Below are 56,894 nucleotides of genomic sequence, written 5' to 3'. Positions count from 1 at the left end.
TGGTAGGTTTTGCCGAAGGAGGACACGGCAATCGCCCGCTGGCGCAGTTCCGGATGCGCCAGTACGCTGGCGTGCCCGTCGGCGGCGAAACAAATGTGCTCGTACACTTCATCGCTCAGCACATAGATGTGGCGACTGGCGATGGCCTGCCAGAGCTGGCGGAAATCCTCCTGCTGCCAGACGGTGGCGGATGGATTGTGCGGCGTGTTGACGATCACCAGCCGGGTGCGATCGCTCAGCAAAGCGCCGAAAGCGGCCCAGTCGACGCGAAACGCCGGCGGCTGCAGGGCGATCCGCTTCAGTACGCCGCCGGCCAGTTGCACCGCCGGGACGTAACTGTCGTAGCTGGGATCGAAGCAGACAACTTCGTCGCCGGGCCGCACCAGCGCGCTGATGGCGGCGAACAACGCCTCGGTGGCGCCGGCGGTGACCGTGACCTCGCTATCGGCGTCCGGCTGCCAGCCATACAGCGTCGCGGTCTTTTCCGCAATCGCCTGGCGCAGCGGCGCTACGCCGGTCATCGGCGCGTACTGATTGGCGCCCTGACTGACGTGATAAGCCAGACGCTGTTTCAGGTAGTCCGGGCCGTCAAAATCCGGGAAGCCTTGCGACAGGTTGATCGCCCGATGCTGCTGCGCCAACGCGCTCATCTGGGTAAAAATGGTGGTGCCGAGGGAAGGGAGTTTACTGTCGGGGATCAGTGCGGCGCTCATGGCTGAAAAGGACTCCTGCAAGCCTGTATTGCTGCCACTATATACAGGATGCTAGTATTTGGCAATCAAGACGCTTGGACGTTTAAACGGCTAAATTCCATAATTCTCTAAGCCATAACCAAAAATGATAAGCAGACTAATTAATTGGTTTGACAATTGCATGACAGCTTCACCTGTACAGGATGATTTATGAGTGATACTTCACAACTGGCCGCGCTGGTGGCGGCCTGCCACTGGATCGGCGAGAAAGGCTGGTGTCCGGCGACGGGCGGCAACATGTCCGTTCGCCTTGATGAACGGCAGTGTCTGATTACCGAATCCGGCAAGGATAAAGGCAGCCTGCGCGAAGACGATTTTCTGCTGGTCGATATCGCCACTAATCATGTGCCGAGCGGCCGTACGCCATCGGCGGAGACCGGGCTGCATACGCTGCTCTATCGCTTATTTCCGGCAACAGGCGCGGTGTTGCATACCCATTCGGTCAACGCCACGGTATTGTCGCGGGTGGAAAAAAGCGACGCGCTGGTGCTGCAAGGGTATGAAATGCAGAAATCGCTGAGCGGTCAGCGTACCCATCTGGATCAGGTGGCGATCCCGATTTTCGACAACGAGCAGGATATTCCGGCGTTGGCGGAGCGGGTGGCGGCCCGTCATGAGGCGGCGCCGCTGCGCTACGGTTTTCTGGTGCGCGGGCACGGCCTTTATTGCTGGGGCAATGACGTTAAAGAGGCTCGTCGTCATCTGGAAGGGCTGGAATTCCTGTTCCAGTGCGAACTGCAACGACGTTTACTGGAGGCTAAATGATCAAAGCGATTGTCACCGATATTGAAGGCACCACCAGCGATATTCGCTTTGTCCACAACGTGCTGTTCCCGTACGCCCGTGCAAGGCTGGCCGATGCGGTGGCGCAGGCGGACCGTGACCCGGAGATTACGGGCGCGCTGACGGTGCTGCGTCAGGAGCTGGGGCAGCCGGACGCTTCGCCCGCGCAACTGCTGGCCGCACTCAACCAGTTTATGGATGAAGATCGTAAATCGCCGGCGCTGAAGTTGTTACAGGGCATCATCTGGCGCAGCGGCTACCGTAACGGCGATTTTCGCGGCCATGTTTATGACGACGTAGCGCCGCAACTGCGCGGCTGGCGCGAGCAGGGCATCGCGCTGTATGTCTACTCGTCCGGTTCGGTGGAAGCACAGCATCTGTTGTTTGGTCACAGCGACGCCGGCGATTTGCGGCCGCTGTTCAGCGACTATTTCGACACCCGCGTCGGCGCCAAGCGCGAGACGGCGTCGTACCAGAACATCGCTCGCGCTATCGGGTTGCCCGCCGGTGCGTTGCTGTTCCTGTCCGATATTCGTCAGGAACTGGACGCCGCCGAACAGGCGGGCTGGCATACCTGCCAGTTGATCCGTGACGACGCGGATACCGACAGCCGTCATCGTCAGGTAAACCGTTTTGATCAGATCGATCTGAATGCCTATCAGGCCAACTAACAGGAGAACCCGTCATGAGTGCTTTAACCATTTTCAGCGATACGGATGCCCGTGAGCCGGTCTGGCAAAGCCGCGATGCGGAGGCGATCAAACAGCAACTGAGCGCCATCAATGTGCGTTTTGAACGCTGGCAGGCGGATCGTGAACTGAGCGCCAGTCCCGCCGCCGAAGAGGTGCTGTCCGCCTATCAGCATGAGATTGACAAACTGGTGGCGGAAAAAGGTTACCAGAGCTGGGATGTAATCAGCATGCGTGCCGACAACCCGCAGAAAGCGGCGCTGCGCACCAAGTTTCTGTCGGAACACACCCACGGCGAAGATGAAGTGCGTTTCTTTGTCGAAGGCGCCGGGCTGTTTTGCCTGCACGTAGACGGCCGGATTTTCCAGATCCTGTGCGAAAAGAATGACCTGCTGTCGGTGCCCGCCGGTATTCCGCACTGGTTCGACATGGGATCCGAGCCGCATTTCACCGCCATTCGCCTGTTCGACAATCCGGATGGTTGGATTGCCCACTTCACCGGCGATGCCATCGCCGATGCCTATCCGAAACTGGCGTAACCCCGCATTAAGCCGTGTCTGCCTGTGCCAGACACGGCTTTTGGTTCCTATTCCTTTACTCTCATCCAGCCAGCGAGCGCTGAAAAACGCCGTTGCGTACGTGTTCCGGGGTGATCACGCCGCAATCCAGAACCCAGCCGCTGATAAGCGCTGCCGGCGTGACGTCGAACGCCGGGTTGTAAACCGGCGCGTTATGCGGCGCCCACTGACACTGACCAAAACTGCCGGACACGCCGGTGACTTCGCTGGCGACGCGCTGCTCGATCGGAATGGCATTGCCGTCCGGGCAGTGCGGATCATGGGTGGTATGCGGCGCGGCGACGTAAAACGGAATACCGTGGTAGTGCGCCAGCACCGCCAGGCTGTAAGTGCCGATCTTGTTGGCGACGTCGCCGTTGGCGGCGATGCGATCCGCACCGACCCAGATGGCGTCGACCCGGCCCTGCGCCATCAGCGAGGCGGCCATCGAGTCGCAGATCAGATGATACGGAATCCCCAGTTCGCCCAGCTCCCAGGCGGTCAGGCGGCCGCCCTGCAGCAGCGGACGGGTTTCATCCACCCAGACGTTTTCCACCTTGCCCTGCTGGTGAGCGCGCAGTATGACGCCAATCGCGGTGCCGACGCCCGCCGTCGCCAGCCCACCGGTGTTGCAGTGGGTCAACAGGCGACTACCCGGTTTCACCAGCGCGGCGCCGTTGTTGGCAATACGCTCGCACAGCGCTTTATCTTCCTCAATCAGCCGCAGCGCTTCCTGCGTCATGGCGCTGATGAAATCATCGGCGGCCAGCGCCTGCTTCATGCGATCCAGGTTGTTCATCAGGTTGACGGCGGTCGGGCGGGAAGCGCGCAACGTATCCAGCGCCTGCGCCAGCTGCGGCCGCGGCAGACCCTGCTCCGCCAGCAGCGCCAGCAGCAGGCTGGCTGACAGCCCGATCAGCGGCGCGCCGCGTACCCGCAGGGTGCGGATATGGTCGACCAACGCATCGGTATCCGGGCAAGGGCACCAGATTTTTTCCTGCGGCAACGCCTGTTGATCAAGGATCCAGAGCTGATTATCAACGACGTTGAGGCTGGTGGTGTTAACGGTCTGCATGGGTGGTTAAATCCGTGTTGCGTTATTGCATCAGGATTCTTATTCTGCCAATATGCGATACAGAAGTATAGACGTCCAAACGCTTTTATGTCTAAAAGTAGGGCGCGCATAACAGCAAACACAAACGCACATCAATGAGGTGGGTCATGTCGCTTTACCGTACTTTTAACGCGGACGATGCCGTGCAGTACGCCCGTCAGTATGGCGGGGTTACCGATCCGCAGTCGTTGGTTACCGCCGATGAAATCGGCGACGGTAACCTGAATCTGGTGTTCAAGATTCGTGATACGCAGGGCGTTAGCCGGGTGATCGTCAAGCAGGCGTTGCCGTATGTCCGGTGCGTCGGCGAATCCTGGCCGCTGACGCTGGATCGCGCCCGCATCGAAGCGGAAACGCTGCTGGCGCACGCGCAGTATTGCCCGCCGCACACGGTAACGGTGCTGCATCATGATCCGGAACTGGCGGTGATGGTGCAGGAAGATCTGTCTGACCATGAAATCTGGCGGCGTGAACTGGTGAAAGGGCGTGACTATCCGCAGGCGGCGGCGCAACTGGGGGAATACCTGGCGCAAGCGCTATTCCACCACACGGATTTCTACCAGTCGCCCCATGATAAGAAGGCGGCGGTGAGTCGTTTTACCAACCCGGAACTGTGCCAGATCACCGAAGATCTGTTTTTCACCGATCCCTACATCGATCATGAACGCAACCAGTTTGACCCGGCGCTACTGCCTGATGTGCTGGCGTTACGCGATGATCAGCCGCTGAAATGCGCCGTCGCCGCGCTCAAGCATGCCTTTCTGAGCAAAGCGGAAACGCTGCTGCACGGCGATATTCACAGCGGCTCGATTTTCGTGGCGGAAAACCGCCTGAAAGTGATCGACGCCGAGTTCGGTTTCTACGGCCCGATTGGGTTTGATATCGGTACGGCGCTGGGCAACCTGCTGCTGAACTACTGCGGGCTGCCGGGATTGCTGCCGCCGCGCGAGGCTAGCGCCGCACGCGAACGGCGTCTGGAGGATATCGTGACGCTGTGGCAGACCTTCGCCAGCCGTTTTGCGGCATTAGGCCGCGAGAAGAGCCGGGATCCGGCGCTGGCGGTGGAAGGCTACGTTGAGCGATTCCTGCAGCAGGTGTGGCAGGATACGGTGGGGTATTGCGGCACCGAACTGATTCGTCGCACCATCGGGCTGGCGCATGTCGCTGACCTCGATACCATTGCCGATGACGCCGCCCGTCAATCCTGCCAGCGTCATGCCATTCAGCTTGGCAAGACGCTGATTCTGGCCGCCGCGCACATCGACGGCCCGGAGGCTTTACTGGCACGAGTGCGTCAAAGCGGCGCCTGATTCGGATAGCGCATAGCAGAAAAATGGCGCCTCTGTGCAGACAGGAAAGGCGCCGTTATTGTTTCAGGCGGCCGTATCGGCAGGCAGTCGTCGCTCTGCCGCCGCCTTGTGCGCGCTCAGCGCGTCCGGTGCGAAGTCGTCAACGTTGATGGAACGCAGCCGACTGGCTTCCGCCTGCATCAATACGCTGGCTTCTTCCGGCGTAATCACCCCTTCCGCCAGCCCATGTTCCGCCAGTTTATCCAGTTGCATGAAAGGCAACGGGTAACCAGCCGACTGCGACAGCCGTTGATGGATCGGCTCGGCAGCCAGAATATCCTGCAACGATTGCTCCAACTGCGCGGCCGGGTGGTGAGCCCCTGCTTTCAGGTACAGACCGCGCCCCAGTCGGCTGCGGGTCGCCGACGGCGCCTGCAACAGCCGCGCCAGTTGATGGTCCAACTGGTCGGTGGGTGCCGGGCTGGTACGGCCCAGCGGGAAGATGACCGCCCGCAGCAGCCCGGCTACCAGCCGGTTGGGGAAATTACGCAGTAGCTCGGTCATCGCCTGTTCCGCCTGATGCAGACAATCCTGCACGCCCCAGTGCACCAGCGGCAGATCGGCCTGCTGACGGCCTTCCTCGTCGTAGCGTTTTAGCGTGGCGGACGCCAGATACAGTTGACTCAGTACGTCGCCCAGCCGGGCGGAAAGGCGCTCGCGGCGTTTCAGGCTGCCGCCCAGCACACTCATCGACACATCCGCCAGCAGCGCCAGATTGGCGCTCAGCCGGTTCAGACGCTGATAGTAACGGCGGGTGGCGTCGCTGACCGGCGCGCGGCTGGTGCGCCCGTTGGTCAAACCCAGCCACAGGCTGCGCATGATATTGCCGCCGATATGTCCCAGGTGGCCGAACAGCGCCCGGTCAAAGGCTTTCAGGTCGTTGTCCTGCGCCGCGCCCATCTCTTTCAGCACGTATGGATGGCAGCGGATGGCGCCTTGTCCGAAGATGATCATGCTGCGGGTCAGGATATTGGCGCCTTCGACGGTGATGGCGATCGGCGCGCCCTGATAGTGACGGGCGACAAAGTTGGACGGACCAAGGCAGATGCCTTTGCCGCCGGTGACGTCCATCGCGTCGATGATGCCGCGCTGACCTCGATGGGTGCAGTGATATTTGACGATGGCGGACAGCACCGACGGCCGTGCGCCTTGCATGATGCCGCTGGTGATAAGCGTAGCGGCGGCGTCCATCACGTAAGCGTTGCCGGCCATGCGGGCCAGCGGCTCTTCAATGCCTTCCATTTTGCCGATCGGCAGTTTGAACTGGCGGCGGATGCGGGCGTAAGCGCCGGTCGCCAGCGCCACGCTTTTCAGACCGCCGGTGGCGTTGGACGGCAAGGTGATACCGCGACCGACCGACAGACATTCCATCAGCATACGCCAGCCCTGGCCCGCCATCTGCGGCCCGCCGATGATGTAGTCCAGCGGAACAAAAATGTTTTCGCCCTGCGTCGGGCCGTTCTGGAACGGGATATTAATCGGAAAGTGACGGCGGCCGATTTTCACGCCTTCGGTACGGGTGGGGATCAGCGCGCAGGTGATGCCGATGTCGTCGCGGTCGCCCAGCAAATGGTCTGGGTCGTACAAACGGAACGCCAGACCCAACACGGTGGCGACGGGAGCCAGCGTAATGTAGCGTTTGTTCCAGGTTAGCCGCATCCCCAGCATCTGCTGGCCTTGCCACTGGCCGTAGCACACCACCCCCAAATCAGGGATGGCGCTGGCGTCGGACCCGGCTTCCGGGCTGGTCAACGCGAAACAGGGGATTTCGTCGCCGCGCGCCAGCCGCGGCAGGTAGTGATCCTTCTGTTCGTCGGTGCCGTAGTGCTGCAGCAGCTCTCCGGGGCCGAGCGAGTTGGGCACCCCGACGGTGATCGCCAGAATGCTGGATACCCCGGCCAGTTTTTGCAGCACCATCGCCTGGGCGTAAGCGGAAAACTCCAGTCCGCCGTACTCTTTTTTGATGATCAGCGCGAAGAAACGATGCTGTTTCAGGAACTCCCACAGCACCGGCGGCAGGTCGGCGCGTTCGTGGGTGATTTCAAAGTCATTCGCCAGACGGCAAGCTTCTTCCACCGGCCCGTCCAGAAACGCCTGTTCTTCCGGCGTCAACGCCGGGCGGGGATAGGCGTGCAGGGTATGCCAGTCGGGCGCGCCGCGAAACAGTTCGCCTTCCCACCAGGTGGTGCCGGCGTCAATGGCTTCTTTTTCCGTTTTGGACATGGGCGGCATCACGCGCCGGAACGCCGTCAGCGCCGGTGCGGAGAGAAACCGTTGCCGCAGCGGCGTCGCCAGCAGCGGCAAGAGCAACAAGCCCAGCGGAATCAGCAGCCAGGCCGACCACAGATTCAGCGCCGCCATAGCGACGACCCAAAGTACAATCAACGCACTGCTCAGCCACAGCGACAGCCGGTGGTAGAACAGGGCGCCGATAAGCATCAAAACGATCAGGACACTGACTGCAACCATGGTTTTATTCTCCAGTCCGTATAATCAGTTCACGCTTGGTGGTCTGACCTGTTGGTATAATGTGGTTTTAGTTCAGTGAAATGTTTTTATCAATTCTTTTACAACGCAATTACAACTTGACTCACAAAGTCACATCCGAACGACACCGCTGACGCGCGATGCCGCCGTTTGGCAATTGTCTGCTTCTCGTGGTTTGGGCGATCCGCTACACTGCACGGCAGCACAGGTTATGTCCCTTCATGCCGGGTATCGCCGGCGCAGCCTGACTACATTGCGCTGCCGCGGCTCGTGCATCATCAAGGGGCACAGCCTAAATATCATGATGTCATTGAATGAGAGGATTCCATGTACCAGGACTTAATCCGTAATGAGCTGAAAGAGGCGGCGTCCACGCTGAACACATTTTTAAGTGATGATGCCAATATTCAGGCGATTCAGGATGCGGCCGTTTTGCTGGCGGATGCCTTTAAGGCGGGTGGAAAGGTGATCTCCTGCGGCAACGGCGGCTCTCACTGTGATGCCATGCATTTCGCGGAAGAACTGACCGGCCGTTATCGCGAAAACCGCCCCGGTTATCCGGCTATCGCCATTTCCGACCCGAGCCACCTGTCCTGCGTCAGCAACGATTTCGGCTATGACTTCGTGTTCTCCCGCTATGTGGAATCGCTGGGGCGTGAAGGGGACGTACTGCTCGGCATCTCCACCTCCGGCAATTCCGGCAACATCATCAAAGCGATCAGCGCCGCACGCGCCAAGCGTATGAAAGTGATTACGCTGACCGGTAAAGACGGCGGCAAGATGGCGGGCACCGCGGATGTGGAAATTCGCGTGCCGCACTTTGGTTACGCCGACCGCATTCAGGAAGTGCACATCAAGGCGATCCATATTCTGATTCAATTGATTGAAAAGGAAATGGCCGGCAACTGATCGCCGGTCATCGCACACAGCAGCTACAAGGATCAGACGCCGTTAATTAAAGGAATCGGACATGTGTGAACTGCTTGGGATGAGCGCCAACGTCCCAACGGATATCTGTTTCAGTTTTACCGGCCTGATGCAGCGGGGCGGCCGTACCGGGCCGCACCGCGATGGTTGGGGAATTACCTTCTACGAAGGCAACGGCTGCCGTACCTTCAAAGACCCGCTGCCCAGCTTCAACTCGCCGATTGCCGAACTGGTGCAGAACTATCCCATCAAGTCCTGCGCGGTGGTGTCTCACATCCGCCAGGCTAACCGCGGCGCGGTGGCGCTGGAAAACACCCACCCGTTTACCCGCGAGCTATGGGGCCGAAACTGGACCTTTGCCCATAACGGCCAGCTCAAAGGGTATCGCCGTCTGAAAACCGGCCATTTTCGTCCGGTCGGAGAAACCGACAGCGAATACGCCTTTTGCTGGCTGCTGTATCAGCTGTCGCTGCGTTATCCACGCACGCCGTCCAACTGGCCGGCGGTATTCCGTTACATCGCCACGCTGGCGGATCAACTGCGTAAAAAAGGCGTGTTCAATATGCTGCTGTCGGATGGGCAGTTCGTGATGGGGTTCAGTTCGACCAAATTGCACTGGATCACCCGGCGGGCGCCGTTTGGCAAGGCGACCTTGCTGGATGATGATGTGGAAATCGACTTCCAGCAGCAGACCACACCCAACGATGTGGTCACGGTGCTGGCGACTCAGCCGTTGACCGGCAACGAAACCTGGCACCCGATTGCGCCAGGCGAGTTCGTGTTATTTTGTTTTGGCGAGCGTGTAATTTGACTCAGGCTGACCGACGGGCGCGGACTGGTTAACCACGTACTGCCCGTTGAGCACCGACACCGCCGGCGGCTGGTGGGTCCGGTTGAAGTAGGCGTAACCCGGCTGCAGCTGACTCCAGAATTTGTAGTAGCTGGAGCGGCTGTGGCGCTTCATGTTCTGCTCGTTCATGCGGAACGGGTAAATCGCCAGCTCCACTTTCTGCTGCCCGTTGCGCAGCGCTTTCTCCACGTAAGTGTAAATCTCTTCGATATATTTGTTGGTCATGGCATAGCAGCCGATAGACACGCACTCGCCGTGGATCATCAGGTAACGGCCGGAATAGCCGTGCGCGCGATCGTACTCGTTCGGGAAGCCGACGTTGATGGCGCGATAATAATGGCTGTCGGGTTTCAGTTGCTTCAGATCAACCTGATAAAACCCTTCCGGACTTTTAAAATCGCCCTCGGTCATTTTGGGGCCGAGGCCGCCGGAATATTTACAGATCGGGTAACTCTGCACCAGCTTGTACTCGTCGCCTGTTCTGGTGTAAAGCTCCAGTACCCGTTCTTCCTTGAAGATCTGAATATAAACCGGTGATCCTGCCACCTGCTGTTTCATTTCTGTCGTCGCCGGCGACACCTGATTGGCGTAACTGTTGCTGATGGCGACGGAAGGCAAAATAAACAACATCGCAAGCGAAAGCGCGACTTTGTGCATTGTTAATCCTGATTATTGGAGCTGTTATTTTATACCCGTCATACTTCAAGTTGCCGGTGCGTTGTCCAACACGCGAGCGTATTGTCCGGTAAATCGAATAATCTTGGGTATATCTGATACGGTGTGTGGCGGTGCCGCCCCGCATCTCTTATCTGTCAGGCTTTGTCCTGCCATTAGGCTATGCCCCATAGCGAGGGATAGCCTGATGTCAAGTCGCGCAACCACATTATCACCGTATCCGTTTTATTCAGGAAGGAAAAAAGAATAAAAAATCGGACTATTCCGGCCAATAGCGCCCGCCGCTCATCTGATGCAGTGGAACCTTTTAAGCGAAGGTGTTGCCTGTTGTAATATTGATCTGTATATTTATACAGTGATTTGGAGGGGCGATGCGCAAGATCATTCATGTCGATATGGATTGCTTTTACGCCGCGATAGAGATGCGGGATAATCCGCGCCTGCGTGATATTCCGCTGGCGATCGGCGGCAGCGCCGATCGGCGCGGCGTGATCTGCACCGCCAACTACCCGGCCCGCCGTTATGGCGTACGCAGCGCTATGGCGACCGCCACCGCGTTGCGGCTTTGCCCTCATCTGACGCTATTGCCCGGTCGAATGGAAGTTTACAAAGCCGCCTCCTACCAGATTCGGGAGATCTTTTCCCGTTACACCTCGCTGATTGAGCCGCTTTCGCTGGATGAAGCTTATCTCGATGTGACCGACAGCCTGCATTGCGGCGGTTCCGCCACCCTGATGGCGCAGGAAATCCGTCAGACGATTTCCGACGAACTGCACCTGACCGCTTCGGCCGGCGTCGCGCCAATCAAGTTTCTCGCCAAAGTCGCCTCCGAACAGAACAAACCCAACGGGCAGTATGTGATTTCACCGGCGCAAATGGAGGCATTCCTGCTGGCGCTGCCGCTGGAAAAAATCCCCGGCGTCGGCAAAGTGACCGCCAAACGGCTGGCGGAGTGCGGGCTGCTCACCTGCGCCGATGTTCGCCGCTATGCGCTGACCGAACTGCTGCGGGAATTCGGTAAATTCGGTCGGGTGCTGTGGGAACGCTGCCACGGTATTGACGAGCGTCAGGTGTCGCCGGATCGTCTGCGTAAGTCGGTCGGCGTTGAGAAAACGCTGGCGCAGGATATTCACGACTGGACCGCCTGCGAAGCGTTGATTGAGCGATTGTATGACGAGCTGGAACTACGCCTGCGGCGTGTTCGCCCGGACCTGCATATTGCCCGACAAGGGGTAAAGCTGAAATTCGACGATTTTCGCCAGACGACGCAGGAACATGTCTGGCCGGTGCTGAATAAACCGGATTTGCTAAGGCTGGCGCGGGAGAGTTGGGAACAGCGGCGTGAAGCGCGGGGCGTGCGGCTAGTGGGGTTGCATGTTTCGTTGATCGACCCGCAACTTGAACGGCAACTGGTATTCCAGTGGGATTGACGCCCTGCGGCGAGGGCATCGGTATTTGGCGGTGATGCCCGACGGATCGGGCATCACCGGCGCGGGTTACGCGCGTTCCGGAATGGCTTTCAGCAGTGCGGTCAGCAGTTTCCAGTACTGGCCGACGCTGGCGATGTGAACCTGTTCATCCGGCGAGTGCGGACCGGTGATGGTCGGCCCAATGGAAACCATATCCATGTCTGGATACGGTTTCTTGAACAGACCACACTCCAGCCCGGCGTGGATCACCATGATGTTAGGCGTTTTGTCGAACAGCTTCTGGTAGGTTTCACGCACCAGATGCATCACCGGCGACTGGGCATCCGGCTGCCAGCCGGGGTAACCGCCTTTGGCCTGGGTGTCGGCGCCCGCCAGTTGACCCAGTGAAGTGAGCACGCTCACTACGTAGTCTTTGCCGCTGTCGACCAGCGAACGAATCAGGCAGTGAATTTCCGCCTGCGTGTCGGTCATGCCGACCACGCCGACGTTCAGCGACGTTTCCACCACGCCTTTCACGTCGTCGCTCATGCGGATCACGCCGTTCGGCGTGCTGTTCAGCAGGGCGATGAAACGATCTCGGCTGGCGGTGGTCAGCGCTGCCGCCGTGCCGTCTGTGGCTTCCAGCAGCAGGGTGATGTTCTTTTCAACCGCCGCGAGTTCGTGCTTCAGCACGGCCAGGTAGGTTTGCGCCGCGGCTTTCAGCGCGTCCGCTTTGTCGGCTGATACCGCCAGAGTGACGGCGCCTTCGCGCGGAATGGCGTTGCGCAGCGTGCCGCCGTGCAGGTCGATGACCCGCAGGTCCAGTTCTGCGGCATGCTGGGCCAGAAAGCGCGCCAGCAGTTTGTTGACGTTGCCCAGCCCCAGGTGGATGTCGCAGCCGGAGTGGCCGCCTTTCAGCCCTTTGATGACCAGTCTCAGCGTCTGATAACCGGCCGGAACCGCTTCGCGTTGCAGCGGCAGACGGGTCAGGAAATCAATACCGCCGGCGCAACCCATGTAAATTTCGCCTTCCTCTTCGGAATCGGTATTGATCAGAATGTCGCCCCGCAGCCAGTTGGGTTGCAAGCCGAATGCGCCGTCCATGCCGGCTTCTTCCGTCATGGTCAGCAGCACTTCCAGCGGCCCGTGCTCCACGCTGTCGTCAGACAGCACTGCCAGCGCCGAGGCCATGCCGATGCCGTTGTCAGCGCCCAGCGTAGTGCCGCGGGCCTTGATCCATTCGCCATCGATGTAAGGTTGGATTGGGTCTGTGGTGAAGTCGTGTACTGTGTCGTTGTTTTTTTGCGGCACCATGTCCAGATGCGCCTGAATCACCACCGGTTTGCGGTTTTCCATGCCGGGCGTCGCCGGTTTGCGCAGCAGAATATTGCCCACCTGATCGCGCTCCGTATGAAGGCCTCGCTCCTGCGCCCAGGACAGAATGTAAGCGGCCAGCGCTTCTTCATGATAGGACGGGTGCGGAATAGAACAGATTTTGGCAAAAATGTCCCACAGCGGCTGTGGGGAGAGTTGAGACAAGGCTGACACTATTTAACCTCTCCAGTTAAGCATCCACGCGACGGATGGCGTGCGATGCCGAAAAACCGTTATTGATCGCCTGAAAACGCAGGCACGCTAAGACAGAATAACACTTTCCCACGATCGGGGAGAATGTCCGCGGCATAAGGATTATGAATAGTAAGAGAGGATAAACGATGAACGAACGTAAAGGATCAGGGAGAGGGAAGACGGGGAAGAGAACGCGCGCTCTTCCCATCATTCGGCCTTAATCGTAGTCGTTGCGACGGCGTGCGCTGGAGGGCTGCTCGTCCCGGCGAATCTCGACGGGGATCAGGGCGGGCTGGCGCCGCATTAACAGACGCAAGCTGATGCTCAGCTCAAAACAAAACAGTATCATCAACGCGAGGCCGGATACGGGGATGAACACGTCCAGTTGTGCAAGGAGGAAGCTGTCGAAAATAGTCATGAGTGTTCTCCTGGCTGTGGTTATTCAATCTGTTTTTAACGTATCGGCAACATCTAGTCTAATAACTTTTTTACATTATAGCGGCTTGATTGATTACGCAGCGTTACCATTTGATTAGCGTATGGCGCACATATTGTATAAATACTGGTTTTTGTCCGATCAGCTATCTATAATCTCGCGCAACCTTATTTTCCCCTTCCGACTCTGATTAAGCCGACTTCACCGTTGGCTGGGATATGTTTTATGAGTGAAAAGTACATCGTCACCTGGGATATGTTGCAAATCCACGCCCGTAAACTGGCTCAGCGTTTGCTGCCGGCCGAACAGTGGAAAGGCATTATTGCCGTGAGCCGTGGTGGTCTGGTGCCGGGGGCCCTGCTGGCCCGCGAGCTGGGTATCCGCAATGTGGATACCGTGTGCATCTCCAGCTACGATCATGACAACCAGCGCGAGCTGAAAGTGCTGAAACGGGCTGAAGGCGATGGCGAAGGCTACATCGTGATCGATGACCTGGTAGATACCGGCGGCACCGCCAAAGCTATCCGCGACATGTATCCGAAAGCTCACTTTATCACCATCTTCGCCAAACCGGCCGGCAAACCGCTGGTAGATGACTACGAAGTGGATATCCCGCAGGATACCTGGATTGAACAGCCGTGGGACATGGGCGTGGTGTTTGTACCGCCTCTGGCCGGCCGTTAATCCCGCCACATCGCTTTTTACGCGCCCGGTTATGCCGGGCGTGTTTGTTTCTGTGACCGGGATTGGCGCGCCGTATTTGTTTTTCACCGCTGCGGTTCGGTACACTTTTCCCTCATACCATTATCTTTCTTGTTTTGATTCGTCCACGGAGGCTGCTGTGATTAAGGCCAACCTGTCCGAAACGTTGTTTAAACCGTCGGTAAAACATCAGGAAACTTCTACGCTGATCCAACGTTCGCGCAATGCGGCCGGCGTGGCTGCCATGCAGTCGGCGCTGGAGGGGGAAAACACCCGCAACTGGTATCGGATGATCAACCGGTTGTTATGGATTTGGCGCGGCGTGCATCCGTGGGAGATTGAAGAAGTATTGGCGCGGATTGCCGCCAGCGAAGCGGAACGCAGCGACGATCAATTACTGGATACGGTCATTGGCTACCGGGGCGGCAACTGGATATACGAATGGGTATCGCAAGGCATGCGCTGGCAACAGCAGGCTGGGCAGTATCCGCAAGGCGAGCAGGCCGGGCAGTGCTGGCTGAACGCCGCTAACCTGTACAGTATCGCCGCCTATCCTCATCTCAAAGGCGACGAACTGGCGGAACAGGCTCAGGCACTGGCCAATCGCGCTTATGAAGAAGCCGCCAGTCACTTGTCTTACGAACTGAAAACCCTGACCCTGCCGGTGGAAGGCGGGGGACAGGTGACGGCGTTTCTGCATCTGCCGGCTCAGGGGCAGGCGCCGTTCCCGACCGTATTGATGTGCGGCAGTCTGGATACGCTGCAATGCGATTATCATCGCTTGTTTCAGGACTATCTGGCCCCGGCGGGGTTCGCGATGCTGACGGTGGATATGCCGTCGGTGGGATTGTCTTCGCGCTGGAAACTGGATCAGGATTCCAGCTTTCTGCATCAGCAGGTGCTGCGGGCTTTACCGGATGTGCCGTGGGTTGATCACACCCGCGTCGGCGCTTTCGGTTTCCGTTTCGGCGCCAATATCGCGGTGCGGCTGGCTTATCTGGAGGCAAACCGGTTGCGGGCGGTCGCCTGTCTGGGGCCGATCGTCCATCATCTGCTCTCGGACGCCCGGCGCCAGCAGCAGGTGCCGGACATGTTTATGGATGTGCTGGCGAGCCGCCTCGGCATGACCTATTCCTCGGACGCCGCGTTGCTGGTGGAAGTAGGGCGCTATTCCCTGAAAACACAGGGATTGCTGGGGCGACGTTGCCCGACGCCGATGTTCTCCGGCTACTGGAAAGACGACCTGATCAGCCCTAAAGAGGAGTCGATGCTGATCGTCAATTCGTCGCTGCAGGGTAAATTACTATCGCTGAATTTTTCGCCGGTGTACCAGACGTTTCATCTGGCGCTGCAACAGATGACAGACTGGTTACGTCGCCAGTTGCGGTAGCCTTTGCATCGTGTGAAAAAATTATGCCGTGGCGTCTGGTTCGCCGCCGCGGTGTCAGCTACTGTATGGCAACTTCGTTTCAACGGACGACCAGAACTGACATGGTAGGAAAAGCGACATTATTTGCCGTGATGGTACTGGCATCCATGCTGATTTGCCCCTCGTTAAGGGCGCAGGCGCCGCATGATGACCTGACGCAGGTTTCGGATGTCGATGTGCGCCGCACGGTATCCGGTATCATCAGTTATTCCCACTGGCCGCGTCTGAACGGGCTTCCCACGCTGTGCGTGTTCTCTTCCGCGCATTTTTTGTCGGGGTTGACCATGCCGGCGGAGGCACAGGAAAAGCGGCTCTTTAACACGGTGACCGTCAAAGACACTCAGGAGCTGTTTGCTTCCGATTGTGACGCGGTGTACTTCGGTGAAGAAACGGTCTCTGAGCAGGTGGATATCGCCAGTTACGCCGTCGGCCATCCGCTGATGACCATTGCCGAGCAGTCGCCCGACTGCCATGAAGGCAGCGCGTTCTGCCTGGTGTTCGCCGGGAAGAGCGTCGGGTTCTCCATCAACATGGAGGCGCTGTCCCGTACTGGGGTCAGGGTGAATCCGGACGTGTTAATGCTGGCCCGGGTCCGGAACTGAACCGATGGCGATACCTGTACCGCACGCTTATCGACAGAAAACCTTCAGGCAGGCGCTGACCCGCATCAATACGCTGGGGGTGGTGATCGCCATGGTGTTTTCATGGCTGTTGATTACCGTCGCCTCCATGTTCTGTTTCAAGCAATATGCTGAGAAAAACCTGCAACTGCTGGGTTATACCCTGAGTCGCAACGTCGAAGCGGCGGTGGTGTTTCGCGATGTGACGGCGGCAAACGAAACCTTGAGCAGTTTGGGGCGGCAGGGACAGTTCAGCAGCGCGCTGCTGACGGATGCCAAAGGCAAGCCGCTGGCGCAATGGAGCGCAGGAGAAGCAGCAACGCCGGATTGGCTCAGTCATCTGACGTCAAAGTGGTTGTTTCCCGGTAGCGTGATACAGCCCATCACCCACCGCGGCCAGCGGATCGGGTATCTGGAAATCAGCGGCGCGGACACGCCCGCCAGAAATTTCGTGTTCTTCTCGTTGGGTTCGCTGACCTTATGCATGTTGCTGGCGTCGCTGCTCGCCATCGTGATTTCCCGCCGCCTGCACCGCGGGTTGATCCTGTCGCTGCATCATATTGCCGAAGTGGTGCATGATATCCGCGAAAATCGCCATTTTTCCCGCCGGGTGCCGACGGTCAAACTCGCCGAGCTGGATGGTTTTGGGCGTGACCTCAACAGCTTGCTGGATGAAGTTGAATGCTGGCAGCGCCAGATGCAGCACGAGAACGATTCGCTGCTCAGACATTCACTGCACGACTCGCTGACCGGGCTGGCGAATCGCACCGCTTTTCTCAGCGCGCTTGCCGGCGTGCTGCAGGATCCGCAATACCAAACCAACACTGCGCTGCTGTTTATGGATGGCTACCGTTTCAAGAAAATCAATGACACTTACGGTCATGGCGCGGGCGATCAGGTGCTGCTGGCGGTAGCCAACCGGCTGACGCACTGCGCGTGCAACCAGGATTTACCGGCCAGGTTGGCGGGCGACGAGTTCGCGTTGATTCTGGTGGGAGTACACGACATGCAGGATGCGCAGCAACGGGTGGAGGCGATCCGGCAGGTCATGCTTGAGCCGGTTATTCTGCCGGATGGGCAGGAAGTCGTGATGTCGCTCAGCATCGGCGTGGCGCAGGCGTTGCCGTCGATGACGCCGGAAATGCTGATCGAACTGGCTGACAAGGCGATGTATCAGGATAAACAGCGTCAGCGTCGTCATGATTTTGAACGCGTTTTACGCTACTTTGATGAAGACGCGACGGTGAATCAGTAGTGTTGCTTATCAATATGATGCACATTGGTGTGACACGGCTCGCGCCCTGAAACGTCGGATGCGAAAAAACTTGAACCCATGTTGGAAGTCCGGCAGGGTTGACCCATCTTCGATCGCTGTGAATGCTTGGAAGTCTTCTGATTTAAGGAGGGTGTCATGGCAGTGAAAAGCAGGCTTATGAAGCGCTTTGCTTCGTTGGGGCCTTATTTGCGTGAAGGTCAGTGCGAAGAAAACCGTTTTTTCTTTGATTGCCTGGCGGTTTGTGTCAATGTAAAACCTGCGCCGGAAAAGCGAGAGTTTTGGGGCTGGTGGCTTAATCTGGAGTGGCAGGAGCAAACCCTGTTCTATGCCTACCGCATCGGTCTGTTTGACAAGGCTGGCAACTGGCGCGAAGAAAACATCAAAGATACTGAGGTACATGAGAAAGTGCTGGCTACCCGTGAAGATTTCCACACCCGCCTGCAGGCGCTGGTAGAACAACTCGACCCACCTTTTTCCCTCTCCGCACGACCGTGATGCTGTCCGGCATCGCGCCGGAGCCTAGGGTTTTCGCGTTGTGCCGGTTGGCATAGCGCGTCTCTCCTGTTACAACGTTTTTTTCATCCTTAATTATTTATTGTTCAACGCAACGGCAGAAAAATTATGAGTGGCAGCCAGACCTTGGTTGTAAAACTGGGCACCAGCGTGCTGACCGGCGGTTCGCGCCGTCTCAACCGTGCCCATATTGTCGAACTGGTGCGCCAGTGCGCCCAGCAGCATGCCGCAGGGCATCGCATCGTGATTGTGACTTCCGGGGCGATTGCCGCCGGCCGCGAGCATCTGGGGTACCCGGAACTGCCACCGACCATCGCCACCAAGCAGTTGCTGGCCGCCGTAGGGCAGAGCCGGTTGATTCAACTGTGGGAACAGCTGTTTTCCATCTACGGCATTCACGTCGGTCAGATGCTGCTGACCCGTGCCGATCTGGAAGATCGCGAACGCTTCCTCAACGCCCGCGATACCATGCGCGCCTTGCTCGACAACCATATCGTACCGGTTATTAACGAGAATGATGCGGTTGCCACCGCTGAAATCAAAGTCGGCGACAACGATAACCTGTCGGCGCTGGCCGCTATGCTGGCGGATGCCGACAAACTGCTGCTGCTGACCGATCAGGCCGGGTTGTTCACCGCCGACCCGCGTTCCAATCCCGATGCGGAGCTGATTCGTGAAGTGCAGGGCGTGACCGACGAACTGCGCCAGATTGCCGGCGGCAGCGTGTCCGGCCTCGGTACGGGCGGGATGTCCACCAAACTGCAGGCGGCGGATGTCGCCTGTCGTTCCGGCATCGATGTGATCATCGCCGCCGGCAACCGGGTCGGCGTGATTGCCGATGTGATTAACGATGTATCGGTCGGTACCCGTTTTCACGCGCTGGAAACCCCGCTGGAAAGCCGTAAACGCTGGATTTTTGGCGCGCCGCCCGCCGGTGAAATCACCGTTGACGACGGCGCGCTGTCCGCCATGCTGGAACGCGGCAGTTCGTTGCTGCCGAAAGGCATCCGCGACGTGGCGGGCAATTTCTCCCGCGGCGAGGTGATTCGCATCCGCAGCCTGAACGGGCGTGACCTGGCACATGCCGTCACCCGTTATAACAGCGACGCGCTGCGTATGATCGCCGGGCATCACTCTCAGCAGATTGCGGAGATTCTGGGTTACGAATACGGCCCGGTGGCCGTCCACCGCGACGACATGATCATTATTTAAGGAGCAGGCGATGCTTGAGCAAATGGGTAAAGCGGCCAAAAAAGCCTCTTATCAGCTGGCGGCGCTCAGCACCAGCCAGAAAAATCGGGCGCTGATGACGATAGCGGATCTGCTGGAAGCGCAGCATGACGTCATTCTGGCCGCTAACGAGCAGGATCTGGCGCAAGCCAGAGCAAACGGCATGAGCGAAGCGTTGCTGGACCGTCTGCAACTGACCCCGGCGCGCCTGAAGGCGATTGCCGATGATGTGCGTCAGGTTTGCCGTCTGAACGACCCGGTAGGCGAAATCATCGACGGTCGCATTCTGGATAACGGTTTAAAACTGGAACGACGCCGCGTGCCGCTGGGCGTGGTCGGCGTAATCTATGAAGCCCGTCCGAATGTCACGGTGGATGTCGCCAGCCTGTGCCTGAAAACCGGCAACGCGGTGATTCTGCGCGGCGGCAAAGAGACCTATCGCACCAACGCCGCCACGGTAAAAGTGATTCAGCAGGCGCTCACCGAATGCGGCTTACCCGCCGCCGCGATTCAGGCGATTGAAAGCCCGGATCGTGAGCTGGTCAACCAACTGCTGAAACTTGATCGCTACGTCGACATGCTGATCCCTCGCGGCGGCGCCGGCTTGCATAAGCTGTGCCGCGAGCAGTCCACCATTCCGGTGATCACCGGCGGCATTGGCGTGTGCCATATCTATGTCGACGAGTCGATGGAGTTCGAACCGGCGCTGAAGGTGATTGTTAACGCGAAAACCCAGCGTCCCAGCACCTGCAACACGGTGGAAACGCTGCTGGTGCACCAGGGCATTGCCGACGCTTTCCTGCCGGCGTTGAGCGAGCGGATGAAACAGGTGGGCGTCAGTTTGCATGCCTGCCCCGCATCGTTGCCGTTGCTGACTAGCGGCCCGGCGGACGTCACTGCGGTAGCAGCCGCGAATTATGACGACGAGTGGCTGTCGCTGGATCTGAACGTGAAACTGGTCGCAGACATTGACGACGCCATCGATCACATCCGTGAGCACGGCACCCAACACTCCGACGCTATCCTGACCCGTTCTCTGAGCCGTGCCGAACAGTTCGTGCGCGAGGTCGATTCCTCGGCGGTGTACGTCAACGCCACCACCCGTTTTACCGATGGCGGTCAGTTCGGGCTGGGCGCGGAAGTGGCGGTCAGCACCCAGAAACTGCACGCGCGTGGCCCGATGGGGTTGGAAGCGCTGACCACGTACAAATGGATCGGTTACGGCGACGATTTGGTTCGCGCTTGATCCACATCAAGGCCCGGCGGCCGTGTTTTCACACCTGTCGGGCCAGTCGTTTAGAAAATCGTCAGACGGTACCTTGAAGTCTTGACTTGCCAGAACGATTTTACTAGTTTGTCACCCCGTAGTTCATCGTCATGCGTTCGCAGGATGATTCCCTCGCCGATATAGCTCAGTTGGTAGAGCAGCGCATTCGTAATGCGAAGGTCGTAGGTTCGACTCCTATTATCGGCACCATTAAATCAATGAGTTACGAAATCCTCTTTCATAAAATCCTCCCGTTTTTCCTCTCGCGTACTTACTGGCGTACTTATTTAGCACGGTATAGCTCCTAACCATCATCCCCCATATGAAAGCATTAGCCTTTGACCGTTGGCTGAAATCCGGTTGTTGCATATAGTGGTGTAACGACATAAAAACCGGGCAACATAATGACAAAAACAGAAAAAATGCTGGCGTTGCGAAAGTGGTTCAACCCAGATAACTATGACGCCTTGCTGGATCTTACCGTGGAAGAACTACGTCAGGAGTTCAGGTACAGGCAGAACATGTTTTACTCTCTGGAAACGGCTATCGAGAGGCAACGTGAGACGATCAACAAGGAAGAGGAAGAATTGATTTTCTCTGGTCGTCCTGTCCTTACCGCTTCGCTAGGTGAAAATAAACCCTCTGTTGGCGAACATAACCTTGAAAGCGATCAACATGTCAGACTTTTCCCTGTCGGGTGGCTTTACCAGCTCAGGGATGTGATACGCAGAAGCAAAATCGTTCCTTTGGATGAGTTCGGGCGTCCTGAATCTGATTCATCCTACAACCGCTATCCGGCCTCGTGGTTCTGGGGAAAACTGCACGAATCACAGAAAGGACGAATGATATTGCATATCAACCTGCGGGGTTCAACGGATGATGAAATCCTTGAATCCATGCGTTACCTGTTACCAAAGTGGCGTAAAGCAACCGGGGTGAAGCTAATCGACGGAAAGCTGGCGCTTAATTTTGGTGAGGTGATGATTAAGAAGCTGGTGGATTTTCGCATAATCCCCTTACTTGATTTGCTGTACTGGTCGAGGCGTAACGAGATAAAATTGAGTGATGCCGAGCTATCGGCGCTCATATACCGGGTAGGGATCGATGCGGTTCGTGGTGACTCCCAGATCAAGGAAACGGATAAACCGATGGCCTTTAAAGCCAAAACATACCATTTTGATAATCAGTTTATGGCTTTTTTGTATAAAAACAGATACATGATGGATATGAAAGTATCCGCTATCGTGGATAAGCTCAATCAGGAACAGGAAGAAAGAGAAGAAAAGAGAAAGTCAAGGGATAAGGGATAAAAAATATTTCCTGGTAAAACTTGAAGGAGAGCGTTTCAGACGCCCTCCTTTTTTTTGGTCCATTTTTTAGCATGGCTATTCGCAATATCATTCTTCACATCAAAACAACAAAGGAGAAAAATATGAACCAAAAATATGAAAGTTTTATTCGCTTGTCAGAAGTAATAAAAAGAACAGGTATAAGCCGATCAAGCATTTATCGTCTGGTAAATAAAAATAAGTTTCCTGCACCAGTAAAAATAAGTGAAAAGACCATTGCCTTCATCGAGAGAGAAGTAAATGACTGGATTGAAAACCTGATCAATTCTTCACGCAATAAAGCAGCATAATTTAAATTAACATAAGAATAAAAGAGGTATCTATGAGTACATTAATTAAAAAGGCAACAAGAGAAATGGACAAACTGGACTGGGGTTATTTGGATATATTGGCAGAGTATTTATACACACCGCACTGGATTGCCGATTTCGACGATAAAAAGAGCAAGTTTTACAATATAATTATAATCTATCGTGATCTTGATCGCTTTGGTCAGGAATCACTGAAAAGTTATCTGGCGTATAGAAAAAATAAAATCATTTCAGAACGTTAATAATATAACAGCATATTTTAAAAATGGTGAGTAAACGCCATATGGCTGGCGTTTGCCTGAAATAAACAATGGGAGAGATAAAGATGAAAACATTTTATATAAGAAGCTTGTATTTTAAAATTGAAGTAAATGTTTTAGATGAATTTTATGAAGAGGAACTAAGACGTGCAGTGAGACGGGGGTTGGATAAATGGATTACGGATACAGGGATCTGGAAACGGACAAACAAACAGAAAAAAGCGTCTGACAAGATAGCTTTACAGGATTATTTAAATAAATATGCTATCAAGGAATCGCATGTTAATGCAGTAGAGGTTAAAGTAAAGATCGTGTGGGATATGCCGTGGGCTAGGCAATAATGTGGAACGGCCAGAGATGGGCTTTCTCATCGTTTTTCATATCAAGAAGTGCTACTGGTAGTGGCTGTGGCTGAACGGCGTTCTGAGTTCTACGCGGAGAACGGGGAAGAAGCTGCACAATAGGTGAAAATCAAGAAAATGATTTTTCAGATGGAAAGGGAGCGGATTTGTTGCTTGATTACGGTGGCGCGGGGGCGTATCTGAGGAAGATTTGTTGTGTGCCAGAAGCCGACATGTTCTTAAATTTAACTGCGTGTGCGCCCTCCTGATAACCAAAGAGCATTTTTATCTGATGTTAAACAATAAAATTAATAATTTTTATGCTAAATTTACTAATAATTATAATTTGCTGATTTTTTGTATCTCCGAGGTTTTACATGGTGTCAATAGTTATCAATCCGATAAGATATTCAAGATTCAATGCACTAGCTACTTATGCTAGAAACCCACAAGTTAAATCTCATTCTAATGAGTTAGAATGGTTCGAAACCTTCGACGGAAAAATATTAGGTATGTTGTTGTTAGATACAATTGATGACGATTATGTTGGGATTATATTTGCTCGAGATTTAAATAAAAAATATCGTTTTATTGACATGACTGAATTTGACGACAACCGAGCTAAAACAAAGAGAAGTTTATTAAATAAAATGCGTGAACTACATCCATCGGCTGATGAACAAGGGGTACAAGGTGATGAAAGTGCTGAAACAATGGATTTTTTCATTGATATTGATAAAAAAAACATCAACCCCGACTTCATGTTAGTAAAGAACTCACCGGAATATTCAGCAGCCAAAAATATTATAGAACCACTGATGAGATGGTACACTGATATAGATGGTAATTTTGTAGAGCAATTTCAAACAAGCGGATTTAACCAAAGAATCTGGGAAATACTTCTTTACTGTATATTTACTGAAAATGACTGTGTGTTTGATACTTCATTCAATGCTCCAGATTTTAATTTGTCTTATGTTAATGGATTCAACAAAATACCATTCTCAATCGAGGCCACTACTGTTAATAAACCGGTGGATCGTACAGGTCAACCAATCCCAATGCCAGAAGTAAACAGAGAAAATATAGATGAATATAATAATCTTTTGGTCAATTATTTTCCAACTCGATATTCTGGACCTTTGCTTGCAAAACTAAAAAAGAAATATTGGGAGCAAGAACATGTTTCAGGAAAGCCATTTGTAATCGCTATAGCTGATTGTCAATTCAAAGGCGCTGGTAATGTTAGTCATGATGCTTTGCCTTTATACCTTTATGGATTTCAACAAAAAGTAACATCCAAAGGTGTAGAAGAGCGTGAAAATATTGGTTGCCATATCTGGGGTACAAAAGAAGTCCCATCAGGATTTTTTGAGTTTGAAGGTGCTGAAAATATTAGTGCAATATTTTTTTCTCCATCGAATGATATTGACAAGTTTAACCGGATGGGGCTGAAAGATGGATTTAATAGCAATAAATACAAAATCAAGCGCACGGTAAAGTCACCAAATATTCATACCTGGAAAATTGAAAGCATAACAAAAATAGTCCCTACCAGAAGATATACAGAAACTTGGGATGAAGGTTTAATCGTTTATCACAACCCTAATGCATTACATCCTTTCCCAATATATATATTGCCAAACGCAACCCATTATCATGTAATTAATGGCAAGCTGATTGCAGAGTTTAATAGGCTCCCTATAATTGAGGATATGTCAGAAATTATAATTTAAAAAAGCTGTTATTTAACTTGAACGTCCGCTTCTGAAAGCGGTCAGTCAACTTTAACAATAGTCAGGAGTGTAGTATAACCGCTTAGTAGTTTGTTAGTGGGTTACTATGTTTAGAATCCGCCTGTTATCAAAAAGTTCAATCAGAACCTTTTCCAACGTTTCTGGTTGCCACTGACTGGACTGAAAAAGCTCCTCTGACTGGACTTTCTCCATAAGATCGTCTCGCACAATTGGTAAGACAGCGCTAAGGATCTGATCTTTAAAAGATAGTATTTTTTCTTTATCCAAAAAATGGAACCGACGCCCGAAGAAAATCCTTTTCAGGTAGTTCAAATAATTATCCTGGAACTGGTTATGGCTGATGCCATTAACAGAGTAATAACGAATCAGTGATTCTGTTATGACGTTGGCTATACCGTATTCATCGTTATGAATATTTAGTATTTCGTTTATTTCATTTTTTAGCATTTTTATCTCCATTTTTTATTTTTATTTCTTCGATAAATATGGCTCTGTCGCCATTAAACACCACTGCGGGATTGATATAGTAAATGTACTTTGATTTACTTGGTGCTATGATCTGCTTGTCAATAAGCTCTTTTATTCCACGATAGAAAACAGGATTAGATAAGTTGAAATCACACTGACTTGCTATATCTTTTGCTGTTTCAAAATTCATATAAACTTGGTCTTTACCAATCGCGTCAGAAATGGAAAAGAGAAATATGTAAAATAGCTTATTACCTGTCAGAGACAGATCAAAGAGAACACGGATTTTGGAAATGAAAAGCTTAACGAACTTCTCTTTATCAACTTCCTGTACAGAGTGAATGACACTTTCGTATCGTTCTCCCTCTGGTGATTCAAATTTTTCTCCACGAGCCACTGTTCTTCTTCTATCTTTCGTCAGGATCTCAATGCCGTTTTGCAAAAAAAATGGATTCTTGTCATAAGTGTTATTATTCATTATGGTTCATTTTTTATTATTATAATAGACATATATAACTATGATTTTCACAATGTCAAATATATTTTGAAGTGTTTGCTTCATTTTTATTTTAAATATCGAAGTAAAATACAACAAACCCGAAGAGAAAAAGAACAAACCCGAAGAAAGATCTACAAACCCGAAGGAAAATCAACAAACATGAAGAAAGTGGCATTTTTAATGCATTGTTTTATATGGTTATTTTTCTATTAAGAAGTATAAGAAATATAAGATCTAAGAGGACAACAGGAACACTGTGCGATCTTAATATCGCCCCAATGGGTTTCGACTGGAAAATGTTTACTTAAACTGGACGTTCCTCCAGTTTTCATAACGATGGAAAACGTTGTTCTTAATTGTGTTATTAAACCCCTGCACAACATGAGGTTGTGCCTGTGGGGTTCATGGTGGTTGAAGATCTTCTTTTATACAGTAGCAGAAGACAATAACAGTGCATTTGCTTCTTTGCCTTTCGGGGCAACCAGCAATGCCTGTATGGACTAATAGTAAAGTAGTAACGTTTTTCATAGCTACATGCTCGCTTGCTCGCATTACGCAAAATTTAAAAACCTTGGATAAATAGCTTGTCTTGATTGAGCTAATGCGCTCAATCGCTAAAACCCTGGCTCTCGCCCTTTTGATTTAAGGTTTAAAACATTTTTTCATCACCTGATGAAGTGATTTACTTCATTTTTATATTCAGAAATGAAGAAAAGTCTTCACGCGATGAAGAAAATGGTTTCAACAGAAAATCTATGTTATTTAAGTCGTTAGTGCGCGTGAGCGCATAGCGGTTTTGCTGACAGCAGGAAGCAAAAACAAGACAGCTTCCTTTATCAAAGGGTTTTGATTTTAAAGCAGTATATGAGCAAGCGAATGTGCTGCATAGAAAAACTAATTAAATAACAAACCATCAGTCCCTGGCCTGCTGGTTGCCCCTCAAAGGCAAAGAAGCAGAGGCTAGGGATTTTGTTCTTATTATAAAAGAAAGAAGAAGCAAGAAATATGAACCCCAATGACACGGCACAACAGCCGTGTAGGGTTACTTAAAACAAAATAAAATCGTTAGATGTTTTTTATCTTGTAGAAACAATGCAGATCATCTCTTGCTTCACTCTATATGAATAATGAAGAAGAAAACTGCTCTCAGACCGCTTCAAATAAGGATCGTTACTGTCAGATCCTGCATATTGAACTGTCAGGATCGGTAATGTAAGCTGTCATTATTTTACTGTTTTCTGATAGTCAAAAAATAAACTGTCAAGAATACTATTCGCATTGGAACTTTAAGTATCGACAAATAAAACTGGAAATGGCAAAAATAAATTTGATTTTGACACTTGACATATTTTATTCTGATGTTAACACGTAACTTATCAATCAAATAAAAATAATAAAGGAGATAAATATGGAAGATTGTGATAACAATATTGTCAAAGGTAACGAGACATTGTGTTTAAGAAAATCAAGGCGAGGGTTACCACGATATAAAAAGAATCCTTTCTTGCAAACAACAAGTAATAATACAAAAAGTGGATCTCGCAGGATTACAACAGGAAGCGATCGTTTGTTGGTTATTAATGAAGATACAGGAGAACAGTTAGCAGGTGCTGGTTTTTTTCAGTGGCAGGAGGTTGATAAAACACAGTTTTTAAAACTCTATATAAATGGAGTAAAAGCGTTAACGGAACTCACTGGTGCGGGAACAAAGGTTTTTGAAATTCTATACAGAACAGTACAGGATTTTAAGGACACGGACAGAGTTTTTCTTGCGTATGAGCTTATAGATCAAGAAATAGTGAAGATCTCGGAGTCAACATACTATCGAGGAATGAAAGAACTGGCTAACAAAGGTTTTATTGCTGAAACGACAGTACAGAATTCATATTTTATTAATCCTGATTATATTTTTAATGGTGATCGTTTGTCTTTTGTTAAATCTTATATTTTGACAGAATCAAAATCTAATGTTAAAAAGACGAAAAAACACGCCATAGAAATAGAAAACTGCTAGCTTAATGTTATCCCTTCTGTGCAATAGAAAACAGAAGAGCATTTAACGGAAAAAGAAGTCAGTGATTTTCTTCGTAGTGGCAAACCGGGAAATCTCCCTGAATGCCATAAATGAAAATGGGGTGAAAGTCGGCAAGCCCCTCAATCCCATTCAACGGTATAGATTTTTCTGGCGGCTCTGGCGTTTATAGCTGGGCCTACTTGCCTGATGTTACTGATCTCCCATGCGAACCACCCTTCTTCGAAGCTTGATGCACAAGCCGCAGGAATGTCGTCAGGAGTGAATGGACGAACAGAAGAAATGTTAACAACAGCGACTGCTATGCCAGGCTCCTCATCACCGTCCTTCGTCAGATAATTGAGATTCTCAACAATGAGAAGGTCTTCTTCTGGTGAAAGGTCAGGTAGCCACCTGCGTACTTCAATCGTTTTCTTGCCGGTGGCAATAAGCAGACCAGCAGGTGCAACGACTGACAAGGCTTTTATGCTTGCTTTGCTCATATCCATCTCCTTATCAGCAGATTTCAAACAGAAAATCAGTTTACCTGAGTGACGTGCACAAAAAAATGTTATGAATCAGCTTGATGTTAAATTCATAAAATCGATCGATAACGTAATAATGATAGTTTTTGACTATCAAACACACTTCAATTGATCGGTATCTCAATTGATATAAACGATCAATATATAGTTTATGATAGCCTATGTCTATCGCAAGTCGATTTTTGATCGTTACAAACGATATGACACTCTTCCAGTTGTAGATCAATTATATCAATTGGTTACGTCATATCTTTAAGGTGAAAATCATGTCTGAATGCCCGTTTTGCAGAACAGAAGTCCAGCAGGGCGCTTCTGTTTGTCGTGGCTGTGGCGCGGAAGAAGTAAAAGGCTACGTCAGCCAGCAAACGATAAAGTTTTTAGCGATAACAGGGACGATACTGGGTATCCCCACAGCCTTCTTCGTTGCTTTTGTTACTCATTCGACACCACTCATGGTTATTGTCTTGTTGGCAATGATGCTCGGCCCCATTCTGTTTCTGAAATTAAAGAATAAAGACAAGATCTCCTGGATTAGACCCACAGCTCGTTAACTTTGCCAGTATCAGGGAAAACCAATGACTCACTATTCCGGAACGATAATATCGGGATGGTGAGTTTTTTATAACAAATAAGGCTTACTAAAATGAAAAAAACAATCGCAGCGTTTTTCATTCCCGCTCTTCTGGCATTAACTGGTTGTCAGCAGTTAAATGAAGCAACCGGGAAAGTAGGAGAGTCGATCAACTCTTCCTTATCTTCTTTGAACAGCGCTTTGAGCACCTCTGGTAATAAAAGCAGTACATCCTTGGCGGATAACCTTCCAGTGAACACCATCAGTGGTTTAGGCGTTATTTGTCGTGATTACGAAGCGAATGCGATGGCAGGGAAAAAGACCTGGGTTGGAAAGAAAGTTAGTATAAGCAATGCCACGGTTCTGGAAGCTCAGGAAGCCTACGACACAATGAAGTACTTGGGTGCGCAACGAGACCACAAAACCTACGCTATTATTTTCCAGACGTCTGATACGAAATATTGTGGTGGGGCTGTGCTGTTGTCTTACTATCCAGGTCAGGATGACGATATTCTGAAAATCAGGAAAGGGCAAAAAATCACGATTACAGGCGTTGTTTATGATATTGGCGACAGGACGTTTAACACGCATAACAATGGCAACATGGCATTGAAGGTGATTAAAATGAAAGATGGTATCGTAAGGTAGATAAATACTCAGGTTAACTTTTAATAACCTGAGTAAAATAATTTCCACTAAAAATTATTTGGTAATATTGATATTATTTCTTTATATAAAAGAGATTTTGAAGCATAAGGTACCCGTCCAGAAGGTACTATTATTGATGCGGGGTCTAAATGTATTTCTTGATCATCGAAAAATATCTGAGGATTGAACGATTTTAATATTTTTGTTTTTTCAACACCACCAAGAAAAAATGCTTCATCAATATTTACACCCCATGCTCTTAATGTTTTTATTACACGAAGATCCGCTGGGCTATCTCTGGCTGTAACGAGCGCTATACGGACTGGTGAATAGTCTACTTTTGCTGGCAAACGCGCCTGTAATTTTGCAATTTTCTTTAATAAGGTTGCATATGGTCCTTCTGCCAATGGTTCATTTTGTTTTTCATTTTCTTGTGCATGAAATTTTTTTAGCCCCATTGTTTTATAGACGATTTCACTTTCCTCATCGAATAATACAGCATCTCCATCAAATGCGATTCTGACTTGATTGTCTGGATATTTTGATGACTCTTTTGGTGGGTCTTTCAGTATCGCAACCGCACAAGTCTTGGAATCAATAACTCTTTGCGCATCATTAATATCGGTTGTAAGAAATAAATCCACATCAAATGCATCAAGATAATCTACAACACTTTCCCCTCCACAAAAGACTGAGCGAGTAATGTCAATCTCTTTTTTCCTTATGTTATTTAAAACCATTAATCCAGTATCGGGGCTATTTCTTGACATTATTACAACTTCAACCAATGCTGTTTTTTCATCAGATTTTTTATATTTATTCAAGCCCAGCAAGGATGTAACTAATGGATATCCGGTTCCAGGGTTTAATTCATCCTCTTCATGCAACTACATATAGTTTCTATATTGCTCAATCGCCTTCTCTGGGTTTTCAGCAGAAAACTTTTTAAAAAGATTATCAGATTCTGACATGTCAAACAGAGCGGTTGAGCTTATTCCTATTACAAGTGTATTGGTCAGGTCAAAAGCCATTTTATCCTCTCGGGTTCTTCATTTTTTATTTGAGGACATTGAATTCCTCATACTTTAATCATTGGTAGATAATACAGTTTAAGAAAGTTCTCCTGCCAACAACTCAGCCTGCTTCAAAACTGTTTCAGTAGCAAGCAAAGACATATCAGGCGGATAACCATATTTTTTGAGCAGACGTTTTACCACCACGCGAATTTTTGCCCTTGCCGCTTCTTTCACTGTCCAGTCCAGACTGACATTGTTGCGGATAGCTTCCGTCAGAACGACTGCCAGTTCTCGTAGTTTTTCCTTTTGCATCAGTTCACGAGCACTGTCGTTATCGGCAACAGCAGAATAGAAAGCGTATTCGTAGGTACTGAGATTTAACTGGCTGGCGAGGCTGTCAGATTCCTGGATAGTCTTGGCTAGTTTGATCAGTTCATCGATCACTTCCGCAGCGGTCAGTACCTTGTTCTGGTAGCCATTGATTGCTGAGGTCAGCATATCAATCAGTTTTTTCCCTTGTGTGATACTCTGGTTCGAGCGAACCTTGATCTCATCAGCAAGCAACTTTTTAAGCGTTTCCAGAGCAATATTTCTGTGCTGATAATCCTTCATTTCCTGGAGAAACTCATCAGATAGCACAGAGATATCCGGCTTCTGTATTCCCGCTGCGTCAAAGATATCCACGACTTTATCCGTGACCAGTGCCTGATCGATAGTCTGTTTTACCCGCACTTCAAGACTGTCATTGTGTTCTTCTTCTGAGCCGTCTGGGTTTTCAGTAAATTTATTCAGGCGAGCCTTCACTGCCTGGAAGAACGCGACTTCGGGTGCCGCTTCCATAGCTTTATCATGTGGTGTTGCCAGAGCAAATGCCTGGGACATAGCAGCAACGGCAGCAAGGAAACGCATTTTCCCTTTGCCTTTATCCAGCCCTAAAATATGGTTTTCTGATTCAAGGATAATCGTCAGGCGCTGTGAAGTGGTTGCAGTAAAGTAGACTTTGTAATCGTAGCCATGCATCATGCCTTCCAGGATTTCCAGCTTTTCCTGCATGAGCGTAACGGCTTCTTCCTGAACCTCAGCAGGATCACCGCGTCCACCTGCGTCAGAGTAGAACGAGAGGGCTTCTTTTAAATCAGAGGCAATGCCCAGATAGTCAACCACCAGACCGCCGATTTTATCCTTATACACACGGTTGACACGGGCAATGGCCTGCATCAGGTTGTGGCCTTTCATCGGTTTGTCAATATAGAGGGTATGCATGCTGGGAGCGTCAAAGCCGGTAAGCCACATATCACGGACTATCACGAGTTTCAGCTTGTCGTCATCGTCTTTCATTCGGTTAGCCAGAACCTGTCGTTCTTTTTTGGTGGTATGGTGTTTAGCGATTTCTGGCCCGTCAGCAGCAGAAGACGTCATGACGACTTTTATTACGCCGTCATTTAAATCATCGCTGTGCCACTCTGGTTTAAGCGTGACGATTTCTTTATACAATTCAGCGGCAATACGGCGGGACATGGTTACTATCATTCCCTTGCCATGATCGGCATTGGATTTTAAGCGCTGCTCAAAGTGCTGAACCATATCCGCTGCAATGGCTTTAATGCGTTTTGAACTGCCAATCAACCCTTCGATTCTGGCCCATTTAGAACGTTCTTTCTGGGTAAGCGTCAGTTCGTCCTCGTTAAACTCATCGTCAAACTCTTCGATAAGCTGTCGGCCTTCTTCACTGATGGCAATTTTCGCCAGACGGCTTTCATAGAAGATACGCACGGTGGCACCGTCTTCAACAGCCTGCGAGATATCGTAGATATCAACATAGTTACCGAAAACAGCAGGTGTGTTAACGTCCGTTTTTTCTATGGGCGTTCCGGTAAAGCCCAGATAGGTCGCGTTGGGTAAGGCATCACGCATATATTTGGCAAAGCCATAAACAGTACGTTTTCCTGTTACGTTGCCTTCACTGTCTTTCACGTCAACTTCTTTGGCGCTGAAACCGTACTGAGATCGGTGGGCTTCATCAGCGATAACGACAATATTGGTTCTGTCTGATAGCAACTCATAGATATTGCTACCATCATCAGGCTGGAATTTTTGAATGGTAGTAAACACCACACCACCAGAGGCTACGCGCAAATATTCTTTGAGTTCTTCCCGGTTGTCAGCCTGTTTCGGTGTCTGACGAAGTAACTGTGCTGCGGAAGAGAATGTACCGAATAGCTGATCATCCAGGTCGTTACGGTCAGTGATCACAACAACAGTCGGATTATCCAGCGCCAGTACAATCTTCCCGGTATAAAACACCATCGACAGCGATTTCCCTGAACCTTGGGTATGCCAGACTACGCCCGCTTTGCGATCTCCGGTTTTTTGCGCATTAACAAGGTCTTTACTGTTTCGTCCCTGTTGGCGCAGTGCCACTTCGGCAGAGGGGGAGTCAGCATTCACTGCCGAGGCGCGAATAGTGGAAAGTACTGCTGCATTTACCGCGTAGTACTGGTGATAAGCCGCCATTTTTTTAACAGTACGGATACTGATAATCCCTTTGCTGTCTTCATGTTTGCTGGCCTCAAACACGATAAAGTGGCGGATCATATCAAGCAACGTTACAGGATTAAGCAACCCCTGTAATAAAACTTCAAGCTGTGGCTGGGTACTGGTGGCTTGCGTTTTACCGTTAGCGGTTTTCCACGTCATATAACGGCTGAAATCAGCAGAAACTGTTCCCGCTTTGGCTTCCAGCCCGTCAGAAATCACATTAAAGGCATTGTAGGTAAACAGGCTGGCAATTTGGTTCTGATAGGTTTTAATCTGGTTATAAGCACCTGCAACCGTAGCATTTTCGTCAGCGGCATTTTTAAGTTCGATAACGACTAATGGCAGACCGTTGATGAACAAAATAAGATCCGGTCTACGGGTGTGGTTGTCTTCTTTGATGGTGAGCTGATTAATGACCAGAAATTCATTATTCGTGGGATCGTTAAAGTCGATAAGGCAGGCCAGTTCCCCCTGAGTATTCCCGTCTTTGCTGACTTCGATATTGATTCCTTCGGTCAACAGGCGATGAAAGGCCAGATTGTTTGCCATCAGGTCAGGTGTGCTGATCTGCATCACCTGTTTCAGGGCTTCCTCACACTTCTGTTCACTAAGATGAGGATTCAGGCGTTGCAGGGCAGTACGCACTTTATCTTCAATGATAACCTGCTGATAGCTACGTAATGGATTGATTCCACTGGGTTCAATGTCCGGGCCGTAAACATACTCATAGCCCAGGCCTTGCAGGTGCTCAATCGCCATTACTTCAATATCGGATTCGGTCATCTTTGCCATGCGTATTGTCCTTATTGCTTACCCAGAGAACGGGCTGTGTATCCGCTTAATTATTTTATGCTACTGACGCGATTGCTTGTTCTGCATACTGAACCCGTACTTCACCGCTCATCAGCTTCGGTAAGAGAGTATCTCGGAGGGTTTCCAGGGTCTGTATTTTTTTGTAGTTGTTATGAATCTTGTTCCAGTAGGAGCCAACAAGTTTATGAAAGTTTTTTAATTTTTCCTCACCTGGATAGAGGAATAAAACATTGCCAATGTCTTCTGGTTTTAAAGAAGGATAGGTTGACGTAGAACCTTCTGCTATTGAGTGCAGATATTCGGTCATATCCTCAGAAGTTAAAAGATAGTAAATAAAAAATGGGCTAATTGATTTGCCAGAAATGACGCAAAAACCTGTTGAAACAACGAGATTTGACGGTGGATCAATGCAAATACCATAATGACACTGATCTGGGCGTACTGTTGATATTATTATGTCAAACTCATTGACTAATCTTTTAGCTCGACTTGGTGCCTCTGATAACAGCATGGTTTGAAGTTCAGATATTTTCCCTTTGGTTAGAGAACCTGTATCCAAGTATTGAATCTCTTTGAAATCATACTTTTTACTTATTGATGATTTATTTAGCTCAACATATTGATTGAGGCTTTTTTCAGGCCATTCATCTTGTGCTTCTTCAATAAACCACTGCCTGAACAGGGTTTCAGCCATAGATTCCAGAGTTTTATTCTGGCGATGAAGCAGATCTATTTTGTCATCAAGAGAGGACAGCACAGAGGCGATGGCTTTTTGTTCAGAGAGCGGAGGGAATGGAAATTCAATATTTTCAAATGTTCCAAGGTTTATATTATCTTGTACAGAACCTTCACCAATATGTTTTAATCTTCGTTGATAATGGCTTAGGGTATAGAAGACATAATCAATAGTTGTTTTAGTTGTGTCTGGTAAAAATCCTAAGACGCTATCTGGAAAGCATGCATCAAAATCTAAAATTGCCAGCTCTGCTATATTCGCCGCAATAGTAATACATAATGTGCCTTTGGGCCATAATTTACTTTGTTTTAATCCATCTTCACTATATGTATTTTCATAACTACTTATATACTTCGACGCAGCCCGAACTTCACCTGTTTGGATGAATGGATAAGGGCCATTATATAAATGGAATGCGTATCTAGGTCTATGTCTGGAACGACCTCTTTCAAGAGTTCCTACTTCACGTAATTTTCTATTAACCCACTGATTCATAATACCACCTTCGCCAGATTTTCAGCGATAGCTTTATTCAAGACAGCTTCTTCTTCGAGTTGTGCTTCAAACTCAGTTTTAAGAGCTGTAAAGCGTTCTTTAAAGTCGAAGTCGTCTTCTTCGTCAGCAAGACCAACGTAACGGCCCGGTGTCAGCACATAATCAAGTTTAGCGACTTCATTGATATCTACGGACGCGCAGAAACCAGCCACATCTTCGTAGTCGCCACCTTTGTTGCGCCAGTTATGGTAGGTATCGGAAATAGTCTTGATATCATCGTCTGAAAGCACTTTGCTACGACGATTAATTAAATGGCCTAAGTTACGGGCATCAATAAACAGAATTTCTTTACTGCGATCACGATACTGGCTGCTGTTTTCACGATCACGGCGCATAAACCATAACGCCGCCGGGATCTGAGTATTCAGGAACAGTTTTGCAGGTAAGTTAACGATACAGTCAATCACATTTGCATCTTTAACAAGTGCTGCACGAATATCACCTTCACCAGAACTTTTCGAAGTCAAAGCCCCTTTTGCCAGCACAACGCCAGCCTGACCTTTTGGCGACAGGTGATAAAGGAAGTGTTGCATCCAGGCAAAGTTAGCGTTACCAGCAGGCGGAATACCATGTTGCCAACGAGCATCACCACGAAGTTGTTCGCCTGACCAGTCGGAAACGTTAAACGGGGGGTTCGCAATGATAAAATCAGATTTTAAATCTTTATGGGCATCGTTCAGGAATGAGCCTTCGGTGTTCCACCTGACGTGTTCTGAGTTGATACCACGGATCGCAAGGTTCATTTTTGCCAGACGCCATGTAGTCTGGTTGGATTCCTGACCGTAAATCGAAATATCGTCAATATTACCCTGATGGGCTTCAACGAATTTCTCTGACTGAACGAACATACCTCCGGAACCACAGCAGGGATCAAAGACACGACCTTTATAGGGTTCCAGCATATTAACCAGCAGACTTACAATGGATTTAGGCGTATAGAACTGACCGCCTTGTTTGCCTTCTGCCAGTGCGAACTCACCAAGGAAGTATTCGAATACGTGGCCTAAAACGTCAGCAGAACGCGCTTTGGCATCTCCCAAAGCAATGTTGCCAATCAGATCTATCAGTTCACCAAGAACAGTGGCATCAAGATTTTGACGGGCATAGACTTTCGGCAACACGCCTTTTAGCTGTGGGTTACCCGCTTCGATAAGTTCCATCGCATCGTCTACCAACTTACCGATTTCGGGTAGCTTGGCCTTAGATATCAGGTAACTCCATCGTGCCAGTTCAGGAACAAAGAACACGTTATAGGCGGTGTATTCGTCTTTGTCTTCCGGGTCCGCTCCTGCGTATTCACCTTTCCCTTCTTTTAGCAATTCGTAATGAGACTCAAAAGAATCTGAAATGTATTTGAGAAAAATCAGGCCCAGTACGACATGCTTGTACTCGGCAGCATCAATGTTTTTACGTAGCTTGTCAGCCGCTTTCCACAGGATGACCTCTAACGGGTCTGCTTTGATTTCTTTGGGTTTTCTAGCCATTACGGTCATTTTCCAGATACGGACGATTGACCTATTTTGCCTTAAAGTTCCTGTTGTTACGAGCTTATCAACTGATTATTAATCAATCATCTTTGCGCTTGCCAGAACCAAAGCGAAGTTTAGGCAGCGTGAAACCTTTTGATTTGGAGGAAACTTTACTTTCCTTTGGTAGGGGAGGAAAGGCAACTGGTCGGCTGGTTTTGCTTGGCTCTTGTGTTTTCGCTGGCTCGTGGTTGTAGTTAGCGTCCGGAGGTACGGAAACGTCTGCTGATTTACTGGTAGTCCCCATCGCCTCCCACTGCCTGCGGGTGATCTTCAATTTAGTAACTGGGTCAATCATGATCTCATCCAGCGAAATATCCGTTAGGATTTCTGCGTCTTGTAGAGGATTGATAACAGGTGGTGTGGCTACGGTAGCAGTAGCTAGTTCTGGTTCGGCTTTCTGAACAGGGCGTTTAACCAACACACTCATAAAACTTTTAATAAAATCATATATCTTGTGTAGATTGATCTTACGCTTACGCCTTAATAGCGTTGGTTTTTCTATTCTTGCCGCAACACCATAGTAAAGGGACATATCCTTTTGCTTCACTTCAACAGGTTTAAAGCGGCGCTTTCTTTCCGGAATAACCAGTGCAGGCTGTTGTGGCGCTGGTTTTGCTTTCAGACGTTCAATACGGAAAGTGTTGAGGTTGACGGTAATGAGATGGCTCACATCACTGTTAAACAACTGCATGAAATCGTTAGCAGCTTGTTTCGTCTGCGCTGCTTGCGCCTGCTCTACGGCACGTAGAGCTTTTGCTCTTTTGGTATGCCATGATTTACGGTCTATCCTGGTAAGCGCAGGGCGATCAAGTTCAATGGCCTTAGCCAGGTGTTCGTTTGCGATATCCTCTCTTCCCGCTTCCTGTGCTTCCTTCGCCAGAGTAATCGCCTCTTCACGTTGTGCAGTAAGGGAACGGTGATCCATGCGATTTGCAGAACCAGTGCGTTCCAATGCACGGTTGGACATTCTGGACCATGACGCACGCCACTCATCCATTAAATCATGCTCGTTCCAGCTTCTGTTCTTGTTGCCGAAACCCTGTGGGGTTATCTCGCGTAGCGTCAGCATAACGTGAGCGTGGGGATTATGGCCGTCAAGGTCATGGAAAGAGATATCGGCAATCATGCCTTTGCTGACGAAGTTACGTTTGCAGTAGTTTTTAACCAACGCAATTTTGGCATCGTTATCCAGTTCAACAGGAATAGCGATATCAAAATAACGTGAGAGCTGGGCGTCTTTACGCTTTTCTATTTTTTCAATTTCGTTCCACAACACAGCAGAGTTTTCCACAATATTAAAAGGTGTGTGTTCTGGCGCAAGAATGCAGTGGTGGAACAGGTCGGAACGATATGAATAATCGTACACGTCTCCTGTTCTCACGTCTTCTATTCTTTCTCTTGCGTTATATGCGGCGAGATAGCAGGACGATTTCCCTGCGGATCTTTTTAGCATACTAAACGATAAATGAAATATTGCCATACTGTAATAAATACTCCTGTCGGTTTTAATTTGTTTTAAAGGTGTTGACCTTTGCTGCTTTTAGTTTTTCGCAAGAAAAACTTATGTTTTGACTTTAAGGCCCCCGCCAGGCCCACACGTTGCGAAGCAATGTATAAGTGGGCATTGTATTTATTTTTTATTCAGCTTGCGCCGAATCAAAATAAAACAATGGTCAAGTTTTTCTCTGGATCTAAGCGCCGAAAGAAGAGGCGCGTAAGCTTGGGGTAAAGGGATATAAATCGAAGAAGGGATGTTTCCGTATTGCTTATATTAATAATATAACTCGGTATTTAATATTTGTAAAATTTGCTAAATAAAAAAGATGTGATAATTGTTTTATTCAGATTAAAACAACAATAGAGGTAAAAATGAATAAAATAATAAATGTCATTAATAATGAGAATGGAGATGGCGATCTGGAAACAAAATGGTTTCTGATTGATTACAGCGAAAACAACAAAAGTATGCGCATCAGATTAAAAGAAGACACCGTTAAAGAAGCGTTTACTGCTATCCGAAGCGAGTACGAACCTCAACTACTGGAAGCCAGCGAGCAAACCCGTTTCAGAACCCTGTCTGGGCGGTATGGTAATGCTGTTTCTTCCCTCAAAAGAAGCATCATGCAGGAGCTGATTATCATCGTAACGGGGCTTTTCCTGAATTATTTCAGCATCGACAGTACATATGCTACCGCCAGAGAAGTCATCAGGCAGTTATTTGGTCTTTCGGTTAAACGAGAGGTTATTTTATCTTCCTTTGCATCAGATAGTAGGCGAGCAGACAGGAAAGGCGGGTGGTTCAGTATACAGCAGTATGAAAAATCAATGCTGTTCGACTGTTTTAATGGCGTGATTAATGCCGGGCAACAATATGAAGCGATAAAAAGCCGTCTCGACGTTCTGGTTGCCGCCACTAAACGATAATAAAAAACAAAAAGATATATCTCTTTGTTTACTGAAAAATGGATTGCTGAATAAGGAGAACTATATGAAGATCAAACCCTTCATGGTTTTTGGTACGTTGAATGAAAGTACAATGATATTGCTGGGTCTCAATACAGTTTTGTGGTGCCTGGTGATCGGGTTTAATATTACAGGAGAAATTTAATGGAAAGAAAAAGTTTACAGCAGCTACTTGCATCAGCACAGCAGGAACTGAACAGACTCACGACAAAAGAAAAAGCATTAACACGAAAAGAAAAAACGCACCAGAAAATTGTATTAGGTGGAGAGGTCGCAAAGTATCTGGGACTGGATATTAATCATGATGTGTTAGTTGGTTTTCTTCTGACTTTCGCCAGTTCGACAGATGTACAACGAAAAACCTGGTTAAGTAACGGGGCCAGAGCCAGAGAGAATGAGAATCTGAGAAAAGAGCAAAAAAATAAAAATTCAATCAAAAAAACAGATCGTGAAAAAAATGATACTAAGGTACATCATGAATCGGAAAGTGTTTCTCACCCTGATACAATAATAAAAAATACCGAAAAGGATAAAACAATGCATCTTAATAACACTTTTTCCGCAATGCTTGAAAAGAAACTGGCAAAGAAGAAAAATAAAAATGAATGAACTCACACTGGAAGGTATAGAAAGTAACGATGAAGTTATCGCTGCTGCAACAGATCACATGGCTTTTTTTCTGTTCTCAATTCTCTCTGATTGTTATCCGGAAATCGCCACAACTGAATTTGAAAATATCTTCAATGATGAGTTTAAAGTTGATATTGAAAATTTCATTAAAAGTTACAGAAAAAACATTGGAAACAGAATGGCGATGTCTGGTAAAGATCTCGCTCAGATATATTCAAATCAGCGGTTTTACGAAAAGTTGTCCAGAGCGCTCGAACAATGTAAAAAAGAGAAGGCTGGTTTCACTACTATGAATCAGGTAAAGGCTGTTCGCTTTTAGTTTTGATATAACGCTGAGCAGACTAAAACTTGTTTTTGGCTGTGAAGGGTTGGGCAAACCCACCGGGTGCGGCAGTAATTTATTTTACATTCTTCATTGACATGAAACATATAAGTGCTATTACAGGATTGTTGTGATCATTATTTTTAACTTTACTGTTCAGCCCCTTTATTTAAAGGGGCTTCTTTATTGACATTTTTTAGCAATCGGTTATTTACAGAAGTGAACAGTAAATAAAAGGAGATAATAATGATTAGAAGTAAAAAAGGATTCTCATTGCTTGAATTAATTCTGGTGTTAGGTGTGGCATCAGCTATTTCATTTATGAAGTTTCAGGATTTGAAACACCAACAGGAAGACATTCAGGCGAATGCAGTCGGGGAGCAAATTAAACAAGTTGGTAATGCTGTAAATGGTTATATCAATATCCGCTACGACAAACTTTCCACGCTGACGTCAGTTTCCACTTCAACAGGAACTGATCCAGGGCCAAGAACCTGCTCCACGGCAGACAGTACCTGTACTATCACTTATCAGACGCTGATAAATGAAGGTTTACTGCCTTCAACTTTTAGCGGAATGAATGCCAGACGCTCTGGTTATAACATCCTTCTCAGGCGTTCAGGCAGTTCTCCCAACTATGTTATCGATGGGCTTATCACCACAACCACACAGTGGAAAGAAGGCGATAAAATCCGTTATGACCTTCTGGGTCAAGCCATGCAGTCTGCGGGTGTCGATAGTGGTGTCAGTAAAACGGCGTCATCCGTTTCAGGATATAGTGGTCAGTGGACGGAACAGGCTGCGAGTTATAAAAACATCACTAATGAAGGCTTACTGGCTTATCGTGTTGGTTATAACAGTGCCATGTATTCGGTTTATCTTCGTCGTGATGGAACGCTTCCAATGACGGGAGATTTGAATATGGGAGGTCAGGACATTAATAATACTGTTAATATCACTGCATCGGGAACCACGACTTCTGGAATATTACATTCAACGGGTGATACTAATGTTGGTGCAAATCTGAATGTTTCAGGAAATACCCAAGTAAATGGCACATTAAACTCAAACAATACGGTATCAGGTGCAACAGTTACTTCGCGTGGGGAGACCTACACTCAGAACTGGTTTAGAACATTAGGTGATACAGGTTGGTACAGCCAAAAATGGGGTGGTGGCTGGTATATGAGTGACAGCACGTGGATCAGAGCATACAGTAACAAGAATGTGTATACAGGTGGACAAATCAGAGGAGGTTCTGTGCAAGCAGATGGCAGACTCACCGTGGGCGAATTTGCCCAACTAAATGGAGTCGCGAATGCTGGGGCTGGTTGTTCCCCTAATGGTTTGGTCGGTAGAGATGGTTCAGGCAAGATTTTATCTTGTGTTAATGGTGTCTGGACAATGCCGGGTGGGACTTCAAGGAATATTGGTTTATATCAGTGCCCATACAATATTTGTGATAATAACTCTGCTTCAACGTGCTCAGGTCAAATCAGTACAATGAATTACTGTCAATGCCGTCAAAGCGGGGGGCCAATATCTTGTTCATATGTGGGTATTTTAGTTACTAATTAGAAAAGAGTTTTATGATCAAAGACCTGCTTCAACAGGTCTTATTTAATTAAGTCCTACTGGTTTCTTGTAATGATGATGAAACCTAATTCGTAGTGATTAGCAATGGTAATGTTAGAACTTTGCTGCTGTCATAATATACATCGCCAGGTAATATTATAATACTCCATTGCATGTTTTTTGGTAACTGGCAGTTTAACTTTCCGAAGTAATGTTTTTTGTCATAATCGATCAATGCAGAGTCGATGAATTTATCGGAGTTGAATTTTCTGTTTCCACTAATATAAACATGATCGGCGTCATTGTGAGCGAATTTATTTCTGTGGAGAAAATATCCAGGTGTACCGGGTACTGGCATTGACAATTCAGTATTTTGTTTGCTTGATAAGCTAAATTTCTGCACCGCCTCATTAATTGACGCTGAATCTAATGAAGTCCATTCAGCTTTACCATTACTGATAGAGCAAAGCGACTCAGCATCTTTCATTGGTGCTTTAACCTGGTTTTCGACAAATAGCGCTGTGTCAAATCCAAAAACATTATTGTTGAGTTTATCTATATACCATAAATCGGAAAGCATTACTTGTGGTTGCTTATCTTTATATTTCTGTATGTCTGTTTGATTGATTGAGGATACACATCCTGTCATTAATAAAGTCGCTGTTAATATAGTTGCTTTGTTTTTTATTTTCATAATCTATGTAAGCTCTCTGATTTTATTTTTAAAATTTGTATCACTTGATATTTAACTGACAGATATAGTTATCGGCTACTGTCTGTGATTCCTTAGTGATATTTTTAAACTGATTTTAGATCTTTCCTCATGAATATGGAGTGTTCTTTAATTTTAATCAAATATCCAAAAATACAAATGGGTATGTTGTATGCTTTCATGGATGTTATTTTTTACCAAAACTAAATTTAACAACATTATTTGGTAAATTATCGTCATGCCTAATGACTTCATGTTCAATAAAATCACCCCATTTAAGAAACAGATTCCGCAATTTTTCTGCTTGCTGACCGACTTGATAGGTTCTGATCAAACGATCCTTGGGAACATGGTTCAGCAATAGCTCAATCAGGCGCTCAGGTGCGTCCAGATATTCAGCACAACCTGTTGCAACGCTGCGACGGAGATCGTGTGGTGAGAAGGCGGAGACTTCTGCCATATGCTTTGTTCTTAAACGTTCAAGAGCACGAGTTATGGCATCACCAGTGACGGGGAAACCGGGTTTACTGAGAGATTCGAATACCCAGGCACCTTCTGAAATAATGCGTTGCGTTTCCAGTATGCTCAGGACAAGAGGGTGGAGGGTCACAACATGGCTTTTACCGTTTTTGGTTTCGGGTATTGTCCAGCGGTCGCCTTTAATTTGTTCCCAGCGCATATTCACGACTTCTGAACGCCGCACACCCGTAAGAATAATCACGCGCAGTGCATTGGCGATGGCCTGGGAAAGTATGACGCTGGATGCGATACCCCGACCTCCTGATGAAACACCACCACCGCCGAATCCAGCTTCGTCCAGTGCCTTCCACAGCATTTGCAGCTCATCTTGTGGCAACCATCGTTCACGTGGTTTACCCATTGAGGCACCAAACATAGCTGGTTTGAGTAAGCGTGCCGGGTTGTGGTCAATCAACCCCTGTAACGCGGCGTGATCAAGCGTCATATTGAGAAGGATAAGCCCTTTGCGGACACCTTCAACACTGGTTTTCCTTACCCTTATAAGATGCTCATAAATAACGGCTCTGGATAAATCACAGACACGTACTGAACCTAATCCTTTTTCCAGGTGACGGTGATAGGTTCCCTTGTAATCTGCCAGGGTGCGTACTCCAATAGGTTTACTTGTTTCACGGAGTACCAGCCAGTCTTCCCACAATTTTGAAAAAATCGGCATTTGTTCATTTTGCTGTTTTTCCGCTTTTCGGGCATAGCGTGGATCAATACCCTGCTTAACCAGTTCTACCGCTTCTGCATGCGCTTCACGCGCCTGAGCCAACGTCATAGCAGGATAAGAACCCAGGGTGATTTTGATTTGTTTCCCGTTGAGATAAGGACGGTACAGCCAGCTCTTTGTTCGACTCCCGGATCGGGATTCGACTGACAGGCCAGAACCTGCTTTTGATTTAACACTGACGACAATACGGGTTTTACCCTCTTCTGGCGTCAGGTTTGCTACCTGTCTGTCCTGGGTGATCATCGTTGCCATTTCGACCTCATCTCGCGTACTTGCTGGCGTACTTATTTAGCATTGTATAGAGCGAAATCTGTTGGAACAATATGAGACGGTTTTTAAATTTAACTTTATGATTTTGTGTAATTTATTGGTGTGACATGGGATGTAGTGAAACATGCTGAAATCGACCTTTTTTATTTTCGTAATGCGAAGGTCGTAGGTTCGACTCCTATTATCGGCACCATCTAAATCAATCGGTTACCTTGATTTCATATAAATCACATTCCCTCCTTGTGCCATATTTGTGCCATTTCGTTCTAAAATCGCATCGATTTTGCAGGCGTGTTCACTCAGATGCCCCGCCGACAAATGAGCGTACCGCTGTACCATTTCCAGCGTTTCCCACCCGCCCAGTTCTTTTAATGCGAGCAGAGACACGCCCGACTGGACAAGCCAGCTTGCCCATGTGTGTCTTAAGTCGTGGAATCGGAAGTTGCTAATGCCTGCCCTGCTGAGCCTTCAGTATTTGCAGAGCGGTCTCATTAAGCGGAACGCCTATCGTGTTACCTGCTTTGGTTTCATTCGGATGCATCCAGGCGATCCGTTTTCCGAGGTCCACTTGCGACCATTCGAGATCGGTAACTTTTGATCGTCGCAGCCTGGTTGTAATTGCAAACACAACCAGTGGGAAGAAATGCGGCGCGATGTTGGCAAATAACCGCTTTGATTCTTCCTCTGTCAGCCAGCGTATCCGTCCGTTTTAATCCGCGGTGTGGAGATCTTTGGTGCCTGGTCGAGCCACTTCCATGTGACGGCAAGATTCAACAGCGCGCGGATGAAAGCGAGGTGGGTATTGCACGTCGCCTTCGCTGCGGTTTTTTTCCTTATATTCGGGTGTCTACAAAGATGGAGTGAGTTATTTTTTAATATTATCAATAAAATAAGATACATGTTCTATTCCTATTACCGAACCATATAAATCAATCGATTACCTGAATTTCCTGCACTGGTTTTTACTCTGAGCTACGCCGGGGTTACGGTTCTCGGTACATTGGGCCGTTTACAGGCCGCTGTTGATTGGCTTGAATCGCTATTGCGCCGGCGAGCAGCGTGTATTTATCCACAGCCGGTGGGTGGGTGGGCGTAATTTAGTGGCTTGAGCCTGGAGGGAATGCTGTCAAGTACGTGGACTTGGTCCAGCGCCAGCCAACGGGCCAGTTGCATCAACTCCACCACATCAAGCCTGCGCTCGCCATTCTTGATTTCGGCAATGAAGGATTATGGCTTGTACGCCAGCGTTGCTGTTGTTCCAGGTAGGGCTGTTCCAGATGAAAAAATGGCGGGCGATCCAGTTGTTGCGCGCCGGTAAGTTCTTGTGGTGCTATGGGCTCCTCCTGTGCCCGGGCCGCTGGCAGGGCGCAGAGCGCTATCAGCAGCAGCCCGATTGTTTTGACTCTTAAATCTGCGCCATGCCGCCATCGACAAACAGTTCGATGCCGTTAATAAAGCTGGCTGAACCGGAAGCGAGAAAAGCTACCGCTTTGCCAATTTCTTCCGCTTCTCCCAGACGTCCGAGTGGTACCTGAGCTGCCAGCGCGTCGTATAATCCCTGACGATGCTCGTCGGCGACCAGCCCGCCCAAGCCTGGCGTACGTATTGGGCCGGGGCTGACGACATTAACCCGAATGCCGCGTTCTTTGAGATCCAGCAACCATGAGCGCGCAAAGTTACGCACCGCCGCTTTGCTGGCGCTGTAAACACTAAAACTGGCCGAGCCCTGGACTGAGGTCGTTGAGCCAGTGAGGATGATGGATGCGCCATTGGTCAGTAGCGGCAGTGCTTTTTGCACGGTGAATAACACCCCGCGAACGTTGGTGCCGAAGATACGGTCAAAATGCTCTTCGGTAATCGCTCCCAGCGGCAACATGTCGCCACCGCCAGCATTGGCGAAGAGAATATCCAGTTGCCCGGTACTTTTCGCAATGTGCGCATACACCTTGTCCAGATCCGCCAGTACTGACGCATCGGCGCGAATACCGGTTGCACTGCCGCCGATATCAGCGACCGCCGAGTCGAGTTCTGCCTGACGACGACCGGTTATGAATACGCGTGCGCCCTGTGCCGCCAGCTCTTTGGCCGTTGCCAGGCCAATTCCACTCGTACCCCCGGTGATCAGGGCGATTTTTCCGTTCAGTTGTTTGCTCATTTTCATCTCCTCAGTATCAAATTCAGATTAATGGGTACGCTTGATGTGCTGCCTATGGCGCTACAGTAGCGCTGTCGTTTTTATTGAGAAATAGTGAAAAATGAAAATAACTATTCACTGCTGTGTATAATCTGATGGGCTATTGTATGGAGGATTAAGATGGATCAACTGATGGCAATGCGGGCGTTTTCCCGGGTAGTGGAAGCGGGTAATTTCACCCGCGCGGCGGACTCACTGGCGATGCCCAATGCCACAATGAGTAAACTGATTCAGGAGCTGGAAGCGCATCTCGGCGTCCGTTTATTGCACCGCACGACTCGCCGCGTTACTGTGACTCCCGAAGGTCGGGAATATTATGAAAAGAGCACACGGATACTACGCGATCTGGAAGATATTGACGGCGCATTCAACGCCGCGCGAAGCAAACCGCGTGGACAACTGCGCATTGATATCGGCGGTTCCACTGCCTGCGATGTACTGATCCCCGCGCTGCCTGATTTCCTGACGCATTATCCCGATATCCACATCGATTTAGGTGTCTCGGACCGTACCGTTGATCTGATAAGCGATAATGTGGATTGTGTCATTCGCGGCGGTCCGCTGGAAAATTCGTCCCTTATTGCGCGCTATATTGGCTCGGCAACGTTTGTAACCTGCGCCACGCCGTCTTACCTGAAATGCTACGGGACACCTTCCTATCCGGAAGAGCTTAAAAACGGGCATCGTCTGGTGAGCTTTATCTCGCCACAGAACGGCAAAGCCTCTCCTTTTCGCTTTGAACGTCAAGGGGAAAAAAAAGAAATTAAAATTGATCACCGTATCGGGATCAACGAAAGCAATGCCCATCTGGCCGCCGCCCTGGCGGGGATCGGTATTGTTCAGACATTCAGCTATTCTGCTGGTAAGGCTATTGAGGAAGGCGTTTTGACAGAAATTCTTCAGGAATGGCGTCCAGCCCCGTATCCTTTCCACGTTGTTTATCCGCAGAATCGTCATGTCACACACCGGCTACGCGTGTTTATCGAATGGCTGCTGGAAATATTTCCGCAGCGAGTGAAGGGAGCCGGCTAGTGGTTATGTCGAGCGGAAGGCGGTGCAGCGGCAAATTAGCTGTGACTCACGTACTCACGAGTAGCCGTAGCATAGTCAGGCTCTATCAATATGCTGGAGCACGGAGTTACTGGCCCGCACGTCAACCGGCTTTTTGACGTGACACTTCACTGCTCCACCTTGCACCGATACTTCAAACAGGCGGGTATGGTCTGGCGCAGAGCCGCGCCGACGAGCATTACGACGCACATACCGGCGAGCCAAAACCATTACGTTGGTGGTTGATAACTACATCATCCATAAAAGCCGCAAAGTGGAGCGCTGGCTGGCGGAGAACAGGAAGTTCCGGCTGCTGTTTCTGCCGACCTATTCGCCGTGGCTGAATCCGATAGAGCGACTGTGGCTGTCGTTACACGAAACGATAACGCGAAACCATCAGTGCCGGTCGATCTGGATGAGTTATAAGCTGGAGTTTGTGAAGAGCTCGCGCTGAAAGAATTTAAGAAACTGGGCGCGCCGGTGCGGGAACAGTTCATCAAAAAGCTGAAAGACGTGTTGCAAAATCCCCATCTTCCCGCCAATCGGCTGCATGGCATGACGGACTGCTACAAAATCAAACTGCGTTCCGCAGGCTATCGGTTAGTGTATCAAATGCTTGAGCATGAGGTCGTGGTGTTGGTTCTGGCGGTGGGCATCGCTGGTTTACCAGGCGGCGAAAGATAGGCTCTAAGCCGAATCAGCGTGCGGTATGGCTAAAAGGTGATGAGCCACCCACCACCCGTTCACTCGTTGATAAACAATCTGTTTATCAATGGTATATAGACCACACGTCGTGTGCAGTGATAGCGTACTCCTGCGACAAGAAAGGTTTTACCCTTCACTCAGGCTGAGATGCAATCCATGCGAAAATGTATTCTTTTTTTTGCCATGACAATCCTGTTGACAGGGTGTATAGCAAAATCACAGGCACCCGATCCGTTACAGGTTCAACTTGCTAATTATGGAACGTTACCCGGCGACTATAAGCAAAGTATTAAAAATCATTTTTATTATCGCTTAAAAGATCCCTACAGTGCTCATTATAAATTTTTTGAACCTTATAAAGGTTATTCGTGGGTCATGAATGTTCCAGCCGATAAAGAACAGTTAATGTTTGGCTGGATTATCCCTGTATCGGTCAATGCTAAAAATGGATTTGGTGCTTATGCCGGCACGGTTAGAGTTATGATTATTTACTCGAATGGTCAGTATCACGATCTTTCCACCATAAAAGGAACAACGAAAATTACGCGCGTACCATAAATATTTTTAGGTAACGGAGAGGCTCGTGTAAGTCTCCCAGCAATCCGAACCGGGTCTGGATGGTTGACTCACCAAGTCAGAAAGGAAGAGAGCCACGATTGATAAGCGCTGGCTCGTCAGTTGTCCTGCTTTGCCACGGCATACCCGGTTTTATCAGAATGATGCATGATCCGATCCTGTAATCTGCCAAAAGTTCGATTTACCCCCCAAAACCCCTTCATGCCCTGAAACCGGCGTACCGGACGGAAAGTGTATAACGGTGTCGCCTGGCAATGGCATCATCTCCTGCATCACCCCTTTTTCCGCTCATCCCAGTACCGGTATGGGGCTTATACTTAAGACGGGCTAAACCCTGTACATACCGTTACACAGCAGTACTCATCATCGAATATTAGCTTGGTATATAGTGTCGAAAAAAACAGTAGTCGATTCACTGTGAAGATAAAAAATTAACAATTTTTAAACAATTTGATACGATGTGGTTTTACTTTTATGATAAAAATTAAAAATACTATCTGCCTACATATCCTGATGGCGACCCTGGCCATCCTGTTTCTGAGCGTTCCCCCGCTGGTGACGAGCTTTGATCCGCCGCTAACATTCCAGCCGCTGATTAAAACCCTGGAAGGAACGCCAAAAGAGCTGAAGGAGAAAATGGCCACCATTTCCCATGCGTTGCAGGGAAATGCGATTTTTTTCATCGGTGCTTCGGAAGTATCCACATCTGAAGATGAACATTACGCGGTATATAATTACTTTAATAACCAGTTAAAACGACCGGTAGTCGCCTATGGTGATGCTTATATCGATAACGTCGCGCATTTTTTACTGCTCTCACGTTTTAAAAATGACCTGAATGCGAACAGCAAGGTGGTTTTACAACTGGCGCCGGATAGTTTTTACGGCGATGGCCTCCCACCGGCAGTTTTTGCCGACAATTTTCCGGCATCCGTTTTTAATCCCCTGATGGAAGATACTCAGGCACGAAATTTTCTGGTTGATTATTTGCAGCATCATATTAATGAGGAAGAGATCAGCCATTTAACTTTTGCTCAAATGGGCATTTATGGCTGGAACCTGAATATTGTCTGGCAGGAAATAAGCTATCAGTTTGCGATCTTCTGCGAGATGGTAAAGAACGACTGGCTGGCAATGTTGGGAATTGTCCCTCAGCCTTCACAACCGTGGCCCACTCCGCCTGCGACTGAAATCGTTCCCGATTGGGATAACGAACTGGCTCACGCCCATGAATTGAATAAGTCTCGCCAGCAAAGCGCGGAGACATTGTGGATGGATAAGTCTGTATTCGATGAGGATCCCACGCAGGATGTGTGGGATGACGCACCGCTATATCCCACACAAATGGAAGCCTTCCAGGCGACCATCAAACTGCTGAAAGAGCGTCACGTTCAGGTTGTGGTGATTGTCGATGCGATTAATCCGTGGGCGATTAAAAACTCTGAGAAATTCCAGTCTATTGATAAACAAATCAGGTCGGAGCTGGAGGCGAATCAGGTGCCTTATCTGGATATGTACGCGCAACCTTATCAGAACGGCTGGAATTGGGATCGCCTGCACCCGACAGACCCGGCATGGGTTGTGATGGACCGTTTTATTGCTGAGAGTTTTAAACGATGAAATACGCTATTCGCCTCTTTTTTCTTTATCTCTTTCTGGCGGTTACCATCGTCGCGTGGACCTCTGTTGATGACAGCATGAGTTTAAAAGTACATTTTGAATATCAAAAGTTCTGAAGGATGAATGATGTATAGCTCCGGAACATTTTTTTTCTTTCTGTTTTTATCAGCACTGCTGTTTGCGCTGGTTAATCGGCTATTTAATTACCGACTGACTTATTTATCCGCTTTTTCGGTGCTGACAATATTAGGCTGGGGATATATTTTCCAGGGTGATTATATTGTGCCCGTGGCAGTTTTCCTGGGCTTTTATATTCTGGTCACGCTGAAAGAGAAAGGGTGGTTAAAAACCTGGCAGGCGGTCTGCCTGACGTTGCTCCCGTTGTTTTTGGTGAAATTGCACCTCAACAACCATCTGGGTATGCTCGGCTTGTCTTTTATGACTTTCCGCGCTATTGATGTATTACTTTATCGCACCAAAAAAGATAGTCAGAATTTCCTGCATTACTTTTGCTATCTTTTCCTGCCATTTATTATCACGGCCGGTCCGATGTATCGCTGGCGGACATGGACTAATGATATTAATAAACAGGTTTTTACTATCACCCGTGAGCAGTTTTTACCCGCCATGGAGCAAATTTTTGTCGGTATTATCCAGAAGTTTTTATTAGCCATGCTTATCGACAACCTGGTTATTCAGTCATGGAGTCATCGTCCATTTACGTTAAGCGTTGGCGTCGTTATGTCGCTGGCCTACAGCGCGTATCTTTATTTTGACTTTGCTGGGTACAGTAATATGGCGATTGGGGCCGGGCGCTTGTTTGGCCTGAATATCCCGGCGAACTTCAATATGCCCATTCTGGCGAAAAATCCACAGGATTTCTGGCGTCGCTTCCATATCAGCCTGTCTGAATGGTTGAGGGACGTGGTCTTTATGCCGATTTATATGAATTTGATGAAGCTCGACTTTTTCCGCCAGAACAAAACGCTGGCGCAGAATATCGGCATTTTTTGCACTCTGTTTTGTATGGGGGCATGGAACGGACTCGAACGACACTATATCATTAGCGGCGCGCTGTTTGGCGCCATTTCCGTTGCACACAACATGCTACAGTGGTCAGCCAAACGCAGTCCGACGCTCAGCAACTGGTTACATTATCCAGTTATTGTGTTTTTGGGACGAATTCTGACGCTGGCAAGCGCCGCTGTCTCCCTTTACATCTTTAGCGGAATGTCACCTCTATGAACCTTCACTCCGAGCTTCAGGAACTGCAAGATTTCTTGCGTACGGCATTACTTGAGCCCGCGAACCCACATCAGTTGGCGATTAGCGGTAGCGACGAAGCGATGACCTGGCAACAGCTATCCGTAGCCGTTACCGACTGGTCGCAGCGCTATCAGCAGTGCCGGCAGCCTGCCGGGACACCGGTAGTTTTATACGGACATCAGCAGGCTGAATTTGCCGTGGCTATCTATAGCTGCCTATTGCATAACATTCCGTATATCCCGGTGGACTGCATCTATCCTCAGGAGCGGCTTAAAGAGATTTGCCAGCTGGCGAGCGCCCCTTACTATTACGATGTGGCGACAAAGCAGTTCGTTGCAACCGGTGAGCTTGGTCAGGTGCTGGTCGAACAGGATCTCGCCTATATCATGTTCACCTCTGGAAGCACCGGAAAGCCTAAAGGGGTGCAGATCGGGCGTGAAAGCCTGTGGCACTTCATGAAGTGGGTGCGTCAGGACTTTTCACTGCCTGAAGTGCCGGTGCTGATGAACCATGCGGTGTTCAGCTTCGATCTCTCGTTGATCCCGCTGCTGGCGAATCTGGCAACCGGGGGGCATATCGTTCTGAATGCGAAAGAGGATATCGCCGCGGAAAACTGGCTTGAGCGACTGAAAAACAACGGCGTTTCCGTCTGGGTTTCAACGCCTTCGTTTGCCTACCAGAGGCTGCTCTCTCCGCAGTTCAACAGTGAATATTTACCTGAACTCAGCGTCTTCGTGTTCATCGGCGAAGTGTTAAACAAAGCGCTGGTAAAACAGTTACGCCGTCGCTTCCCGCACGCCAAAATTCTTAACTCGTATGGCCCAACGGAAGCCACCATTGCGACAACCGTCATTGAAATCACCGATGAAATCCTGCACAGCGAAAACGACCTGTTGCCGATCGGCGTGATGATGCCGGACACCAGAATGGAAATCACCGCAGACGGTGAGCTGGTGATCTGGGGCAAACATGTGATGCGTGGCTACCTCGGGCTCTCTAAGGAGAACGCGGAGAAATTGCTGCATCGGGAGAGTGAAGCGTTCCGGGGTTACAGAACCGGCGATCTGGGCTATGAAGACGATGGTATCCTGTACTGCCAGGGCCGAAATGACAGCCAGATCAAGCTGAATGGCTACCGTATCGAAATCAACGAGATTGAAAATCGCCTGCTGGCGATGTCCGATATCAGCGAAGCGGTGGTCCTGCCGCTGATGAAATCGGGCGGCGGCGTTCTGCGTATTGCGGCGTTTTGCGTGACGAACTTAGCCCCTGAAGCGATTAAAACCTCGCTTTCGAAGGTGATTCCACCCTATATGGTGCCTTCTCAAATTATAATTAAAGATGCGCTGCCGCTTAATCCTAACGGCAAAATCGACCGTAAGCTGCTGGATACCCATGCCCGCACTAACTGATCACACCAGGAAAAAATGATGGAACAAGAAATACTCGCCCTGTTTGAAAAGGTCTTATCCCGCAAAGTAGGCTTTAACGATGAGCTGATTGAGTCCGATATTCTCGACTCTATTCTGGCGGTAGATCTGGTGCTGGAAGTACAGGACGTTTACGGCTGCATGATCCCACCGACCGAAGTCGCCAACGTTCTGAAGACTCCGGCGGATTTGGCTCGTTACATTGAAGAGAATCGCGGCTAACCTTTAACCGGCGAAGGCTTTCGTACTTTCAAGACCCTGGATGTCATCATTCAGGGTCTTTTTTTCAGGTGACGCGGATAAGAAAAGCAGCAGAAGCATCAGCCTCCAGGCTGTCCCGCCGCTATGGCTTTTGCCGACATCTATCACTGGTTCAATCTTGAAGGCCTGCCTCACCGGTTATCCATATATCCGATGCGATCCACCCGGTTAATAAAGGGATGGATGACATGAGCACGAACCACCGGGTAGCGCGATTTTGCCCGGCAACCCTATTTTTCTGGCAACCCTATTTTTCCCGGCCACCATATAGAAACGGTGCGAGCATCACGCCGCTCAGGATTGGTCGTGGTTATCCGATATTATGTTTTTATCGTTTCTCAGCAAATTATCATTTCTTAATAGCGCCCACTTTCGATACTGGATTGGCGCCATTCCCATCAATTGTGAAAAGGCGCGCCTGAAGGCGGTGTCTTCACTGTAACCACATTCCCGGGCCACCTGTTTGATGTTGGCTGCCGGGTTTTCGAGAAGCAGACAGGCCGTTTCGATCCTAACGCGTGTAATAAAGTTTTTGGGGCTTTCGTTAGTCAGCTCCTTAAGCTTTCTGTGAAGCGTCCGATCGCTAAAGTTCAGGGCGCTGGCTAATTCCTCCGCGGTCATGGACGGGTTTTCGTATCGGATCAGGTGTTCAGCGCGCAGCAGCAAAGGATCAACCGTATTCATAAATCCTTGCGGAGCATAAATACGTTGCGACAAGGGCTGGCTGTCGGCAACGGCGATATCTGCCGCCAACTTGGCGACGTTGGGCCCGGCTTTATGCCGAATAATATGCAGGGCAAGCTCAACCCAGGATAAGGGGCCGCCGGTGGTTATGATGCCATCCTGTTCTTCCAGCGCTTTGCCCCATACCGGTTTTGCCTTTGGGTATTTTTGCTTGAAAGTATGGTAGAGCCACCAGGTCGTGCTGCAAAACCGTCCATCCAGCAGCCCGGCATCCCCCAGAATGAAACTCCCTGCGCATGCGCCGCCTATCAGCGAGCCACGCTGGTATTGCTCTCTTAGCCAGCTTGCCGATTCGCTGACCGATGACGTTGCTATCGGCAATTTATCGGGGCCGAGCACCATTCCCGTTGCCAGAACCACGTCGGATTTGCCGATTGCCTCAAACGAACTGTCGACATGAATAAGCCTTCCCTGTGCGTCGCGTACTGGTTTTCCGTCGACGCTGATAATGGCTGTTTCAAAAGACAGGTCAGGGGGAGAGGATAACGGGTTCTTCTCGGGCCGTGCCATCAGCGCCTGATTCACAATCCAGAACATATCGGCCAGTCCCGCTATGGCCGACAGCATACTGCCCGGCAACGCCAGAATTGAAATACGCATGGTGATTTTCTCCCGTCATACAATTTGGCGAATTTTGCATGAACTATGTCAAGTTTGCCACCTTACCACAAGCGTTTGGGCCGGCTAAACTTCAACCATTCCGTATCGTCAGGGGAATACCGGCACCAGGGAAAACCCGGCGATCAAGATTAATCCGCCAAAGGAGAGCATATGACCGATTCCCGCATGACATGGCTGCACAATCTGGTTATCGCCGTGGCTCTGACGCTCTGCTTCAGTGTTCAACAGACTGCGGAGGCCGCGAAAATTAACAATATGAATATCAAGAATATCGTGTTGGTGCATGGCGCATTCGCGGACGGCTCCAGCTGGTCGTCCGTAACGGCCAAATTACAAGGCATGGGATACCATGTCACCGCCGTGCAAAACCCTCTTACCTCTTTGGCCGACGATGTCGCGGCGACAGAGCGCGTGTTGCAAAGACAGCAGGGAGACGTCTTGCTGGTGGGGCATTCATGGGCGGGAGCGGTCGTCACCCAGGCGGGGAATGCGCCGAACGTTCGCGGCATCGTCTATTTATCGGCGCTGGTTCCAGACAGCGGAGAATCCGCCGCTGACTTATTGCAACGGCTGGGCGCGCCGATGGAAGGGATGGCGCCGGATGCCAATGGGTTAATCTGGCTGGATAATCCGGAACAGTATCGTGCGGTGATGGCAGGGGACGTGCCGTTAAAAAAAGTACTGGAATTAACCGCGGTACAACAGCCGATCGCAGCCAAAGCGTTTGGCGATAAGGTTCAGCACGCTGCGTGGAAAGATAAACCCACGTGGTATTTGCTGACGGAGAATGACCACGCATTACATTCATCGGTTCAGAAAAAAATATCCGACCACATCGGCGCAAAAGTCATGTCGATTTCATCCAGTCACATGTCTCTGGTGTCGCACCCTGATGCTGTCGCGAATTTTATTGATAGTGCCGCCAAAGCAATTAAATGATTATACCCGTCATACTTCAAGTTGCAGATGCGTTGGCTTTCCTCGCTCACCCCAGTCACTTACTAATGTAAGCTCCTGGGGATTCGCTGCGTCGCCGCGTTACAAGACTCATTATGAGTCTTGCCCTGAAGGGCCAACGCTTTGCGTTGTTCAAAACGCAACACGTTTTGTCCTGCAACTCGAATTATTTAGGGTATAAACGGTAACGTTAAAATAAAGGAGAAGTTATTGTGAAAATCTTACATATAGACTCCAGTATTCTTGACGACGGTTCAGTAACACGGCAGATTTCCGCTGATGTTATTGCGCAGTTGATCAAACACTATCCGCAGGCCACCGTGTCTTACCGTGATGTCGTTAAACATGAAATACGCCATCTGACCGGTGCTATCGCCGCTGGTTTTCGCCAGATAGCGTCAGCGTCGGTGGACAGTTCGACGTTGCAGGAGCATATGATCTCTGAACAGCTGGTGTCAGAGTTTCTGACCAATGACGTAATTGTCATCGGCGCGCCGATGTACAATTTTTCAGTACCCAGTCAGCTGAAATCGTGGCTGGATAGAATTGCACAGGCAGGAAGGACATTTAAATATACCGAAAAAGGGCCGGTAGGCTTGTCCGGCGGCAGAACCATCATTGTGGTATCTGCGCGCGGCGGATTTTATACCGAGCAGCCTTTTGCCGGTATGGACTTTCAGGAACGCTATCTCCAGGCCTTTTTCCGGTTTCTCGGTATTAACGATATTTATTTCATTCGTGCGGAAGGCGCATCAAAAGGCGATGAAATAAAAAATCATGAAATCCAAAATGCGAAGGCGTCCATCCAGACAATCATCGACTCCCTTGCCGTCTAATTTACTTAATTAAGGTGGTAGCTATGTTATATGCAATTACGCTTGAGTATGCCAGCCCCAAAAACGAACTTGAAAAGCATATTGATTCACATAAAAAATGGCTGGCTGATAATATCAAACAAGGGACCGTGATTTTTGCTGGTCCATTAGAAGACGGAACCGGCGGGTTTATTCTGGCTTATGCCACGGATAACGCGGCAGTGCGTGCCTCGTTGTCAGACGACCCGTTCGTCAACCTGGGTTTGGTTAAGGTGGATATAAAAGCGATTGAACCGGCAATTTGCTCTGGGCACTTTTATTCCGGATGGGCCGGGAACGCAAAATCGTTGTAATAATCTAAATCCCCCAATGAATGATTTCTGTGCTGGCGAAACGATAATATCATCCGGAAGTCAATTCTGTATTGACGTGTAATACAGCCTGTTTTCAATGCAATATATGGTGTCGGGTTGGTTTTTTACTTGCTGCATCATGTTTAATTCAATGTCGGGGTTTTAGTTAAATATAATATTTTTAGTTTAATACCGTACATACCCTAAATCATTCGGGGGGCGGTAATACCGTATATCCCCAGCCACGGACCTGAGTCTGTGGTTGGGGAGCATTGCCGGTGCCAGTCTGAACACCGTTTGCTGCACTCCCGAAGGGGAAAGGCCCAGGAAGTGGGCCGGGCAAAACAGCCGACTCGTTCTTAACGAGGACTGTGACGGAGATACAAAACCGGCGGGGATGCAAATAAGTGAATCTCGTCAAAGTAACGCCGCGCTTTTGTGTTAGGGTATGCTTCCCTGAGCATCGCCAGATTTCCGGTTTTTTTGCCCCGTCC

The 56,894-nt window shown here is 49.2% G+C and carries 53 protein-coding genes, 1 tRNA gene and 4 pseudogenes (1 of these 58 cut by a window edge); 39 read left to right on the top strand and 19 right to left on the bottom strand.

Translation table 11 applies throughout. The features are described from left to right. A protein-coding gene (locus tag DXXMK7_RS16465; protein ID WP_038920014.1) for a pyridoxal phosphate-dependent aminotransferase crosses the window boundary here: on the bottom strand, positions 1–713 show its 5' portion. 445 nt of this gene lie to the left of the window's left edge; the window shows 713 of its 1,158 coding nt (coding positions 1–713); it begins with the start codon at positions 711–713; its stop codon lies beyond the left edge, outside the window. A gap of 189 nt (positions 714–902) precedes the next feature. Here DXXMK7_RS16465 and DXXMK7_RS16460 point away from each other — a divergent pair, with 189 nt between their 5' ends. From DXXMK7_RS16460 to DXXMK7_RS16450, 3 genes are read left to right on the top strand one after another with little or no spacing between them, the layout of a single operon-like run. Further along, on the top strand, positions 903–1,517 hold the full coding sequence (locus DXXMK7_RS16460) for a methylthioribulose 1-phosphate dehydratase (protein WP_038920013.1): 615 nt from the start codon (positions 903–905) through the stop codon (positions 1,515–1,517). Next, the gene (gene mtnC / locus DXXMK7_RS16455) at positions 1,514–2,206 is read left to right on the top strand and encodes an acireductone synthase (protein ID WP_038920012.1); all 693 of its coding nucleotides are present in this window, start codon (positions 1,514–1,516) and stop codon (positions 2,204–2,206) included. The genes DXXMK7_RS16460 and mtnC overlap by 4 nt, the downstream gene beginning before the upstream one ends. A 14-nt stretch (positions 2,207–2,220) precedes the next feature. Continuing rightward, positions 2,221–2,763: an acireductone dioxygenase gene (locus tag DXXMK7_RS16450; protein WP_038920011.1), complete on the top strand. Its 543-nt coding sequence runs from the start codon at positions 2,221–2,223 to the stop codon at positions 2,761–2,763. Positions 2,764–2,824: 61 nt separating this feature from the next. Here DXXMK7_RS16450 and mtnA read toward each other — a convergent pair whose 3' ends face one another. Beyond that, the gene (mtnA, locus tag DXXMK7_RS16445) at positions 2,825–3,856 is read right to left on the bottom strand and encodes an S-methyl-5-thioribose-1-phosphate isomerase (RefSeq protein WP_038920010.1); all 1,032 of its coding nucleotides are present in this window, start codon (positions 3,854–3,856) and stop codon (positions 2,825–2,827) included. A 146-nt stretch (positions 3,857–4,002) separates the two neighbouring features. Between mtnA and mtnK the strand changes: the two genes are divergently transcribed. Continuing rightward, positions 4,003–5,205 carry an S-methyl-5-thioribose kinase gene (gene mtnK, locus DXXMK7_RS16440; protein ID WP_038920009.1) on the top strand — a complete coding sequence of 401 codons (1,203 nt, stop codon included), beginning with the start codon at positions 4,003–4,005 and terminating at the stop codon, positions 5,203–5,205. Positions 5,206–5,268: 63 nt separating this feature from the next. On the opposite strand, the gene fadE is transcribed toward mtnK, so the two are convergent. Further along, positions 5,269–7,713: an acyl-CoA dehydrogenase FadE gene (gene fadE, locus DXXMK7_RS16435; RefSeq protein ID WP_038920008.1), complete on the bottom strand. Its 2,445-nt coding sequence runs from the start codon at positions 7,711–7,713 to the stop codon at positions 5,269–5,271. A 345-nt stretch (positions 7,714–8,058) separates the two neighbouring features. Between fadE and lpcA the strand changes: the two genes are divergently transcribed. Together lpcA and DXXMK7_RS16425 are read left to right on the top strand one after the other, a co-directional pair. Then, a complete protein-coding gene (gene lpcA, locus DXXMK7_RS16430; protein WP_022634611.1) occupies positions 8,059–8,640 on the top strand; it encodes a D-sedoheptulose 7-phosphate isomerase in 582 nt (193 codons plus the stop codon). Between the two features lie 61 nt (positions 8,641–8,701). Further along, complete coding sequence (locus tag DXXMK7_RS16425) at positions 8,702–9,469, top strand: class II glutamine amidotransferase (RefSeq protein ID WP_038666330.1); 768 nt, start codon at positions 8,702–8,704, stop codon at positions 9,467–9,469. Here DXXMK7_RS16425 and dpaA read toward each other — a convergent pair. Beyond that, positions 9,440–10,165, bottom strand: a complete 726-nt coding sequence (dpaA, locus tag DXXMK7_RS16420; protein ID WP_038920007.1) for a peptidoglycan meso-diaminopimelic acid protein amidase — start codon at positions 10,163–10,165, stop codon at positions 9,440–9,442. The two genes, DXXMK7_RS16425 and dpaA, sit on opposite strands and share 30 nt — an antisense overlap. Positions 10,166–10,554: 389 nt before the next feature. Here dpaA and dinB point away from each other — a divergent pair, with 389 nt between their 5' ends. Then, positions 10,555–11,613 (top strand): DNA polymerase IV, encoded by a 1,059-nt coding sequence (gene dinB, locus DXXMK7_RS16415; protein ID WP_038920006.1) that lies wholly within the window; start codon positions 10,555–10,557, stop codon positions 11,611–11,613. A 66-nt stretch (positions 11,614–11,679) separates the two neighbouring features. Here the strand turns inward: dinB and pepD are convergent, their stop codons facing one another. After that, positions 11,680–13,140, bottom strand: coding sequence for a beta-Ala-His dipeptidase (pepD, locus tag DXXMK7_RS16410; protein ID WP_038920005.1), 1,461 nt, complete (start codon positions 13,138–13,140; stop codon positions 11,680–11,682). 238 nt (positions 13,141–13,378) lie between these two features. Continuing rightward, entirely contained in the window at positions 13,379–13,579 is a 201-nt protein-coding gene (locus tag DXXMK7_RS16405) for a hypothetical protein (RefSeq protein ID WP_038920004.1), read from the bottom strand. Positions 13,580–13,822: 243 nt separating this feature from the next. On the opposite strand from DXXMK7_RS16405, the gene gpt reads away from it, so the two are divergent. The 13 genes from gpt to DXXMK7_RS16345 all read left to right on the top strand — a co-directional run bounded on the left by gpt (position 13,823) and on the right by DXXMK7_RS16345 (position 24,631). Continuing rightward, complete coding sequence (gene gpt, locus DXXMK7_RS16400) at positions 13,823–14,281, top strand: xanthine phosphoribosyltransferase (RefSeq protein WP_038920003.1); 459 nt, start codon at positions 13,823–13,825, stop codon at positions 14,279–14,281. 157 nt (positions 14,282–14,438) lie between these two features. Further along, complete coding sequence (gene frsA / locus DXXMK7_RS16395; RefSeq protein WP_038920002.1) at positions 14,439–15,689, top strand: esterase FrsA; 1,251 nt, start codon at positions 14,439–14,441, stop codon at positions 15,687–15,689. Between the two features lie 101 nt (positions 15,690–15,790). Beyond that, positions 15,791–16,330: a YfiR family protein gene (locus DXXMK7_RS16390; RefSeq protein ID WP_038920001.1), complete on the top strand. Its 540-nt coding sequence runs from the start codon at positions 15,791–15,793 to the stop codon at positions 16,328–16,330. Between the two features lie 4 nt (positions 16,331–16,334). Then, entirely contained in the window at positions 16,335–17,603 is a 1,269-nt protein-coding gene (locus DXXMK7_RS16385; RefSeq protein ID WP_038919999.1) for a diguanylate cyclase domain-containing protein, read from the top strand. 156 nt (positions 17,604–17,759) lie between these two features. Further along, positions 17,760–18,119 (top strand): sigma factor-binding protein Crl, encoded by a 360-nt coding sequence (gene crl, locus DXXMK7_RS16380; RefSeq protein ID WP_038666354.1) that lies wholly within the window; start codon positions 17,760–17,762, stop codon positions 18,117–18,119. 126 nt (positions 18,120–18,245) lie between these two features. Continuing rightward, positions 18,246–19,349, top strand: coding sequence for a glutamate 5-kinase (gene proB / locus DXXMK7_RS16375; RefSeq protein WP_038919997.1), 1,104 nt, complete (start codon positions 18,246–18,248; stop codon positions 19,347–19,349). A gap of 10 nt (positions 19,350–19,359) precedes the next feature. Further along, a complete protein-coding gene (proA, locus tag DXXMK7_RS16370) occupies positions 19,360–20,613 on the top strand; it encodes a glutamate-5-semialdehyde dehydrogenase (RefSeq protein ID WP_038919996.1) in 1,254 nt (417 codons plus the stop codon). Between the two features lie 155 nt (positions 20,614–20,768). Beyond that, positions 20,769–20,844: transfer RNA gene (locus tag DXXMK7_RS16365), tRNA-Thr, on the top strand. Between the two features lie 194 nt (positions 20,845–21,038). Next, positions 21,039–21,944, top strand: a complete 906-nt coding sequence (locus DXXMK7_RS21435) for a DUF6387 family protein (protein WP_127353486.1) — start codon at positions 21,039–21,041, stop codon at positions 21,942–21,944. Positions 21,945–22,066: 122 nt separating this feature from the next. Then, a complete protein-coding gene (locus DXXMK7_RS22080; protein ID WP_071605269.1) occupies positions 22,067–22,273 on the top strand; it encodes an AlpA family transcriptional regulator in 207 nt (68 codons plus the stop codon). Between the two features lie 32 nt (positions 22,274–22,305). Continuing rightward, positions 22,306–22,536: a hypothetical protein gene (locus tag DXXMK7_RS16355; protein WP_127353487.1), complete on the top strand. Its 231-nt coding sequence runs from the start codon at positions 22,306–22,308 to the stop codon at positions 22,534–22,536. 83 nt (positions 22,537–22,619) lie between these two features. Then, entirely contained in the window at positions 22,620–22,895 is a 276-nt protein-coding gene (locus tag DXXMK7_RS16350; protein WP_127353488.1) for a hypothetical protein, read from the top strand. Positions 22,896–23,272: 377 nt separating this feature from the next. After that, complete coding sequence (locus DXXMK7_RS16345) at positions 23,273–24,631, top strand: hypothetical protein (protein ID WP_038919993.1); 1,359 nt, start codon at positions 23,273–23,275, stop codon at positions 24,629–24,631. A gap of 93 nt (positions 24,632–24,724) precedes the next feature. Here the strand turns inward: DXXMK7_RS16345 and DXXMK7_RS16340 are convergent, their stop codons facing one another. Together DXXMK7_RS16340 and DXXMK7_RS16335 are read right to left on the bottom strand one after the other, a co-directional pair. After that, a complete protein-coding gene (locus DXXMK7_RS16340; RefSeq protein WP_038919991.1) occupies positions 24,725–25,099 on the bottom strand; it encodes a hypothetical protein in 375 nt (124 codons plus the stop codon). Continuing rightward, the gene (locus DXXMK7_RS16335; protein WP_049842439.1) at positions 25,086–25,598 is read right to left on the bottom strand and encodes a replication/maintenance protein RepL; all 513 of its coding nucleotides are present in this window, start codon (positions 25,596–25,598) and stop codon (positions 25,086–25,088) included. Before DXXMK7_RS16335 ends, DXXMK7_RS16340 begins: the two co-directional genes overlap by 14 nt. A gap of 1,429 nt (positions 25,599–27,027) precedes the next feature. Here DXXMK7_RS16335 and DXXMK7_RS16330 point away from each other — a divergent pair. Then, on the top strand, positions 27,028–27,633 hold the full coding sequence (locus tag DXXMK7_RS16330) for a replication/maintenance protein RepL (protein ID WP_049842440.1): 606 nt from the start codon (positions 27,028–27,030) through the stop codon (positions 27,631–27,633). Between the two features lie 140 nt (positions 27,634–27,773). Here the strand turns inward: DXXMK7_RS16330 and DXXMK7_RS16325 are convergent, their stop codons facing one another. Next, entirely contained in the window at positions 27,774–28,133 is a 360-nt protein-coding gene (locus DXXMK7_RS16325; protein WP_038919990.1) for an ASCH domain-containing protein, read from the bottom strand. A 308-nt stretch (positions 28,134–28,441) separates the two neighbouring features. Here DXXMK7_RS16325 and DXXMK7_RS16320 point away from each other — a divergent pair, with 308 nt between their 5' ends. Beyond that, positions 28,442–28,726 carry a hypothetical protein gene (locus tag DXXMK7_RS16320; protein WP_038919989.1) on the top strand — a complete coding sequence of 95 codons (285 nt, stop codon included), beginning with the start codon at positions 28,442–28,444 and terminating at the stop codon, positions 28,724–28,726. A 92-nt stretch (positions 28,727–28,818) separates the two neighbouring features. Continuing rightward, positions 28,819–29,394, top strand: a complete 576-nt coding sequence (locus tag DXXMK7_RS16315) for a hypothetical protein (protein WP_038919988.1) — start codon at positions 28,819–28,821, stop codon at positions 29,392–29,394. 47 nt (positions 29,395–29,441) lie between these two features. On the opposite strand, the pseudogene DXXMK7_RS22075 reads toward DXXMK7_RS16315, so the two are convergent. From DXXMK7_RS22075 to mobQ, 5 genes and pseudogenes are all read right to left on the bottom strand, one after another. After that, positions 29,442–30,425, bottom strand: a pseudogene (locus DXXMK7_RS22075) (5'-nucleotidase). 78 nt (positions 30,426–30,503) lie between these two features. Further along, entirely contained in the window at positions 30,504–33,740 is a 3,237-nt protein-coding gene (locus DXXMK7_RS16310) for a type I restriction endonuclease subunit R (protein WP_038919987.1), read from the bottom strand. Positions 33,741–33,795: 55 nt separating this feature from the next. Then, positions 33,796–34,992 carry a restriction endonuclease subunit S gene (locus tag DXXMK7_RS22905; protein WP_071605229.1) on the bottom strand — a complete coding sequence of 399 codons (1,197 nt, stop codon included), beginning with the start codon at positions 34,990–34,992 and terminating at the stop codon, positions 33,796–33,798. Next, positions 34,989–36,536: a class I SAM-dependent DNA methyltransferase gene (locus DXXMK7_RS16300; RefSeq protein WP_038919986.1), complete on the bottom strand. Its 1,548-nt coding sequence runs from the start codon at positions 36,534–36,536 to the stop codon at positions 34,989–34,991. The genes DXXMK7_RS22905 and DXXMK7_RS16300 overlap by 4 nt, the downstream gene beginning before the upstream one ends. A gap of 82 nt (positions 36,537–36,618) precedes the next feature. Beyond that, the gene (mobQ, locus tag DXXMK7_RS21430; RefSeq protein WP_049842442.1) at positions 36,619–38,061 is read right to left on the bottom strand and encodes a MobQ family relaxase; all 1,443 of its coding nucleotides are present in this window, start codon (positions 38,059–38,061) and stop codon (positions 36,619–36,621) included. A 389-nt stretch (positions 38,062–38,450) separates the two neighbouring features. Between mobQ and DXXMK7_RS16290 the strand changes: the two genes are divergently transcribed. From DXXMK7_RS16290 to pilV, 4 genes are all read left to right on the top strand, one after another. Beyond that, positions 38,451–39,005, top strand: a complete 555-nt coding sequence (locus tag DXXMK7_RS16290; protein ID WP_038919985.1) for a hypothetical protein — start codon at positions 38,451–38,453, stop codon at positions 39,003–39,005. Positions 39,006–39,188: 183 nt separating this feature from the next. Beyond that, positions 39,189–39,653 (top strand): conjugal transfer protein TraD, encoded by a 465-nt coding sequence (traD, locus tag DXXMK7_RS21425; RefSeq protein WP_049842443.1) that lies wholly within the window; start codon positions 39,189–39,191, stop codon positions 39,651–39,653. Next, positions 39,646–39,993 (top strand): hypothetical protein, encoded by a 348-nt coding sequence (locus tag DXXMK7_RS16280; RefSeq protein ID WP_038919984.1) that lies wholly within the window; start codon positions 39,646–39,648, stop codon positions 39,991–39,993. The genes traD and DXXMK7_RS16280 overlap by 8 nt, the downstream gene beginning before the upstream one ends. 249 nt (positions 39,994–40,242) lie before the next feature. Further along, positions 40,243–41,574, top strand: coding sequence for a shufflon system plasmid conjugative transfer pilus tip adhesin PilV (pilV, locus tag DXXMK7_RS22065; protein WP_071605228.1), 1,332 nt, complete (start codon positions 40,243–40,245; stop codon positions 41,572–41,574). Between the two features lie 82 nt (positions 41,575–41,656). Here pilV and DXXMK7_RS16275 read toward each other — a convergent pair whose 3' ends face one another. The 3 genes and pseudogenes from DXXMK7_RS16275 to DXXMK7_RS22380 all read right to left on the bottom strand — a co-directional run. Continuing rightward, positions 41,657–42,265, bottom strand: coding sequence for a hypothetical protein (locus tag DXXMK7_RS16275; protein WP_127353489.1), 609 nt, complete (start codon positions 42,263–42,265; stop codon positions 41,657–41,659). 205 nt (positions 42,266–42,470) lie between these two features. Beyond that, positions 42,471–43,790 (bottom strand): site-specific integrase, encoded by a 1,320-nt coding sequence (locus DXXMK7_RS16270; protein WP_038919982.1) that lies wholly within the window; start codon positions 43,788–43,790, stop codon positions 42,471–42,473. A 225-nt stretch (positions 43,791–44,015) separates the two neighbouring features. After that, positions 44,016–44,651, bottom strand: a pseudogene (locus DXXMK7_RS22380) (site-specific integrase); the annotation flags it as partial. A 386-nt stretch (positions 44,652–45,037) separates the two neighbouring features. On the opposite strand from DXXMK7_RS22380, the gene DXXMK7_RS22845 reads away from it, so the two are divergent. Next, positions 45,038–45,217, top strand: coding sequence for a hypothetical protein (locus DXXMK7_RS22845; RefSeq protein ID WP_038919981.1), 180 nt, complete (start codon positions 45,038–45,040; stop codon positions 45,215–45,217). Here DXXMK7_RS22845 and DXXMK7_RS16260 read toward each other — a convergent pair. After that, the gene (locus tag DXXMK7_RS16260; protein ID WP_038919980.1) at positions 45,214–45,963 is read right to left on the bottom strand and encodes an SDR family oxidoreductase; all 750 of its coding nucleotides are present in this window, start codon (positions 45,961–45,963) and stop codon (positions 45,214–45,216) included. The two genes, DXXMK7_RS22845 and DXXMK7_RS16260, sit on opposite strands and share 4 nt — an antisense overlap. Positions 45,964–46,122: 159 nt before the next feature. Here DXXMK7_RS16260 and DXXMK7_RS16255 point away from each other — a divergent pair, with 159 nt between their 5' ends. The 8 genes and pseudogenes from DXXMK7_RS16255 (at position 46,123) to DXXMK7_RS16225 (ending at position 52,871) form a co-directional block, all read left to right on the top strand. Continuing rightward, positions 46,123–47,034, top strand: a complete 912-nt coding sequence (locus DXXMK7_RS16255) for a LysR family transcriptional regulator (RefSeq protein ID WP_038919979.1) — start codon at positions 46,123–46,125, stop codon at positions 47,032–47,034. A 217-nt stretch (positions 47,035–47,251) separates the two neighbouring features. Then, positions 47,252–47,467 (top strand): annotated as a pseudogene (locus DXXMK7_RS16250) (transposase); the annotation flags it as partial. Continuing rightward, positions 47,468–47,743, top strand: a pseudogene (locus DXXMK7_RS16245) (type II toxin-antitoxin system RelE/ParE family toxin). A 170-nt stretch (positions 47,744–47,913) separates the two neighbouring features. Then, positions 47,914–48,315, top strand: coding sequence for a hypothetical protein (locus DXXMK7_RS22045; protein WP_071605267.1), 402 nt, complete (start codon positions 47,914–47,916; stop codon positions 48,313–48,315). A gap of 492 nt (positions 48,316–48,807) precedes the next feature. Further along, positions 48,808–49,953, top strand: a complete 1,146-nt coding sequence (locus DXXMK7_RS16240; protein ID WP_193745925.1) for a D-alanyl-lipoteichoic acid biosynthesis protein DltD — start codon at positions 48,808–48,810, stop codon at positions 49,951–49,953. A gap of 126 nt (positions 49,954–50,079) precedes the next feature. After that, a complete protein-coding gene (locus tag DXXMK7_RS16235) occupies positions 50,080–51,198 on the top strand; it encodes a cytochrome c552 (protein ID WP_038919978.1) in 1,119 nt (372 codons plus the stop codon). Beyond that, entirely contained in the window at positions 51,195–52,631 is a 1,437-nt protein-coding gene (locus tag DXXMK7_RS16230; RefSeq protein WP_038919977.1) for an AMP-binding protein, read from the top strand. The genes DXXMK7_RS16235 and DXXMK7_RS16230 overlap by 4 nt, the downstream gene beginning before the upstream one ends. 18 nt (positions 52,632–52,649) lie before the next feature. Beyond that, on the top strand, positions 52,650–52,871 hold the full coding sequence (locus DXXMK7_RS16225) for an acyl carrier protein (protein ID WP_033570547.1): 222 nt from the start codon (positions 52,650–52,652) through the stop codon (positions 52,869–52,871). A 333-nt stretch (positions 52,872–53,204) separates the two neighbouring features. Here DXXMK7_RS16225 and DXXMK7_RS16220 read toward each other — a convergent pair whose 3' ends face one another. Beyond that, a complete protein-coding gene (locus tag DXXMK7_RS16220; protein WP_038919976.1) occupies positions 53,205–54,254 on the bottom strand; it encodes a GlxA family transcriptional regulator in 1,050 nt (349 codons plus the stop codon). A gap of 171 nt (positions 54,255–54,425) precedes the next feature. On the opposite strand from DXXMK7_RS16220, the gene DXXMK7_RS16215 reads away from it, so the two are divergent. The 3 genes from DXXMK7_RS16215 to DXXMK7_RS16205 all read left to right on the top strand — a co-directional run bounded on the left by DXXMK7_RS16215 (position 54,426) and on the right by DXXMK7_RS16205 (position 56,400). Then, a complete protein-coding gene (locus DXXMK7_RS16215; protein WP_038919975.1) occupies positions 54,426–55,214 on the top strand; it encodes an alpha/beta hydrolase in 789 nt (262 codons plus the stop codon). Positions 55,215–55,444: 230 nt separating this feature from the next. Continuing rightward, the gene (locus tag DXXMK7_RS16210; RefSeq protein WP_038919973.1) at positions 55,445–56,068 is read left to right on the top strand and encodes an FMN-dependent NADH-azoreductase; all 624 of its coding nucleotides are present in this window, start codon (positions 55,445–55,447) and stop codon (positions 56,066–56,068) included. 23 nt (positions 56,069–56,091) lie between these two features. Beyond that, the gene (locus tag DXXMK7_RS16205) at positions 56,092–56,400 is read left to right on the top strand and encodes a YciI family protein (RefSeq protein ID WP_038919972.1); all 309 of its coding nucleotides are present in this window, start codon (positions 56,092–56,094) and stop codon (positions 56,398–56,400) included. Positions 56,401–56,894 lie beyond the last annotated feature (494 nt).

This window comes from Dickeya sp. MK7 (genome assembly GCF_000406305.1).
Lineage (GTDB): Bacteria > Pseudomonadota > Gammaproteobacteria > Enterobacterales > Enterobacteriaceae > Dickeya > Dickeya fangzhongdai.
The sequence above is the reverse complement of the archived record's forward strand: the minus strand, read 5'-3'. Positions and strand labels throughout refer to the sequence as shown.

Coding starts and splice junctions, on each gene's coding strand:
- DXXMK7_RS16450 (WP_038920011.1), top strand. CDS start 2,221: ATGAGTGCTTTAACCATTTTCAGCGATACGGATGCCCGTGAGCCGGTC.
- DXXMK7_RS16345 (WP_038919993.1), top strand. CDS start 23,273: ATGGTGTCAATAGTTATCAATCCGATAAGATATTCAAGATTCAATGCA.
- DXXMK7_RS16270 (WP_038919982.1), bottom strand. CDS start 43,790: ATGGCAACGATGATCACCCAGGACAGACAGGTAGCAAACCTGACGCCA.
- DXXMK7_RS16225 (WP_033570547.1), top strand. CDS start 52,650: ATGGAACAAGAAATACTCGCCCTGTTTGAAAAGGTCTTATCCCGCAAA.
- crl (WP_038666354.1), top strand. CDS start 17,760: ATGGCAGTGAAAAGCAGGCTTATGAAGCGCTTTGCTTCGTTGGGGCCT.
- DXXMK7_RS16260 (WP_038919980.1), bottom strand. CDS start 45,963: ATGAGCAAACAACTGAACGGAAAAATCGCCCTGATCACCGGGGGTACG.
- DXXMK7_RS22905 (WP_071605229.1), bottom strand. CDS start 34,992: ATGAATCAGTGGGTTAATAGAAAATTACGTGAAGTAGGAACTCTTGAA.
- DXXMK7_RS22080 (WP_071605269.1), top strand. CDS start 22,067: ATGAACCAAAAATATGAAAGTTTTATTCGCTTGTCAGAAGTAATAAAA.
- DXXMK7_RS16220 (WP_038919976.1), bottom strand. CDS start 54,254: ATGCGTATTTCAATTCTGGCGTTGCCGGGCAGTATGCTGTCGGCCATA.
- DXXMK7_RS16310 (WP_038919987.1), bottom strand. CDS start 33,740: ATGGCAAAGATGACCGAATCCGATATTGAAGTAATGGCGATTGAGCAC.
- DXXMK7_RS16230 (WP_038919977.1), top strand. CDS start 51,195: ATGAACCTTCACTCCGAGCTTCAGGAACTGCAAGATTTCTTGCGTACG.
- DXXMK7_RS16235 (WP_038919978.1), top strand. CDS start 50,080: ATGTATAGCTCCGGAACATTTTTTTTCTTTCTGTTTTTATCAGCACTG.
- traD (WP_049842443.1), top strand. CDS start 39,189: ATGGAAAGAAAAAGTTTACAGCAGCTACTTGCATCAGCACAGCAGGAA.
- DXXMK7_RS16390 (WP_038920001.1), top strand. CDS start 15,791: ATGGTAGGAAAAGCGACATTATTTGCCGTGATGGTACTGGCATCCATG.
- DXXMK7_RS16460 (WP_038920013.1), top strand. CDS start 903: ATGAGTGATACTTCACAACTGGCCGCGCTGGTGGCGGCCTGCCACTGG.
- DXXMK7_RS16325 (WP_038919990.1), bottom strand. CDS start 28,133: ATGAGCAAAGCAAGCATAAAAGCCTTGTCAGTCGTTGCACCTGCTGGT.
- DXXMK7_RS16240 (WP_193745925.1), top strand. CDS start 48,808: ATGATAAAAATTAAAAATACTATCTGCCTACATATCCTGATGGCGACC.
- DXXMK7_RS16320 (WP_038919989.1), top strand. CDS start 28,442: ATGTCTGAATGCCCGTTTTGCAGAACAGAAGTCCAGCAGGGCGCTTCT.
- DXXMK7_RS16205 (WP_038919972.1), top strand. CDS start 56,092: ATGTTATATGCAATTACGCTTGAGTATGCCAGCCCCAAAAACGAACTT.
- DXXMK7_RS16385 (WP_038919999.1), top strand. CDS start 16,335: ATGGCGATACCTGTACCGCACGCTTATCGACAGAAAACCTTCAGGCAG.
- DXXMK7_RS16215 (WP_038919975.1), top strand. CDS start 54,426: ATGACCGATTCCCGCATGACATGGCTGCACAATCTGGTTATCGCCGTG.
- DXXMK7_RS16330 (WP_049842440.1), top strand. CDS start 27,028: ATGGAAGATTGTGATAACAATATTGTCAAAGGTAACGAGACATTGTGT.
- mobQ (WP_049842442.1), bottom strand. CDS start 38,061: ATGGCAATATTTCATTTATCGTTTAGTATGCTAAAAAGATCCGCAGGG.
- proB (WP_038919997.1), top strand. CDS start 18,246: ATGAGTGGCAGCCAGACCTTGGTTGTAAAACTGGGCACCAGCGTGCTG.
- mtnK (WP_038920009.1), top strand. CDS start 4,003: ATGTCGCTTTACCGTACTTTTAACGCGGACGATGCCGTGCAGTACGCC.
- dpaA (WP_038920007.1), bottom strand. CDS start 10,165: ATGCACAAAGTCGCGCTTTCGCTTGCGATGTTGTTTATTTTGCCTTCC.
- DXXMK7_RS22045 (WP_071605267.1), top strand. CDS start 47,914: ATGCGAAAATGTATTCTTTTTTTTGCCATGACAATCCTGTTGACAGGG.
- mtnA (WP_038920010.1), bottom strand. CDS start 3,856: ATGCAGACCGTTAACACCACCAGCCTCAACGTCGTTGATAATCAGCTC.
- DXXMK7_RS16335 (WP_049842439.1), bottom strand. CDS start 25,598: ATGAATAATAACACTTATGACAAGAATCCATTTTTTTTGCAAAACGGC.
- DXXMK7_RS16315 (WP_038919988.1), top strand. CDS start 28,819: ATGAAAAAAACAATCGCAGCGTTTTTCATTCCCGCTCTTCTGGCATTA.
- gpt (WP_038920003.1), top strand. CDS start 13,823: ATGAGTGAAAAGTACATCGTCACCTGGGATATGTTGCAAATCCACGCC.
- DXXMK7_RS16255 (WP_038919979.1), top strand. CDS start 46,123: ATGGATCAACTGATGGCAATGCGGGCGTTTTCCCGGGTAGTGGAAGCG.
- proA (WP_038919996.1), top strand. CDS start 19,360: ATGCTTGAGCAAATGGGTAAAGCGGCCAAAAAAGCCTCTTATCAGCTG.
- fadE (WP_038920008.1), bottom strand. CDS start 7,713: ATGGTTGCAGTCAGTGTCCTGATCGTTTTGATGCTTATCGGCGCCCTG.
- DXXMK7_RS22845 (WP_038919981.1), top strand. CDS start 45,038: ATGGCTTGTACGCCAGCGTTGCTGTTGTTCCAGGTAGGGCTGTTCCAG.
- DXXMK7_RS16355 (WP_127353487.1), top strand. CDS start 22,306: ATGAGTACATTAATTAAAAAGGCAACAAGAGAAATGGACAAACTGGAC.
- DXXMK7_RS16405 (WP_038920004.1), bottom strand. CDS start 13,579: ATGACTATTTTCGACAGCTTCCTCCTTGCACAACTGGACGTGTTCATC.
- DXXMK7_RS21435 (WP_127353486.1), top strand. CDS start 21,039: ATGACAAAAACAGAAAAAATGCTGGCGTTGCGAAAGTGGTTCAACCCA.
- DXXMK7_RS16300 (WP_038919986.1), bottom strand. CDS start 36,536: ATGGCTAGAAAACCCAAAGAAATCAAAGCAGACCCGTTAGAGGTCATC.
- DXXMK7_RS16340 (WP_038919991.1), bottom strand. CDS start 25,099: ATGCTAAAAAATGAAATAAACGAAATACTAAATATTCATAACGATGAA.
- DXXMK7_RS16350 (WP_127353488.1), top strand. CDS start 22,620: ATGAAAACATTTTATATAAGAAGCTTGTATTTTAAAATTGAAGTAAAT.
- mtnC (WP_038920012.1), top strand. CDS start 1,514: ATGATCAAAGCGATTGTCACCGATATTGAAGGCACCACCAGCGATATT.
- lpcA (WP_022634611.1), top strand. CDS start 8,059: ATGTACCAGGACTTAATCCGTAATGAGCTGAAAGAGGCGGCGTCCACG.
- pilV (WP_071605228.1), top strand. CDS start 40,243: ATGATTAGAAGTAAAAAAGGATTCTCATTGCTTGAATTAATTCTGGTG.
- DXXMK7_RS16275 (WP_127353489.1), bottom strand. CDS start 42,265: ATGAAAATAAAAAACAAAGCAACTATATTAACAGCGACTTTATTAATG.
- dinB (WP_038920006.1), top strand. CDS start 10,555: ATGCGCAAGATCATTCATGTCGATATGGATTGCTTTTACGCCGCGATA.
- DXXMK7_RS16290 (WP_038919985.1), top strand. CDS start 38,451: ATGAATAAAATAATAAATGTCATTAATAATGAGAATGGAGATGGCGAT.
- DXXMK7_RS16425 (WP_038666330.1), top strand. CDS start 8,702: ATGTGTGAACTGCTTGGGATGAGCGCCAACGTCCCAACGGATATCTGT.
- DXXMK7_RS16280 (WP_038919984.1), top strand. CDS start 39,646: ATGAATGAACTCACACTGGAAGGTATAGAAAGTAACGATGAAGTTATC.